Source organism: Paenarthrobacter sp. 10L412 (assembly GCF_056395565.1).
In genome coordinates, this window is record NZ_JBFTJT010000003.1 from 57672 (window position 1) to 113091 (window position 55420).

General features: G+C 61.0%; 62 protein-coding genes (2 of these 62 only partly in view). 18 read left to right on the forward strand and 44 right to left on the reverse strand.

All coding sequences use genetic code 11. From position 1 onward, the window contains the following. The 4 genes from AC1DD7_RS03550 to AC1DD7_RS03565 all read right to left on the reverse strand — a co-directional run. Nucleotides 1–1434, reverse strand: partial view of an ABC transporter ATP-binding protein gene (locus AC1DD7_RS03550; RefSeq protein ID WP_477513826.1) — the 5' portion only. Its footprint begins 300 nt before the window's first position; the window shows 1434 of its 1734 coding nt (coding positions 1–1434); it begins with the start codon at nucleotides 1432–1434; the stop codon falls past the left edge of the window. A gap of 72 nt (nucleotides 1435–1506) precedes the next feature. Continuing rightward, complete coding sequence (locus AC1DD7_RS03555) at nucleotides 1507–2409, reverse strand: helix-turn-helix transcriptional regulator (RefSeq protein WP_477513827.1); 903 nt, start codon at nucleotides 2407–2409, stop codon at nucleotides 1507–1509. 123 nt (nucleotides 2410–2532) lie between these two features. Continuing rightward, the gene (locus AC1DD7_RS03560; protein WP_477513828.1) at nucleotides 2533–3237 is read right to left on the reverse strand and encodes an AAA family ATPase; all 705 of its coding nucleotides are present in this window, start codon (nucleotides 3235–3237) and stop codon (nucleotides 2533–2535) included. 9 nt (nucleotides 3238–3246) lie between these two features. Further along, a complete protein-coding gene (locus AC1DD7_RS03565) occupies nucleotides 3247–3924 on the reverse strand; it encodes an FMN-dependent NADH-azoreductase (RefSeq protein WP_477513829.1) in 678 nt (225 codons plus the stop codon). A 166-nt stretch (nucleotides 3925–4090) separates the two neighbouring features. Here AC1DD7_RS03565 and AC1DD7_RS03570 point away from each other — a divergent pair, with 166 nt between their 5' ends. From AC1DD7_RS03570 to AC1DD7_RS03580, 3 genes are all read left to right on the forward strand, one after another. Beyond that, a complete protein-coding gene (locus AC1DD7_RS03570; protein ID WP_477513830.1) occupies nucleotides 4091–4717 on the forward strand; it encodes an HAD-IB family hydrolase in 627 nt (208 codons plus the stop codon). 83 nt (nucleotides 4718–4800) lie between these two features. Further along, nucleotides 4801–5208 carry a winged helix-turn-helix transcriptional regulator gene (locus AC1DD7_RS03575; protein ID WP_431116661.1) on the forward strand — a complete coding sequence of 136 codons (408 nt, stop codon included), beginning with the start codon at nucleotides 4801–4803 and terminating at the stop codon, nucleotides 5206–5208. Between the two features lie 16 nt (nucleotides 5209–5224). Continuing rightward, entirely contained in the window at nucleotides 5225–5941 is a 717-nt protein-coding gene (locus AC1DD7_RS03580) for a thioesterase II family protein (RefSeq protein ID WP_477513831.1), read from the forward strand. A 110-nt stretch (nucleotides 5942–6051) separates the two neighbouring features. Here AC1DD7_RS03580 and AC1DD7_RS03585 read toward each other — a convergent pair whose 3' ends face one another. The 4 genes from AC1DD7_RS03585 to AC1DD7_RS03600 form a co-directional block, all read right to left on the reverse strand. Further along, on the reverse strand, nucleotides 6052–6663 hold the full coding sequence (locus tag AC1DD7_RS03585) for a flavodoxin family protein (protein ID WP_477513832.1): 612 nt from the start codon (nucleotides 6661–6663) through the stop codon (nucleotides 6052–6054). 65 nt (nucleotides 6664–6728) lie between these two features. Next, on the reverse strand, nucleotides 6729–6974 hold the full coding sequence (locus AC1DD7_RS03590; RefSeq protein WP_431116664.1) for an acyl carrier protein: 246 nt from the start codon (nucleotides 6972–6974) through the stop codon (nucleotides 6729–6731). An 89-nt stretch (nucleotides 6975–7063) separates the two neighbouring features. Beyond that, a complete protein-coding gene (locus tag AC1DD7_RS03595; RefSeq protein ID WP_477513833.1) occupies nucleotides 7064–8038 on the reverse strand; it encodes a beta-ketoacyl-ACP synthase III in 975 nt (324 codons plus the stop codon). Beyond that, nucleotides 8035–9087 (reverse strand): AvrD family protein, encoded by a 1053-nt coding sequence (locus AC1DD7_RS03600; RefSeq protein ID WP_477513834.1) that lies wholly within the window; start codon nucleotides 9085–9087, stop codon nucleotides 8035–8037. Before AC1DD7_RS03600 ends, AC1DD7_RS03595 begins: the two co-directional genes overlap by 4 nt. 181 nt (nucleotides 9088–9268) lie before the next feature. Between AC1DD7_RS03600 and AC1DD7_RS03605 the strand changes: the two genes are divergently transcribed. Beyond that, a complete protein-coding gene (locus AC1DD7_RS03605; RefSeq protein ID WP_477513835.1) occupies nucleotides 9269–10105 on the forward strand; it encodes an alpha/beta fold hydrolase in 837 nt (278 codons plus the stop codon). A 6-nt stretch (nucleotides 10106–10111) separates the two neighbouring features. Here the strand turns inward: AC1DD7_RS03605 and AC1DD7_RS03610 are convergent, their stop codons facing one another. The 9 genes from AC1DD7_RS03610 to AC1DD7_RS03650 all read right to left on the reverse strand — a co-directional run bounded on the left by AC1DD7_RS03610 (nucleotide 10112) and on the right by AC1DD7_RS03650 (nucleotide 17077). Further along, complete coding sequence (locus tag AC1DD7_RS03610; protein ID WP_477513836.1) at nucleotides 10112–11641, reverse strand: CYTH and CHAD domain-containing protein; 1530 nt, start codon at nucleotides 11639–11641, stop codon at nucleotides 10112–10114. Nucleotides 11642–11737: 96 nt separating this feature from the next. Further along, nucleotides 11738–12223: an SRPBCC family protein gene (locus tag AC1DD7_RS03615; RefSeq protein WP_477513837.1), complete on the reverse strand. Its 486-nt coding sequence runs from the start codon at nucleotides 12221–12223 to the stop codon at nucleotides 11738–11740. Nucleotides 12224–12399: 176 nt separating this feature from the next. Then, the gene (locus AC1DD7_RS03620) at nucleotides 12400–12771 is read right to left on the reverse strand and encodes a hypothetical protein (protein ID WP_431116670.1); all 372 of its coding nucleotides are present in this window, start codon (nucleotides 12769–12771) and stop codon (nucleotides 12400–12402) included. 126 nt (nucleotides 12772–12897) lie between these two features. Next, nucleotides 12898–13233 (reverse strand): PRC-barrel domain-containing protein, encoded by a 336-nt coding sequence (locus AC1DD7_RS03625; RefSeq protein ID WP_431116671.1) that lies wholly within the window; start codon nucleotides 13231–13233, stop codon nucleotides 12898–12900. Then, the gene (locus AC1DD7_RS03630) at nucleotides 13220–13648 is read right to left on the reverse strand and encodes a hypothetical protein (protein WP_431116672.1); all 429 of its coding nucleotides are present in this window, start codon (nucleotides 13646–13648) and stop codon (nucleotides 13220–13222) included. Before AC1DD7_RS03630 ends, AC1DD7_RS03625 begins: the two co-directional genes overlap by 14 nt. Next, on the reverse strand, nucleotides 13645–14874 hold the full coding sequence (locus AC1DD7_RS03635) for an Nramp family divalent metal transporter (RefSeq protein ID WP_431116673.1): 1230 nt from the start codon (nucleotides 14872–14874) through the stop codon (nucleotides 13645–13647). The genes AC1DD7_RS03630 and AC1DD7_RS03635 overlap by 4 nt, the downstream gene beginning before the upstream one ends. Further along, nucleotides 14871–15377, reverse strand: a complete 507-nt coding sequence (locus AC1DD7_RS03640) for a hypothetical protein (protein WP_477513838.1) — start codon at nucleotides 15375–15377, stop codon at nucleotides 14871–14873. Before AC1DD7_RS03640 ends, AC1DD7_RS03635 begins: the two co-directional genes overlap by 4 nt. Before the next feature lie 547 nt (nucleotides 15378–15924). Further along, nucleotides 15925–16083 (reverse strand): hypothetical protein, encoded by a 159-nt coding sequence (locus AC1DD7_RS03645; RefSeq protein ID WP_216926527.1) that lies wholly within the window; start codon nucleotides 16081–16083, stop codon nucleotides 15925–15927. A 229-nt stretch (nucleotides 16084–16312) separates the two neighbouring features. Next, complete coding sequence (locus tag AC1DD7_RS03650; RefSeq protein ID WP_477513839.1) at nucleotides 16313–17077, reverse strand: IclR family transcriptional regulator; 765 nt, start codon at nucleotides 17075–17077, stop codon at nucleotides 16313–16315. A 112-nt stretch (nucleotides 17078–17189) separates the two neighbouring features. On the opposite strand from AC1DD7_RS03650, the gene AC1DD7_RS03655 reads away from it, so the two are divergent. The 4 genes from AC1DD7_RS03655 (at nucleotide 17190) to AC1DD7_RS03670 (ending at nucleotide 21405) form a co-directional block, all read left to right on the forward strand. Continuing rightward, nucleotides 17190–18584 (forward strand): SLC13 family permease, encoded by a 1395-nt coding sequence (locus tag AC1DD7_RS03655; RefSeq protein ID WP_431116676.1) that lies wholly within the window; start codon nucleotides 17190–17192, stop codon nucleotides 18582–18584. Nucleotides 18585–18640: 56 nt separating this feature from the next. Beyond that, on the forward strand, nucleotides 18641–19876 hold the full coding sequence (locus AC1DD7_RS03660) for a CaiB/BaiF CoA transferase family protein (RefSeq protein ID WP_477513840.1): 1236 nt from the start codon (nucleotides 18641–18643) through the stop codon (nucleotides 19874–19876). Then, a complete protein-coding gene (locus tag AC1DD7_RS03665; protein WP_477513841.1) occupies nucleotides 19873–20736 on the forward strand; it encodes an enoyl-CoA hydratase/isomerase family protein in 864 nt (287 codons plus the stop codon). Before AC1DD7_RS03660 ends, AC1DD7_RS03665 begins: the two co-directional genes overlap by 4 nt. Nucleotides 20737–20823: 87 nt before the next feature. Continuing rightward, nucleotides 20824–21405: a dTMP kinase gene (locus AC1DD7_RS03670; RefSeq protein WP_477513842.1), complete on the forward strand. Its 582-nt coding sequence runs from the start codon at nucleotides 20824–20826 to the stop codon at nucleotides 21403–21405. A 37-nt stretch (nucleotides 21406–21442) separates the two neighbouring features. Here the strand turns inward: AC1DD7_RS03670 and AC1DD7_RS03675 are convergent, their stop codons facing one another. From AC1DD7_RS03675 to AC1DD7_RS03690, 4 genes are all read right to left on the reverse strand, one after another. Beyond that, nucleotides 21443–21805, reverse strand: coding sequence for a hypothetical protein (locus AC1DD7_RS03675; protein WP_477513843.1), 363 nt, complete (start codon nucleotides 21803–21805; stop codon nucleotides 21443–21445). Nucleotides 21806–21945: 140 nt separating this feature from the next. Beyond that, nucleotides 21946–23262 (reverse strand): MFS transporter, encoded by a 1317-nt coding sequence (locus AC1DD7_RS03680; protein WP_477513844.1) that lies wholly within the window; start codon nucleotides 23260–23262, stop codon nucleotides 21946–21948. A 30-nt stretch (nucleotides 23263–23292) separates the two neighbouring features. Continuing rightward, on the reverse strand, nucleotides 23293–24480 hold the full coding sequence (locus AC1DD7_RS03685) for a M24 family metallopeptidase (protein ID WP_477513845.1): 1188 nt from the start codon (nucleotides 24478–24480) through the stop codon (nucleotides 23293–23295). Beyond that, on the reverse strand, nucleotides 24477–25514 hold the full coding sequence (locus AC1DD7_RS03690; protein WP_477513846.1) for a succinylglutamate desuccinylase/aspartoacylase family protein: 1038 nt from the start codon (nucleotides 25512–25514) through the stop codon (nucleotides 24477–24479). Before AC1DD7_RS03690 ends, AC1DD7_RS03685 begins: the two co-directional genes overlap by 4 nt. 220 nt (nucleotides 25515–25734) lie before the next feature. On the opposite strand from AC1DD7_RS03690, the gene AC1DD7_RS03695 reads away from it, so the two are divergent. The 5 genes from AC1DD7_RS03695 (at nucleotide 25735) to AC1DD7_RS03715 (ending at nucleotide 31441) form a co-directional block, all read left to right on the forward strand. Beyond that, on the forward strand, nucleotides 25735–26529 hold the full coding sequence (locus AC1DD7_RS03695) for a GntR family transcriptional regulator (protein ID WP_477513847.1): 795 nt from the start codon (nucleotides 25735–25737) through the stop codon (nucleotides 26527–26529). An 11-nt stretch (nucleotides 26530–26540) separates the two neighbouring features. Further along, a complete protein-coding gene (locus AC1DD7_RS03700; RefSeq protein WP_477513848.1) occupies nucleotides 26541–27437 on the forward strand; it encodes a LysR family transcriptional regulator in 897 nt (298 codons plus the stop codon). A gap of 133 nt (nucleotides 27438–27570) precedes the next feature. Beyond that, entirely contained in the window at nucleotides 27571–28668 is a 1098-nt protein-coding gene (locus AC1DD7_RS03705) for a tartrate dehydrogenase (RefSeq protein ID WP_477513849.1), read from the forward strand. Between the two features lie 93 nt (nucleotides 28669–28761). After that, the gene (gene dctA / locus AC1DD7_RS03710; protein WP_477513850.1) at nucleotides 28762–30219 is read left to right on the forward strand and encodes a C4-dicarboxylate transporter DctA; all 1458 of its coding nucleotides are present in this window, start codon (nucleotides 28762–28764) and stop codon (nucleotides 30217–30219) included. Between the two features lies 1 nt (nucleotide 30220). Further along, on the forward strand, nucleotides 30221–31441 hold the full coding sequence (locus AC1DD7_RS03715) for a glycerate kinase (RefSeq protein ID WP_477513851.1): 1221 nt from the start codon (nucleotides 30221–30223) through the stop codon (nucleotides 31439–31441). Nucleotides 31442–31455: 14 nt separating this feature from the next. Here the strand turns inward: AC1DD7_RS03715 and AC1DD7_RS03720 are convergent, their stop codons facing one another. From AC1DD7_RS03720 to AC1DD7_RS03735, 4 genes are all read right to left on the reverse strand, one after another. Further along, nucleotides 31456–32364, reverse strand: a complete 909-nt coding sequence (locus tag AC1DD7_RS03720) for a nucleoside hydrolase (protein ID WP_477513852.1) — start codon at nucleotides 32362–32364, stop codon at nucleotides 31456–31458. A gap of 63 nt (nucleotides 32365–32427) precedes the next feature. Further along, nucleotides 32428–33288 (reverse strand): carbohydrate ABC transporter permease, encoded by an 861-nt coding sequence (locus AC1DD7_RS03725; protein ID WP_477513853.1) that lies wholly within the window; start codon nucleotides 33286–33288, stop codon nucleotides 32428–32430. After that, the gene (locus AC1DD7_RS03730; RefSeq protein ID WP_477514077.1) at nucleotides 33285–34130 is read right to left on the reverse strand and encodes a carbohydrate ABC transporter permease; all 846 of its coding nucleotides are present in this window, start codon (nucleotides 34128–34130) and stop codon (nucleotides 33285–33287) included. The genes AC1DD7_RS03725 and AC1DD7_RS03730 overlap by 4 nt, the downstream gene beginning before the upstream one ends. Before the next feature lie 101 nt (nucleotides 34131–34231). After that, nucleotides 34232–35533, reverse strand: a complete 1302-nt coding sequence (locus AC1DD7_RS03735; protein WP_477513854.1) for a sugar ABC transporter substrate-binding protein — start codon at nucleotides 35531–35533, stop codon at nucleotides 34232–34234. A 169-nt stretch (nucleotides 35534–35702) separates the two neighbouring features. Here AC1DD7_RS03735 and AC1DD7_RS03740 point away from each other — a divergent pair, with 169 nt between their 5' ends. Beyond that, the gene (locus AC1DD7_RS03740; protein ID WP_477513855.1) at nucleotides 35703–36695 is read left to right on the forward strand and encodes a LacI family DNA-binding transcriptional regulator; all 993 of its coding nucleotides are present in this window, start codon (nucleotides 35703–35705) and stop codon (nucleotides 36693–36695) included. A gap of 137 nt (nucleotides 36696–36832) precedes the next feature. After that, nucleotides 36833–38674 (forward strand): gamma-glutamyltransferase, encoded by a 1842-nt coding sequence (gene ggt, locus AC1DD7_RS03745; protein WP_477513856.1) that lies wholly within the window; start codon nucleotides 36833–36835, stop codon nucleotides 38672–38674. An 8-nt stretch (nucleotides 38675–38682) separates the two neighbouring features. Here ggt and AC1DD7_RS03750 read toward each other — a convergent pair whose 3' ends face one another. The 15 genes from AC1DD7_RS03750 to AC1DD7_RS03820 form a co-directional block, all read right to left on the reverse strand. Beyond that, a complete protein-coding gene (locus AC1DD7_RS03750) occupies nucleotides 38683–39282 on the reverse strand; it encodes an NUDIX hydrolase (protein WP_477513857.1) in 600 nt (199 codons plus the stop codon). Next, nucleotides 39279–39464 carry a hypothetical protein gene (locus AC1DD7_RS03755; protein WP_477513858.1) on the reverse strand — a complete coding sequence of 62 codons (186 nt, stop codon included), beginning with the start codon at nucleotides 39462–39464 and terminating at the stop codon, nucleotides 39279–39281. Before AC1DD7_RS03755 ends, AC1DD7_RS03750 begins: the two co-directional genes overlap by 4 nt. A gap of 28 nt (nucleotides 39465–39492) precedes the next feature. Continuing rightward, nucleotides 39493–40182, reverse strand: a complete 690-nt coding sequence (locus AC1DD7_RS03760) for a hypothetical protein (RefSeq protein WP_477513859.1) — start codon at nucleotides 40180–40182, stop codon at nucleotides 39493–39495. Next, complete coding sequence (locus AC1DD7_RS03765) at nucleotides 40183–40932, reverse strand: hypothetical protein (protein ID WP_477513860.1); 750 nt, start codon at nucleotides 40930–40932, stop codon at nucleotides 40183–40185. Beyond that, nucleotides 40929–41639 (reverse strand): ABC transporter ATP-binding protein, encoded by a 711-nt coding sequence (locus AC1DD7_RS03770; RefSeq protein ID WP_477513861.1) that lies wholly within the window; start codon nucleotides 41637–41639, stop codon nucleotides 40929–40931. Before AC1DD7_RS03770 ends, AC1DD7_RS03765 begins: the two co-directional genes overlap by 4 nt. Then, the gene (gene mpaP, locus AC1DD7_RS03775) at nucleotides 41636–43303 is read right to left on the reverse strand and encodes a daptide biosynthesis intramembrane metalloprotease (RefSeq protein ID WP_477513862.1); all 1668 of its coding nucleotides are present in this window, start codon (nucleotides 43301–43303) and stop codon (nucleotides 41636–41638) included. The genes AC1DD7_RS03770 and mpaP overlap by 4 nt, the downstream gene beginning before the upstream one ends. An 11-nt stretch (nucleotides 43304–43314) precedes the next feature. Beyond that, on the reverse strand, nucleotides 43315–44547 hold the full coding sequence (locus AC1DD7_RS03780) for a YcaO-like family protein (protein ID WP_477513863.1): 1233 nt from the start codon (nucleotides 44545–44547) through the stop codon (nucleotides 43315–43317). Continuing rightward, entirely contained in the window at nucleotides 44544–45362 is an 819-nt protein-coding gene (gene mpaM, locus AC1DD7_RS03785; protein ID WP_477513864.1) for a daptide-type RiPP biosynthesis methyltransferase, read from the reverse strand. Before mpaM ends, AC1DD7_RS03780 begins: the two co-directional genes overlap by 4 nt. Nucleotides 45363–45444: 82 nt before the next feature. Then, entirely contained in the window at nucleotides 45445–45582 is a 138-nt protein-coding gene (locus AC1DD7_RS03790; RefSeq protein ID WP_431116703.1) for a daptide-type RiPP, read from the reverse strand. A gap of 60 nt (nucleotides 45583–45642) precedes the next feature. After that, nucleotides 45643–45768 (reverse strand): daptide-type RiPP, encoded by a 126-nt coding sequence (locus AC1DD7_RS03795; protein WP_263422335.1) that lies wholly within the window; start codon nucleotides 45766–45768, stop codon nucleotides 45643–45645. Between the two features lie 48 nt (nucleotides 45769–45816). Further along, a complete protein-coding gene (locus AC1DD7_RS03800; RefSeq protein ID WP_477513865.1) occupies nucleotides 45817–45960 on the reverse strand; it encodes a daptide-type RiPP in 144 nt (47 codons plus the stop codon). A 4-nt stretch (nucleotides 45961–45964) separates the two neighbouring features. Then, nucleotides 45965–47179 (reverse strand): daptide-type RiPP biosynthesis dehydogenase, encoded by a 1215-nt coding sequence (mpaC, locus tag AC1DD7_RS03805; RefSeq protein WP_477513866.1) that lies wholly within the window; start codon nucleotides 47177–47179, stop codon nucleotides 45965–45967. Next, nucleotides 47176–48456, reverse strand: a complete 1281-nt coding sequence (gene mpaD / locus AC1DD7_RS03810) for a daptide-type RiPP biosynthesis aminotransferase (protein ID WP_477513867.1) — start codon at nucleotides 48454–48456, stop codon at nucleotides 47176–47178. The genes mpaC and mpaD overlap by 4 nt, the downstream gene beginning before the upstream one ends. Continuing rightward, on the reverse strand, nucleotides 48453–49517 hold the full coding sequence (gene mpaB / locus AC1DD7_RS03815) for a daptide biosynthesis RiPP recognition protein (RefSeq protein ID WP_477513868.1): 1065 nt from the start codon (nucleotides 49515–49517) through the stop codon (nucleotides 48453–48455). Before mpaB ends, mpaD begins: the two co-directional genes overlap by 4 nt. A gap of 97 nt (nucleotides 49518–49614) precedes the next feature. After that, the gene (locus tag AC1DD7_RS03820) at nucleotides 49615–49983 is read right to left on the reverse strand and encodes a hypothetical protein (protein WP_477513869.1); all 369 of its coding nucleotides are present in this window, start codon (nucleotides 49981–49983) and stop codon (nucleotides 49615–49617) included. Between the two features lie 257 nt (nucleotides 49984–50240). On the opposite strand from AC1DD7_RS03820, the gene AC1DD7_RS03825 reads away from it, so the two are divergent. Both AC1DD7_RS03825 and AC1DD7_RS03830 read left to right on the forward strand, forming a co-directional pair. After that, complete coding sequence (locus AC1DD7_RS03825; protein ID WP_477513870.1) at nucleotides 50241–50660, forward strand: hypothetical protein; 420 nt, start codon at nucleotides 50241–50243, stop codon at nucleotides 50658–50660. Between the two features lie 96 nt (nucleotides 50661–50756). After that, nucleotides 50757–51293, forward strand: coding sequence for a type IV toxin-antitoxin system AbiEi family antitoxin domain-containing protein (locus AC1DD7_RS03830; RefSeq protein WP_477513871.1), 537 nt, complete (start codon nucleotides 50757–50759; stop codon nucleotides 51291–51293). 360 nt (nucleotides 51294–51653) lie between these two features. Here AC1DD7_RS03830 and AC1DD7_RS03835 read toward each other — a convergent pair whose 3' ends face one another. Next, entirely contained in the window at nucleotides 51654–52034 is a 381-nt protein-coding gene (locus AC1DD7_RS03835; RefSeq protein ID WP_477513872.1) for a PadR family transcriptional regulator, read from the reverse strand. Between the two features lie 598 nt (nucleotides 52035–52632). Here AC1DD7_RS03835 and AC1DD7_RS03840 point away from each other — a divergent pair. Beyond that, nucleotides 52633–52818, forward strand: coding sequence for a hypothetical protein (locus AC1DD7_RS03840; RefSeq protein ID WP_477513873.1), 186 nt, complete (start codon nucleotides 52633–52635; stop codon nucleotides 52816–52818). A gap of 67 nt (nucleotides 52819–52885) precedes the next feature. Here AC1DD7_RS03840 and AC1DD7_RS03845 read toward each other — a convergent pair whose 3' ends face one another. The 3 genes in view from AC1DD7_RS03845 to AC1DD7_RS03855 are tightly spaced (at most 49 nt apart) and all read right to left on the reverse strand, a layout consistent with a single transcriptional unit that may run on beyond the window. After that, nucleotides 52886–54094: a Gfo/Idh/MocA family protein gene (locus AC1DD7_RS03845; protein ID WP_477513874.1), complete on the reverse strand. Its 1209-nt coding sequence runs from the start codon at nucleotides 54092–54094 to the stop codon at nucleotides 52886–52888. 49 nt (nucleotides 54095–54143) lie between these two features. Next, a complete protein-coding gene (locus tag AC1DD7_RS03850) occupies nucleotides 54144–54893 on the reverse strand; it encodes a ThuA domain-containing protein (protein ID WP_477513875.1) in 750 nt (249 codons plus the stop codon). 1 nt (nucleotide 54894) lies between these two features. Next, nucleotides 54895–55420: the 3' end of a Gfo/Idh/MocA family protein gene (locus AC1DD7_RS03855; RefSeq protein WP_477513876.1), read on the reverse strand. 578 nt of this gene lie beyond the right edge of the window; only the last 526 of its 1104 coding nucleotides appear in the window; its start codon lies off the right edge, out of view; the stop codon is at nucleotides 54895–54897.

Genomic DNA, 55420 nt, shown 5'->3' on the forward strand with positions numbered 1-55420 from the left:
TTGCCGTTGCCCGCCGGAAACGTTGGTGCCGCCCTGTGAGATGGGCGCATCCAGTCCACCTTCCATTTCTTCAACGAAGTCCCGAGCCTGCGCCACTGAAAGGGCCTGCCACAGTTCGTCGTCGTTGGCGTCGGGTTTGCCGTATTGAAGGTTGCTGCGGACGGTGCCTGAGAAGAGATATGGCCGTTGTGGCACCAAGCCGATGTGCCCCCACAGCAGGTCCGGATGCAGATCGCGGATGTCCACGCCGTCCATCCGGACCGCTCCCGCAGTGGCGTCGAACAGCCGCGGCATCAGGTTCACCAACGTGGTCTTCCCTGCGCCCGTGCTGCCAATGATTGCTGTGGTCTGGCCGGCCAATGCTGTGAAGCTGACGCCGCTGAGTACGGGCTGCTCGGCGCCCGGGTAGGCGAAACCGACGTCGCGCATTTCCAGTTCGCCGCGGCGGATACCGCCGGTAACAGGATTCGACGGCGGCTGGACACTTGAGGCGGTCTCCAGCACCTGCCCGATCCTGTCCGCGGAAACGGACGCGCGCGGGATCATCACGGCCATAAACGTGGCCATCATGACGGACATGAGGATCTGCATGAGGTAGCTGAGGAAAGCAATCAGCGTGCCTACCTGCATGGAACCGTCCTCAATCCGGAACGAGCCGAACCAGATGACCGCCACGCTGGAAATGTTCATCACCAACATGACCACAGGGAACATGAGCGCCATCAAACGGCCGGCCCGGAGCGCGACGTCCGTGACGTCGTCGTTCGCCTTGCCAAACCGGGAGGTCTCCATGTCCTCACGCACGAACGCCCGGACTACGCGGATGCCAGTGAGTTGCTCGCGCAGGACACGGTTGACGGCGTCGATCCGGACCTGCATTTTGCGGAACAGCGGCACCATCCGGGTCACGATCAACCCGACCGCCACAAGCAGTACCGGAACACATACCGCGATCAGCCAGGACAGCTGGGCGTCCTGCCGCACGGCCATGATCACGCCGCCAATACTGAGCATGGGCGCCGCAACCATGAGCGTGCAGGACATGAGGACGAGTTGCTGCACCTGCTGGACGTCGTTGGTGGACCGTGTGATCAAGGATGGAGCCCCGAACTTGGTGACCTCCTGCTCGGAGAACTCCCCCACCCTTGCAAAGACGGCGTCCCGTAGGTCACGGCCCATTCCCATGGCTGCCTTCGCGCCGAAGTACACGGCCACTACGGCACACGCGATCTGCAACAGCGTGATCAGCAGCATGAGGCCACCCATGCGCAGGATGTAATCAGTATCGCCGGTAGCGACGCCGTTATCGATGATGTCGGCGTTGAGCGTAGGCAGGTAAAGGGACGCGATGGATTGCGCCAATTGAAAAACGACGACGGCAATCAGCAACCGCTGGTGCGGTTTCAGGAACCGAACGAGAACCTTCCAAAGCATGGGGACTCCGAACCAACGTAGTGAACCGAAGGCTAGTTTACGTCTGGTTGCTGTGGGCAACTAGAGGGAATCTCAGCCCACTGCTTTCCTGTTCAAACCCTGCAGGGCAGCCTGCGTTCCGGTACCGCTTTTGGGTAGGTAAGTGAAAAGACGGAGGGCAGGAAACTGCGGGACACCCAGCACCATGGGAGCGAAGCTGAGGCGGCCCACCGCTGGGTGGTCGTACACAACATCCACGTGGTACGAATCGCCAACCACTTGCCGCTGCCATAATTCCCGGAAGGCTTCCGAGACCTGGCATAGGCCGCGTGCCATGGCATCGAAACGGTGATCGTCCGGGAAGTTGGCTGATTGCGCACGGAACTGCGCCACCATGGAGCGGGCCATCATCTCCTTGTGCACGTGGGGCCGGGCGAGCTCCGGATCCGTGAAAAAGCGTTGAAGGCAGCTTTCACCCACACGGGTATCGAAGGTTTCTGCAGCCGCGGAATTCATGGCCACCACCGTCCAGAAAGGGTCAGCAATGTAACTGGGATTCGCCATGGCATCCACCAACTGCTGCAGCAGAGCGAGCTGGGCGTCGTCTACGTCGAAATTGTGACCGGTGGCCTGTCCCAAAGCCGGACCGCCGGCCGCGCTGTCCTTGTTGCCGGATAGGCCCGAGCGGCGCCCGGACGCAAGCCGCCGGACATAGGTTCGGTCCTCAGGGCTAAGCCGCAGTGCGTTCGAAATGGCATCGAGGATTTCCTCCGAGGCGCCAATGGCCCGCCCCTGCTCCAGCCACGTGTACCAGGAGACACCAACATTCGCCAGGACGGCCACCTCTTCGCGCCTGAGTCCGGGAGTCCGGCGTCGTGGGCTGACTGGTAACCCGACATCCTGCGGACGGGTCTGCTCGCGGCGCGTGCGGAAGAACTCGCCAAGGCGGGCGTGGTTTGAGCGGGCTTGGTGGGAAATAGGCTGGTCGGTTGGCAATGGGGTCTCCAGTAAAAGACGAGCGTCCGGCCACCCGCTGGGCAGCTACGGCACAGCGGATGGCCGGACGAACCGGTGAGCAGGATCCAAACGGATGTTTCCTTGTTACTGCAGGACCCGCTGTTACTGCAGGACCCTCTCCCGTTCGGAGCGCACATCCAACTGTGCGTATTCCTCGGCTGCAAGGCGGGTGGCGTCCTGGGGACTCATGCGCGCCTCAAGGTTGAACAGGGAAGCAATCCGGACAAGACGCTCCTCCACAGAACCGGACACAACATGGAAGGGGATGCCCAACTCGTCCATGGTGTGCTGCAGGATCTCATCGGACATGTTCCGGAACTGATCGTTGACCGGGCGGTGTCCATCAGCAGAGAGCGGAAGCTCGTTCTTCAGGTGCACGAACACATCGAAGGAGTTCTTGACGTGCCTCTTGAAGCTGTTGCCCAGGCTGGTCATCACCTCTTCGAAGAATGCGAGTTCCGGAGTCTTCTTCACGCTCTCCCCCGCCGCGAGGTGTGCTGAGGCACTGGGGTTCAGCCCGAGGGAAACCCGCACGGACCCGTAGATCCATTCCTGCAGCGATGAACCGTCGGAGATGAAACCGGCCGAGAGCTTGTCCTCGTACACGGCACGCTCCACATGACGGGTCACGATCATCTGGATGAGCTCCGCTGCAGTGCATTCCTCGAGGGTCTTGCCAGGGGCGGCCTCGGGCAGGATTTCCCGCATGGTCCTGGCCTTGGTGCGGGGCAACCCCGTGTAGTGGGACAAGGCCATGGACGTAAACGTCTTGCCCGAGGAATAGGTACCCGAAATGCCGATGCGCACAGGGAGCTCCTAGTCGTTGACGAGCTGGAGGGTACCCGCGGCGCTGAGCTTGCCGGCGAACTCGATTGCGGCGTCGCTCAGGTCCGCTTCTGCAACCTTGCGGGTGCCATCGACGTCGCCGTTCAGGACGGTGGGAGCGAAACGGACGTGGGTTGCGTCCTCGATGCCCACAAAGTTCAGCCAGTCAGCGAAGAAGGTGCTGCTGAAGTCGGAGCCGAAAGCGGCCGGAACACCCGGGGCGTAGACACCGCTGGTGTGGATCGCAAGGGCCTGCTTGCCTTCCATGAGGCCGCGGTAGCCCTGCTCCGGGTCGAAGCCGAAGCTCCAGCCGGGCTGGGTGATGATGTCGATCCACTGCTTCAGCACGTAGGGGACTCCCGAGTTCCACATGGGGATGTTGAAGACATACGCGTCGGCTGCAGCGAACTGATCGAACACAGCGCGGGCGGATTCCCAAGCGGCAACCTGCTCCGGTGTCTGGTCCTGTCCGGTGAAGACAGCCATCTTGGCGGCAGCCGCGATCCGACCGAAAACAGGCAACGCACCGTCGTCGAACAAGTTCAGGGTCTCCAGCTCAAAGCTCTCCGGACCGGCAGCCTGGACGGAGTCGATGAAGTGCCGGGCCAACCGCAGGGAGTCGCTGTTGGCGTAGCGCGGAGAGGCGTTGATGTGGAGGATGGTAGGCATTGGCTTCCTTTCGAGGCTTTGCTGCGGGGACGTTTTGTGCCCCGAATTCGATCCTCACGGACATCGCATCAGCGCGTAAGAACGCACTTTTTTGTGCCTAGGGCACCTCAAAGTGCCCTCCCCTGGAAGGCTTCCATGTGCCGGAGCGGTCCCTAGGATTCTTCCTGTGGAAGAATCCGGAATCCCCTTGCAGGCCGCCTACACCGACATCGACGGCACCGTCACCGCCTACAACACCATCTTTGAGTTCCTCCGCTTCGACGCCGGCAAGTCCCGCAAAGCCGAGGCGGAGGACTTCCTTGAGGGCCTGCGGGCGGCAGCCAGGAACGGCGTGCCAAGATCCGTGACGAACGCCCGGTACTTCAGCTGGTGGCGGGGCCGCAGCGTGAGCGAAGTCCAGGAACTCGGCGAGCGCTGGGCAGATTTCCAAGCCGCGTCACCGGACGGCTGGTCCTTCCTGGAACCCGTGGCCTCCCTCCTGGACAAACACACCGCGGAGGGACGGCGCATTGTGGCCGTCACGGCGTCGTTCGAGCCCGCTTTGGTACGTGTTCGACGGCGGTGGCCCCACCTTGAACTGCTGTGCACGTTCCCTGCTGCTGCGAATGGCATCTATACCGGCGACATCGAGGAAGCTCTGGTGGCCGACGCCAAGGCCCGGGCCGTGGCAGCGCACGCCGCCGAGTTCTCGGTGGACCTGTCAGGCAGCTTCGCCTACGGGGACCACAGCTCGGATCTTCCTTTCATGGCATTGGCCGGAGAATCGCTGCTGGTCACCCCGGCGGCAGTTTAGGGTTGAGTCGCCGTTCCCCACCTGTAACAACCCCCAAGTAAACTGTGGCGAGCAGTCCATTTGATGAGGAAAGTATTGGGGAAATGACTCTCACGGCTGAACAGAAACGCATGAACGCCCAGAAGCACTACAACGCTTCCCTGGATCTTTGCCCGGCACGCCAACTGCTCGAGGCCATCAGCAGCAAGTGGGTCACCTTGGTGATGCTGGCACTGGAGGACGGGCAGCAGCGGCACAGCGACCTCCGCAAACGGATACCCGGCGCAAGCCAGAAAATGTTGACGTCCACGCTCCGCTCGCTTGAACGGGACGGGCTGGTCCTAAGGCATGTGACCGTCTCCGTCCCCGTGCGAACTGACTACGAGCTCACTCCGCGCGGACACTCGCTCCTGCGGATCATCTTCGAGATGAAGGAGTGGGCCGAGGAACACATGGATGACGTCGCCGCGTCCCGCATGGAACACGACCGTCACCGACTCGCTTTCAACTAGCCCCAGGGACGCCGGCATGCACCTGTTTTGCCTGCACCACGCCGGCGGAACCACAGCCAGTTTTGCGGGCTGGCGTTTCGACGGCGTGCACGTCACCAAGCTCGCATACCGCGGCAGGAATTTCCGTTCCGTTGGCGGTGCCGCAGCCGCTATGGCCGAACGAATCGCAAGCTCGCAGTCCGGGCAGGTGGCGCTCTATGGCCACAGCCTGGGCGCCGTGCTCGCCTTCGAGGCCGCCCTTCGGCTTCAGGAAACCGGGCGGGTGGTGCACGTGTTCCTCGCAGCCGCGCGGCCGCCGTCGGGGATGTACGACGCCGGTGCTGCCGCGGCAGCCGCTTCCAGCGCCCGGTCCGGGACGGCACAGTCCGTGGCAGCCCTGTCCGGGACTTCGCTGTCCGTGGCCGCCTTGTCCGAGCACGTGCTCAGCACGACCGCCCTGTCCGAGCGGGCCCGGGAAGTACTGCTTGAGGATCTGGCATTGTTGGAGAGCTACCCCGGCAGGCTGCCCGCCCGCCAGTTGGAGGTGCCGGCCACAGTCCTCTACAGCTCTGATGATCCTGTGGTTACGGCTTCAGAGTCACTGCGCTGGGCGGACTGGTGCGCGCAGAAGCCACGATTGATCGATGTCGCGGGCGGGGGCCATCTGTTCCATGTCGGCAACCCGAAGGTCCAGGCGATCGTAGCAGCCACCCTGTCCGCCGAGGCGACTCACGACGCGCATGCCCCGTTGTGACACGCAAACTGGTTGTGACACGCAAACTGTTCGGCGCCACGGAAAAAGCCTGGCGACGCGCGGATATGGGCGTCGCCAGGCTTTTTCCGTGGCCCTGAAACGAGAAGGACCTAAGCTCCCGCGCTCACGAGTTCGCGGTCAAGAGCGGTCTTGCCGGCGGCGAAGATTGCGGCCATTTCCGCAACGCGCCGCCCCAAGTGCCCCGCAGTAGCGATGTCTGCGGGGTGTACGCCTTCCACACCGACGTCCGAGAATGTCTGGGCGGCGGCACCGTTGAAGTAGCCAAAGCGGTTGAGATCGTTTTCGCTGCCTTTGGTGCTCTTCCATCCCGGGAGCAGGCCCAGGTTGATCCAGTTCATGCCGTGCTGGGCTGCGAAAGTGGAGAAGTAGTCCAGGGTGGAATTCTTGTCACCGGCCTTGCAGGCGGCATTGGTAAAGCCGGCACCCAGCTTGTTGTGCCATTTCTGCACGGCCCAGCGGCCTGCGGTCTTCTCGGCGAACGCATGGAAGGCCGCAGGCGCAGTGCCCATGTAGGTGGGGGCGCCGAAAATGATGGCATCCGCTTGGTCGATGAAATCCCAGGATTCCTGGGTGAGCTCATCCACGCGCAGGAGAGCCGTTGTGGCTCCGGTGGCGGCGGCAGCGGAAACCACTGCGTCTGCCAGGACCTTGGTGTGGCCCGAACCTGAATAATAAACAACTGCAATCGCCGGAGTGGCCATGGGTGTCCTTACTGTTTGTACTGTCTGGTCCTGTTGTACTGCGTGGTCTTCTTGTGATGGTGTGACTAGATGGCGGGCTGCAGGGCCAGCTTTTCCGTGACCATCGTGGCTGCGGCGCGGGCGCTGCCTGCCTCGGTAAGCTCGAATTCATCCACGCGAACACCGAATTTGTTGCTAAGGATCACGGCGGCTTCAACAAGTGACAGTGAATCGATGTCAAGGTCAGCGAACGAGTCGTCCGGTCCCATGTGGCCGAGCTCGTCCATGGTGGACCCGATCGCCCCTACGACGTCCATAGCTGTAATTTCCATTTGCTTCCCCCTTTTACAGGTGGCCCGGGTTAGCCGGCGCCACAGTGGTCCTGCACGGCACCCCGGCCTGCAGGAATCGGTGTCCGGCCCTAGTGCGGGTCGACAACCGAGATCGATGGCCAGGTCATGGCAACGGCTCCCCAGGTGGTTCCTCCGCCAAAGGCAGTCAGGACCACCTTGTCCCCGGGGCTCCTGTGGCCTTTGGTTCCGGCGTCGGTCATGGCCAACGGGATGGATGCGGCTGAGGTATTGCCCACCCTGTCCAGGTGGACCTCGGCCCTGGATCCTGGGATGCCGGTCACGGAAGCAACGGTGTTCAGGATCCGGAGGTTCGCCTGGTGTGCAATCAAGGAATCCACGTCGTCGGCAGCCCAGCCAGCGCTGGCGAGCACTGTTTCCACGGAACCGGACATCGCCGCGACTGCCTGCGTGAACACCTCCTTGCCCTGCATCTCAAAAAATGAACCAGGACCTTCCGGCACGTGGATGAGCGTTTCGCCCTCGCCATCGGAGTGCAGCGTTGACGCCTTGATGGCCCCTGGTTCGTCTGCTGTTCCGGCCGACAGGTAAGCCGCGCCCGCTCCGTCCCCGAAAATCACCGAAGTGGTCCGGTCCGCCGGATCGAGCAGACGGGTAAAGGTGTCCGCGCCGATTACCAGTGCCGAGTCCACGGATCCCGAGCGGATGGCCCACGTGGCGGTAGTCAGTGCATAGACAAATCCGGAGCAAACCGCGGACACATCGAATGCAGGAATGCCCTTCAGCCCCAGGTTCGCTGCCACCTTGGGTGCCGTGGCCGGGCAGACCTTGTCCGGCGTCGAGGTCGCCACAATCAAGAGCCCAGCAGAATCGACGCCGGCACTGGCCAAGGCGCGCCGCCCGGCCGTGGTTGCCAGGACGCTGGTGCTTTCCGTTTCGTCAGAGTGGCGGCGTTCGGCGATGCCTGTCCTGCGCCTGATCCATTCGTCCGAGGTGTCCATGACAGCAGACAGGTGCTCGTTGGTGACCACCTTTCTGGGCAAGGCGCCGCCCAATCCCCGGACAACGGCGGATGCGGCACTCATTTCTTATCCCCCACGGAAGCGCTTGCGGCCACAACATGGGACGGCAGCTGGTGGGCAACGCTGCAAACTACTTCGCCGCCGTCGAACGTTCCCACGACGTCAGCGCAGCGCCACCAACCACCGTCCTTTTGGATCAACCGGCTCTTCTGCAGCGACACTGCAAGGCCGGTCCCCTGCCCGCCCCCATTCTTCGGGCAGGAGCCGTTGAGTGTGACGCGGGTTTTGCGCATCCATAATGTGTTGCTGTCCGCGCGGTTCATGGAATCGAGCCGGTACAGGAGAACCTGTCCCAGCTGCAGCGAGGCAACAAAGTACTCGACGGCGGATAGCGCCTGTGGGTAGGCGGCCTCCAGCCCGCGGCGGTCATCCAAGCGTCGGGACAGTGAGGGCTGCTGGCGGAATGAGAGCTGCGCGCGGGCCATTCCCTCGCCGGCGTCTCCTTCACTCGGATCCAGGACGACGTCCAGCAGCGAAACCTGCCGTTCTGCCCACAGCCCACCGTAGAGTCGCGTGCTGGCGTCACCCACCAAAGCTTCCTCAGACGGGGATTGGACTGATGCGAGCCCGCGTTCGGCGTGCTCATGGGCTACTTCCAGTACAGCGGTCATGGACGCAACAGAGCAGCGAAGGACCGAAGCGTGTCCCAGGTCCTGCAGCGTCGCCCGGCATTCGAGATCGCCCAGCGTACCTTCCACAGGTTCACTGCCACCCGAGATGGTCACCGACGCCAGATAGGCAGCAGGCAACAGTTCGGGAGAATACCGGCTGGCCAGCAAAGCCTCTGCCATCCTGGCAGCCAAAACGAGGACGTCCGTGGTGCCAAGGTGCGGTGTTTGCTCGGAGTTCCCCTTGATGGACCAGATACCTTCAACGCCAAGGGCGGCGCGGGCCGTGAGCGTGGATTCGGAGACGGTATGGTTCACGCGGAGTTCCCGCAGCCTGGGGTTGGTGGTCTTGTAGCCGTGGCTGAAGAACCGACGGCGACCGTCGCCCAGGAGTTCGTCGATGGAGGCGTAACTCCGGGTGCTGGAGCGTAGGGCAGGTGGCATGGGTATTCCTAGGATCGTCATCGGCGGTGATCCTAGAATCCATCGCGCAGGCGCCAGCAACCAGTGTCCGTGGATGGTGGTGGTGGGAACACCACCCTCTGCGCTGACGGCCGCGTCTCTGGGCGACTGGACAGTAGGCTGGAGCTGTTCCACCCAGAACCGCTACGAAGGGACTTGAGTTTTGGCTTACATCACTGTCGGAAACGAAAACAGCACCGAGATTGAGCTCTATTACGAGGACCACGGGACGGGCCAGCCAGTAGTCCTTATCCATGGGTATCCGCTGGACGGTTCATCGTGGGAGAAGCAAACTGCTGCCCTCCTGGATGCCGGCTACCGCGTCATTACCTACGACCGCCGTGGCTTCGGCAAATCCAGCAAGCCTACAGTGGGCTTTGACTACGACACCTTCGCCGCAGATCTCAAGACGCTTCTGGAAACCCTGGACCTCAACGATGCCGTGCTGGTGGGCTTCTCCATGGGCACCGGCGAGGTTGCACGCTACATCAGCACTTACGGTTCCGCCCGCGTGGCGAAGGCCGTCTTCCTTGGTTCCTTGGAGCCTTTCATGCTGAAGACCGACGACAACCCGGACGGCGTCCCGCAGGATGTCTTCGATGGGCTGTATGAGGCTGCCACGGCAGACCGCTACGCCTTCTTTACCGATTTCTTCAAGAACTTCTACAACAGCGACACCTTCCTGGGGACAGAACGCCTCAGCCAGGAATCCGTGGACGCCAGCTGGAACCTTGCAAGCCAAGCGGGCGCCTTCGCGTCCGTGGCCGCACAGCCCACATGGCTGACGGACTTCCGCGCGGACATCCCCAAGATCGATGTTCCCGCTTTGATCGTTCACGGCACCGCGGACAACATCCTCCCCATCGACGTCACGGGGCGGCGCTTCAAGAATGCACTGCCCAGCGCCGAGTACCAGGAGATCGAGGGCGCACCCCACGGTCTGTTGTGGACGCACGCGGCCGAGATCAATGAAGCGTTGCTGACGTTCCTCAAGAAGTAGTACCTCCTACTTTTTGAGCCGGAGCTTCCGGGCTTTCTTGCCGCTGCGCAGATACTCCTGTTGCGCGGCGTCGGCCTTTGCGCGTTCGGCGGCATGAAGCAGGCCGTACGTGAAGGCACTGTTACCGGCACCGGACGCAGACCCCAGCTTCAAAAGCTCGGCGCGGGCCATGGCGCTGTCCTGATGTTCACCCAAAATGGTCTGGACATCATGGACAGCGTCAGCGAGCTTTGCGGCGCGCTTCCCGTGGACACTTTCAGCGGTGGCCGCGGCGAAGCGCAGCTTCTTGGCAGTCTTGCGGACATTGTGAAACGCCGTGTCACGTGAAGGCCCGACGGCGGCACCCACCGCGGCGTCGTGGCGTTTGGTGAGGCGTTTGGAAGCTTTGTTGACGAGTTTCGCTGTGGTCTTGCGTGCGGGCCCGGTTCCTTGCGGCGCAATTCCAGGAGAGTCCAGGAAGGCTTCGAGCCCATCCAGAAGCCGGAAATAGCGGGGGCTGTTGAGCCGGGTCCTGATTGCTGCCATCGCCGTGTCCGCCCGAACCTTCATCCGCTCATCCAGCTCAGCGTGAAGCGGACCCAAAACCAGCTTCATTGGCAGTTCGTCCACATCCTTTCGGAGCCGCTCATGAAGGACCTCTACATCCCGGTAGCGTCCAAGAGTCGTGGCCAACGATTTCAGTTCGAGCTCAAGTTCCTGGACCGGGGAACCCTTGAAAAGCTTGCGGTAACTGTGGAGCACCGAGCGGATCCGCCGGGTCAGTGACCGCATCTTATGGACGGAATCGTCGCGGTTCATTCGCACATGCGCGTCCTGCAGGAGCAACTTGGCCACCTGGGCGTCGAGGTAGTTCAGTACGGGTACCACTGCCGGACCCTTGCGGCTGGGGACCTCGCGGCCGGTCCCCTTTGCACGCGGCCAGGAACCTCCCAGAGCTGTTGCCAATTTGGAGGTGCGCTCGCTGGGGCTCGCCCCTGCCTGTGTGAGCTGGGCTGCGACGGCGTCCAGGATGTCATCGCCCTTGTCCGCGTGCCCGCTACCGTTGAGTTCCACTTCCCATTCGCGCCACTGCTGTTCACTGGAATCCGCCACCGAAACAAGGGCCCGCACGTGGTCATCCACGAACTCCGCCACACGCCCGCCGTCGTCCTGGTAGAGCGGGTAGCTGGTGCGTTCGGTGTTGAGTGTGGCGACTGCAATGACCGCGTGTCCGCGCGTGTAGGCAAGGATCCGATCCATCAGTTCCACCGGCACGGTATCGGCCTGGCCCAGGGGCGCGTGGATTTCGGTGCGACGTCCTGGGCTGTGGGGAAGCTTGAGGTGCCATCCGGCGTCGGGACCACCTGTCCGCCGTCGCAGAGTTATTCCGCGGGCGGCAAGCGCGAGATCGCTGGTGTCAAAATAGACCGCTTCGAGGCTATGGGTGACTGGCTCGCCCACGCGGGCAACGCCGTCGATCTTTTCAAGCGTGGGAAGCGGCGTGGAAGGATCGACGTCGAACTTCCGTTCTGCCTCTACGTTGCTGGACGTTGCCATCACTTCTCCTTACTGGAGCTTATTCTTCGTGGCACCCGGGGAGGCCGGCCCGTTCGCTGGCCGACCTCCGGGGGTAAGAGGCTTACACGAAAACCTTTAAACCAATGCTCCTCCGCCTTCGTCAACATCGCCACCGGATACGGTGCCACGCCAGGCGCCGGTCTCATGTCCCTGGGCCTCGATGAACTTCTTGAACTTGTCCAGGTCTGCGCCCACGCGCAAACTGTCGGCTCCGACTGCCGAGCCGGCCTTTTCGGCGAGGGTGTCCGGCTCCCAGTCGATCTCTACATTGACGCGGGTGTGCACGGCGTCCAACGGTTCAAAGGTCACTGTTCCTGCATTGCGCGGGCCGTCCACGCTCGCCCAGCTGACCAGGGAATCAGGCACCTGCTCGATGATCTGGGCGTTGTATTCGCGCTTCACGCCGCCCACGTTCGTCGCGAAGTGGAGGGCCGTATCATCGATCTGCTGCACGGACTCCACCCCGTTCATAAACTCGGGAAAAGTCTCGAACTGCGTCCACTGGTTGTAGGCAACGGACACGGGGACATCTACTTCAATTGATTTATTGACGGTAGCCAAAGGTATCGCTCCTTCAATGTTCTCGTCTTGTAGTGCGTTTATATGTACTGCGATTTATATGTCCTGCGCTTTAATGTGCCGGACTCTTTTGAGTCCGGTAATGCCGGCGGCGCGCCAGCCGGCTGGCTGCATAACCGTCTGGCGCGCCTGTCTTATGGGCGCGCCCGGGTTACGGCCTAACCTGCGTCGAAATCCTCTTCGTCGTCGTCCTTGGGTGACTCGTCCCGGGGCAGATCAGTGCCGCTGCCATCGGCCAGGGAGTCAGCAGGCTGGTTCAGATTCTGCTCGGCCTGGGACTGTTCGTCGATACCGCCAAAGCGGCCTGCCCCGGGTTCGCCTGCGCTGTCCGAGTCCTCGGGATCCAGGTGGCTGAGATTGGGTGCGCCGGTTGCATATGTTTCGCCATCAGGGCTGTCCTCGCTCAGACCGGCTTCGCTGAGGTCCTCTTCCACGCGGGGCTGCGCCTGCGATCCGCCCGCTTCCTGCTCTGCGGTGGGGGTGCCGTAGCCCCCCGCTTCCTCTTCAGGCGTGGCGTTCTGCTTGTCCATGTGACCTGTCCTTTCCATGCGGTGGAACGTGTTAATGGAACACTTCGAACCTATAAGGACGGTTGGCGACGTGTCCATGCTTTGAAGAAATTAGTCAGCAAACTTAGCAATTTCATGCTTGAGGCACTATCGTGGCAGCCCCGATTCATAGGCCACGTAGTCCGGACGAAGCACCACCTCCTGTGAACCCATCATCGCGATGTCCTCCCACAGCACCAGGAACGATCCCCGATGCCACCAACGCAACAACTGCGCCACCGGCCATGGCTGCGTCATCCCTTGCCTCTCATACCCCAGGAAAGACGACGCCGTCCGCGGACTCACAATGATGCCCACCAAGCGGGCTTGGCTCAGGAGCTGGGTTGGTGCCGAGTCCAGGGCGAAGCGGGCATCCGAAACCTCCCCCAGCCGTTCACCCTTGCTATCCACAACGTCACTACCGAGCAGGTCAGTCAGGATCATGGCTACCTCCCGGGATCCGGCCGATGACGTGGTTCCGAAGCCACCGCTCCACCCACGATGCTTCGAGCGAGTCCGAGCGCACACCTACAGTGATAACGGTGTCCACGCCCGATACGACGTCCCAAGGAATACGGATCAACCTGTTCGACGGCGGCCTGCCGCCGAAGATCCGCGTGCCCAGTACCGGACCTGTCAGCAAGGCCGTTATGCTCGGCGGTGCAGCACCTTCCGGGATGGGCTCATCAGGCGCGGGACCACTCAACTCGAGGTCGTCGACGGTGGTGACGGGCACGCCGTCGACGTCCAACACCTGCCGATCCAACAAGTGGAGCTGGGCGTCCAGGACCAAGCCTGCCGGGCGTGGCGCAGGCCTGATCTCACTTGGCTCGATCTTCCTGCGCTTTTCAGCACTCATGCGCCTGCTCCGGTAACAATCATGAGTGGAATGGCAGCCAAGGATGCGGCCAGGATGATCACCAAATACACCAGCCCGGCAATATTCACGGCCCTGTTATTGACGTGCTCGCCCATATATTGGGGATCGTTCGCGACAATCAGGATTGGCAGATAGGTGAGGGGCAGAGCGATCGCGGAGAACACCACCGAATACTCGGTCACAAGGATGGGATCCACACCAGTGGCGAGGACAGCGGCACCCGCCAGAAGGACCACGATCATGGACATGTGGAACCTGGCCGCCTGGGCCGGCCGCCGGAACTTTCCCCACGACCATCCAAAGAACTGCGCCAACGTGTAGCCGCTTGAAAGCGTCGTCTCCAGAGCTGCCCCGAATGTAGCGGCCACAACGCCCAGAATCAGCACGGCCAAGGCCAGCTGTCCTCCCGCCTGGGCAACGGGCAACGCCACTTGCGACAGCGTGGTGACGCTGATCCCCGCAGGCAGGAGGACGACGGCGGCGCAGGCGGCGATCGCCACGGAAAGGAACCCACCCAGTGGGAAACCGAGCAGAACGTTCATTCGGGCCTGCATCAGATCCTTGACCTTCCACCTTTCCTCCACAGCGCCCGAGGAGAAGAAGAACACCTCGTAGGGGGTCATGGCAGCTCCGAACAGTGCGATGGCAAAGTACCAATACACGCCGGGGCCTTCCTCCTGCGACACGGACGGCGCGAATGCCTGGCTGGCCAGGACACCCCAATCGGGCTTGAGCAGGAAAAGCGCCACGGCAAAAACGATCAAGGAAAGTCCCAGGAGCCCGGTGACGTTTTCCATGATCTTGAACTTCACCCGCCAAATCACAAGCCACACGGCCAGCAGCGCAACGGGGACCCAGAGCAAGTAAGCCACGCCGCTGGCCAACTGCAGGGCCAGGGCGATGCCGCCGATCTCGGCGGTGACCGTCATCAGGTTGATCAGGAAGGAAGCAGCGAGATTGGCTAGCCCGGCACGCGGCCCCATGCGCTCACGAATCACCTCGAAGGTTGCCCGGCCTGAGACGGCCGCCACCCGTCCTGACATATTGGCAAAGAGGCAGATTCCGACGACGCCGACCACCACTACCCACGCCAGAGAAAGCCCAAAGCGTGAACCTACTACGGCGTTGGTCACCAAATCCCCGATGTCAACAAAGCCCCCGATCGCCGTCAGGATGCCCAGTGCAACACCGAGGAGCCGCTTCACTGGATGCCGGCCTTGGTCATGAGGGCTTTGAGCTGATCGGTGGCATTGCGCAACTCACCCAGGACTTCGGGCAGGCCGTGTGCGCCTGATCCCGGTTGCCCCTGTTCAGGGCCGCCGCTCGGGGCAGTCAACGCATCACGGGCATGGAGCATCGCGCGCGAGATGGTGGCGAAGGAGGTCAGCATGTCATCCCGCAGCGACTTTTCCTCCTCGGTGGGAGCGGTGAAACCTTCAACTTCATCGGTAGCGGACTCGACCTCCCCCAACATGTCATCTGCCGCAGTGGACCCGGCAGCCGCCGTCGTGCTGTTTTTGATCCTGAGGTCTACAGCCAAGGTGGCAGCTTGGACGGCGGAGAAGACGTCTTTCGCCGGTCCCTTAAGCGCCTCGGGGGAAGGACGCTGTGAGCATGCGGTCAATGCTCCGGCGAGTACCGCCAGAGCCAGAAGAATCGTCGCCAGGCGCCTGCCGTACTGGCTCACGATGGCTGCGGAATCTGGCAACCGGCTTGTGGATCCATCCCTGTGTAATTAAGGGGCCCGGCCAGAATATTCAGGGCGATGGTCGCAAACTGCGAACACTGCGCGGGTGGGGCGTTGTAATAGCCGCGTTGGCCAGCCGCTATTGCTCCAATGACGAGCCACACAACTACGAACAGCCCAATAATTGAACCGATTCGCATTTCTTCCCCAATCAATAAAACGGAAACCCAGCTATTACTACTTACTGGGCGGCCAAGGGCGCGGTCGGGGCAGGGATTCCTGTCCTGCCCTCGACCGCAAAACCCATGTCAATCCGAAGGATTGGTTTCGGTAGTCAAACCGCGATCATCTGCGGTCCGCTCATCCTTTTCTTCTGCCGGCCCGGGTGGATTCGCTGATTCATTCCCCCCGGCATCGGCGGCATCTTCCGAACCTTCCCCGGATGCGTCGCCAACAGGTACCTGATCATTGGAGGCGTGTGCCCCAAGATCACGTGGGATCGGATGACCTGGTGTCGTGATCCCATCGTGCACCTGGCTGAAGCCGGCAACTTCGGTTGGATCAGTTGTCATACGCGTGACCGGCCCCGGCCGAGAACCCAGCCGATGAGCGCCAGGACCAGCAGGATAATTCCTACCCACAGCAGGAAACTCAGGGCTTGGTTAAAACCGCCAACAAGCAGCAGCACGATCGCAATGACGCCGGCAATCACCAATAGTGTGTTCATCTAAGCTACGCATCCCTTCAAACAAATTTGTCCAGTTAGGAAGGCGTCCGCTGGGACTCCAATTGGAGCTCCACCCCAAAGCAACGGGCACCGAACGGAGAAATGATCTCCTTATTCCGTACTTACCCCAAATGACAACAGTTCAAACAGAACCGCTGCCCTCCGAAGCACGTGCACAGCATCATGATAGGCGCGCATTCTGTTCCGGCGAAGTATTTCGACAGGAAACTTAGTACCTCTTCGCCGAAAAGGCTCCGAGTGCCTGGCTGATCTCCCGCGCAGTACCCGCAGCGGCCTCTCCGTATTCCTCATACTTGGCAGGCACGATCCTGCTCGACGGCCCGGAGATGGAGATTGATCCTGCCGCCACACCCCCCGGCCCCAACAAAGGAACCCCGATTGAGGTAATTCCCGTACTGAGGCCCTGTTCATTGATGGAGTATCCGCGGGCGCGGGTTTCCCCGATCATGGCCCGTAGTTGCGCCGGGTCAACGACGGTTTGCGGCGTGAGGGCTTCAAGGGGTGTGGCCAGATAGTCATCCACGATGGCGTCGTCAGCAGCGGACAAATAGGCAATCCCGGTGGAAGACGCGTGCATCGGCAGTCGGGACCCCAGGGGTAGGAAAGCCCTGAGGACATGGGGCGTGTCGAGGCGTTCGATGATGAGCATGTACCCGCGGTCCGGGACCGCGAGGTGGACAGTCTCCGTGGTGTCCAGCTGCAATGCGTTCAGGGGGCCCATGGCGGCGTCGCGGATGACCGAGCCGCTGCTTCCCCGGCTGGCCACGGCAAAAGCATGGTTGGTCAGGACCCACTTTCCCGCCTGCGCTTCAGACTGCGCCACCCATCCCAATTCCGCCAGGGTCCTTAGCATGCGAAGGACCGTAGCCTTGGGGACGTCCACCTCACGGCTCAGCTCCGATAGGCCCGCCGGCTGGTTGTCCGACACGGCTTCAAGAACCCGGATGGCCGTGACCACACTCTGCGTACTCATTCACACTCCCCCTTGACCGCTCGCTTTCTTATGACCTACGGTACAGGCGATTTCCCAGAATGAACCATTGGTTCATCCAGTGAACCGACGATGTTTGATTGGAGAACGGGTCTTGGAACAACAAATAGCTGCCCTCGCCATCTTTGTGGGCGTCTTTGTCCTGGCAACCCTGCGCAAGGTGCACATTGGCGTGCTCATGTTCGCAGCGGCTGCCGGCGTTGGCGTTTGGATGGCAGGGATGACCATCGACAAAGTGGTGGCGGGCTTCCCCATCGGGATCCTCGTCCTGCTTGTAGGTGTCACGTACTTCTTCTCGATCGCCCAAGCCAACGGAACGATCGACCGCATCATCGAGATGGCCATCACCAAGGTAGGTGACCGCGCCTTCTTTCTGCCCATCGCATTTTTCGCGCTTACCATCGGCATCTCAGCCATGGGCTCCCCCTTGGCAGGCTTGGTCATGGCCCCCATCGGCATGCCACTTGCCAAACGCTATGGCATCGACCGCATGCTGATGGGCATCGCCATTGGGTCCGGCCTGAGCGCGGGTGGCTTCGCGCCAACCAGCCTGTTCGGCATTGTCACGTACGGCACAGCCCGAGCGGCAGGGATTGACCTTGATCCCCTGGTCCTCTTCAGCGTCGCCCTGGGAACCAATCTCCTGCTGCTGGCCGCCGCCTATGTCATGTTTGGTGGATTCAAGCTACTCAACACGCGTACCGCTGACGGTTTCGGCACCCAGTTGCCATCCTTCAGCGCTAACCGCCCGACGCCGTCGCACCCCTTTGAACGCGAAGGCAACATTGCGCGCGGCAAGCAAGCAGCCGTCCAGGTCCTTGACCCGGCATCGGCGCCGGACGTACCGGCGTCGGAGGTACCGGCGTCGGCCTCAAAGCTCAACCGCAACCAAATCATCACGGTGCTGTGCATGGCCGGGCTGGTTCTTACCGTCATCCTCATGTCTGTCCTGGGCTCAAATCCGGACATCGGCGTTCTCTGCTTCGCCTTCGCCTCAGTCCTCACCCTCTGCGATCCGCAATCCGGAAAATCGGCTGTCGCGAAGATCGACTGGTCCACCGTGTTGCTGGTGGGCGGGATCATCACGTTCGTCGGAGTGCTTCAGACCATGGGAGCCGTCGCGTTGCTCGGCGAAGCGGCGGGCGCCGTCGGGACTCCCCTGCTGGCCGCGCTGGTGATCTGCGGGATCGGCGGACTCATCTCCGCGTTCGCCTCCACCACCGGAATGCTCGCGGCGCTGGTGCCGCTGGCACTGCCACTCGTGGCCTCCGGGGACATCGCCGGGTGGGCTGTCATCGCAGCGTTGGGCGTGTGTTCGTCGATCGTTGACGTCTCACCGTTCTCGACCGTCGGCGCCACCTTCGTAGCCACGGTCGATGCAGACGAGCGGCCCCGCATCACCAGGCTCCTCACCCGTTGGGGCTTGTCCATGGTGGTGGTCGGACCCCTTCTGCTGGTCGGTGCACTGGTGGTTCCGTCCAGCCTCTAGCTTCCTTTTCACACTCTTATACGCACTCAAGTCTCCTATGCACGAAAGGTGCCACCATGCTCAAACCACTCCGCGGAATCACCGTGGTCGATCTCAGCCGAGCCCTCGCGGGACCCTACTGCACTGCACTCCTGGCCGATATGGGTGCCCGGATCATCAAGGTAGAAAGCATCAACGGGGGCGATACCGCCCGCCAATGGCCGCCGTTCCAGGATGGCCACAGCCTCTACTTCGATTCTGTGAACCGGAACAAATCCTCTGTATGTGTCGATTTCTACTCGGCCGAGGGGCGCGACATCCTCTCCACGCTGATCGCCGAAGCCGACGTCTTGGTGGAGAACTTCAAACCCGGCACACTTGAGAAAATGGGGTTCGCCTCGTCACGTTTGGAAGAACTCAATCCCGAACTCGTCGTCGGATCCGTCACCGGGTTCGGCAACACTGGACCCCTTAAGGACGACGCCGGACTGGATCAGGTCATCCAAGGAATGTCCGGGTTGATGTCGGTCACGGGATCAGGCCCCGGTGAAACGTACCGCGTGGGGATACCGATCGTGGATATCACCTCGGGAATGGTGTGCGCGTTTGGGATCCTCGCAGCGCTGCTCGGAGCCCGCAACGGTGAGAACGCCAGCAGGGTGTCCACTTCGCTTTTGGAAACCGCGCTGAACCTGTCCGCTTTTCAGGGGCAGAAGGCCCTCAGCCTCGGCGAAGCACCCACACCGCAGGGAAACAACCATCCCGTCATCGCCCCCTACGGCACGTTCGCCACTGCCACCGAACCCATCAATATCGCCGTGGGCAGCGACAAACAATGGAAGGCATTCTGTGGCCTGTTAGGCATTCCCTTGGCAATAGAGGATCCCCGCTTCGTCACTGGGGCGGACCGCTCGGCCAACAGGCAACTGCTTACCGAACTCATCGAAGCTGCTTTGGCGGCCAAACCGGCGGCCGAATGGGTGCCGTTGATCAGCCAGGCTGGGATCCCCTGCGGCCCCATCTACAACTACACACAGGCCCTGGCCTCCGAGCAGGTTGCCGCTCTGGGTCTTGTCCAGCGCACGCAGCGCCGGGATGGCTCTGAACTTCCACTCCTTCGCGGGCCACTGAGCTTGGACGGGGAGGCCAGCGAAATCCTGTCGGCCCCGCCTGTGCTCGGCGAACACACCACCGAAGTTCTCATGGAACTGGGAATGACTCACGACGACGTCACCCGGCTTGAGCGCGAGGGTCGCGTTCTGTGCGGGCAGGCTTCGGTTTCGGTTTCGGCACAGATTGGCGTCCTGCGATGAGCACAGTTTCCCAGGCTTCGCGTGTTTCCCACATTTCGCATATTTCGCATGAAGGCCTTGTGGGCCGTATAGCCGTTTCGGTGGCTGATGGCATTGCAACCGTGGAAATCTGCAACCCCGCGCAGCGCAATGCCCTGACCAAGGCCATGTGCCTGGAAATCCAGGAGCTGATGCCCAGGCTCGACGCCGATCCCGATATTGCCGTGGTGGCTCTACGCGGTGCGGGCGACACTTTCTGCGCAGGGGCTTCCATCAGCGAGCTTTCGTCCGTGCTGTTGGATCCCCAGCCGGACGGTTCAGTTCTTGACCAGCTCAGCTTGGCCGATCACGCCATTGCATCTCTTTCCAAACCCACAGTGGCCCTGGTGGACGGCGCGTGCATGGGCGGAGGGTGGCAAATCGCCTCGGCCTGCGACTTCATCATCGCCAACGAGCGCGCCGTCTTCGGGCTGACCCCGGCCAAAATCGGCATCATCTACCCACGCCCGGGCATTGAACGGCTGGTCCGGCTGGTGGGGCACGCCAACGCCAAATACATCCTCCTTACCGGGCAAACATTTAGCGCAACCCAAGCCCAAGCGCTGGGTTTGGTGGCCGACGTCGTTCCTTCCGCTTCCTTTGAGCAACAGTGCGAGGCGCTACTTGGTTCCCTGCGGAGCCGCTCGCGTTTCTCGGTGCATTCCATGAAGCGGTTGGTGGACCTGGAAGCTGCGGATGCTTCGGACGCCGGGCAGCCTGACATCGATCAGGAGTGGGCCGCCGCCTGGTCCGCGATGCCCGAGAGTCCTGACATGGAGATCGGCATCAGCGCGTTCCTGAACCGCGAACAACCCCGGTTTACGTGGCGGCCTCTTGGGTGAACAGGGCCCGCCCGAGACGTGATCTATGCCTCAATCAGGGACAAGGCCAGCCTTTCCTCCGTTGAACCAGAGACGACGGGAGGCCCCATGCTCATTGTTCTGACAGGAATAGACGGTTCAGGAAAGACGACGGCGGCCCGCGCCTTGGTGGATTCGACCCGCGCTGAGGGGCGTAATGCGCTGCTCCTCAGCAACCACGCTGCACGCCGACGGATGTCGCTCATTTCGGAGCGATTCGGATGGAAGTTGCCGCCACGCGGTGCCGATTTTGTAGAGACGTTCATCCGCGTGGGCAACGTCCTTGTTTCACATGCGCGAGCCCGGAATTTCAGCGGCCTGGTGGTCATGGACAGGCATCTGTACTGCCAACTTGCGCTGCGCCGCACTGCCGGATTGAGCCGGGGCCGGTTGCTCCCCTGGCTGCTGGAAAAGCTCCCCGATCCGGACCTCACCGTGCACTTGGACGTTGACCCGCGGCGTGCTCATGAACGGGTCATGGCGCGGGGCACGGACCAGGAAGAGCTGGCTGAGCTGGAAGCTTTCCGGGCCGCCTACCGCTCCCTCCCCGAGTTCGCCGACTTCCTCGGGGTTGACGCCAACGGAACCCCCGACGACGTGTTCGCCGAGTTGAACCAGGTCATCGCCGCGAAGGAGTGCGTCCGGGTTTGAACCCAACTGGCTCGCAGATGACGTCGTTTTCAGCGCTTTATTCGCCTGAGCTTGGCGTTGGCCACTTCCAACGGCCATCTTCTGTGATCTCGTAGGACACTTGGCCGAACAGAAGGTCACTGGTGCCCGCAGGGTTGCCGCCGTGAGCCCGGTATTTCGCCTTGCTCTCCACGCCACGTCGCTTGAGGAATCGCAAGAGCCACCACACTGACGCGGCCGCGCAGAGCAACGGAATAATGACCAGCGCCCATTGCCGCACACCAGCCCAGTGCAGGATGAACAAAGGGACCGCATAACCAAGGGCGCCCAAGACCACCACCTGAAACCCGACCCAAAACCGAAGCTCACCGTTCGACGGCCGGTTGTCAACGTCGAAGAGGTAGTCATCCAGTGATTTCACACTGTCTTTCCTATCAGATCGCATCGGCTCAATTGCGGGATCAAGCGCGGATTTGAATTATCCCTTCCCTTCAGATGCAACTTGAGGGGAGGGACACTTCCGTTCCCTCCCCTCAAGCGCCACGCTATTTTGCCTTGCGGCTATTTCGATGCTGCAGCCGCGTCCCTGCCTTTCAGGGCAAATACGGCGACCAGTCCGACAATCAGCGCGGCAAAGATGACATAGTACGCCGGTGAGATTGGGCTGCCGGTGGATCCGATGAGCCAGGTTGAGATGAATGGTGCGGTTCCTCCGAAGCCGGCCACAGCGATGTTGTAGCTGACGCCAAGTCCTGTGTATCGGACGTCTATGGGGAAAAGCCGGGTGGTGGTGGTGACCGCGGTTCCTCCAATGAGCGAGACAATAGCGGCAAACAGGACCTGTCCAAGTATCACGGAGCCCACCGTCCCGACCGCGATGAGCTGGAACAGGGGCACGACGCAGACGATCATGAGTGCTGCGAAGGCGATGAGCAACTTCCTGCTGCCCACCTTGTCGGCAAGAATCGCGGCGAATGGAATCAAGATCATCAGGACCAATAGCTGCAAGGAGTTCCCGAGCAGGGCGTCCGTCAGGCGTACCTGCGTTGTGGTCTTGATATAGTTCGGCAGGTAAGTAGAGAACATATAGATGCTTACCGAGTAGCCGATAGTAATTCCGATGGCGATGAGCCCTTCGGAGCGGTAGTTCCTGAACACCGAACCAAGTGGGGTCTTGTGCGGTTTCGGTTCTGATTGGGCTTTCCTGAATTCCGGAGTGTCTTCCAGTTTTGCCCGAAGAATAAGCCCCAGCACACCGATGATGCCGCCGAGGATGAAAGGAATCCTCCAAACCCAGTCACGGAGGGCCGCGTCCGAAGACAACAGGCCGCAGAGTGCTGCAGTCAGCGAGCCCACCAGCGTTCCCGCGGACGCGCTGACTTGAACCCAGCTGCCGTAAAGGAAACGACGGTTGCGCGGCGCATATTCGACTGTGTAGACGGAGGAGCCGCTCCACTCCCCGCCGGCCGAGAAGGCCTGGACAAAACGAAACAGGACGAGCAAAGCGGGTGCTGCAATGCCAATTGACGCATAGCTGGGTGTCAGGCCGATGGCGACGGTGGCTGCGCCCATGAGTGCAACGGTGGCCAGGAGTACGTTCTTTCGCCCGTGCTTGTCTCCAAAATGACCGAAGAAAACGGCGCCGAGGGGGCGGATAAAGAACGAGGCCGCGAAGACGGCAAAGGTCGACAGGAGGCCCGCCGTTGGGTCCTGATTTGGGAAGAAGTTCGCTGCGATGATTACGGCGAACAGTCCGTAGACAGCGAAGTCATACCATTCCACCATGTTGCCGATGGCGCCGGCGAGCACTGCCCGTCGCCTGATGGAGTTGGTGACGGTTTCGCTCACCACGGGAGTTGCTTTCGTTGTTTCATTCATTTTATTTTCCTACCTTTCTGGGCAGCCGGGTCAGGACAAGAGGTCTTCGTCGTAGGGGAAGTTTGTAAGCATTTCGTAGCCGTTTTCCGTGACAAGTACGGTGTCTTCAATCTCGACGCCGCCTACTTCCGGCTGGTCAGGTGTGCAGGCGGCAGGCTCGATGTTGATGACCATTCCGGGCATCAACACGTCGTGCACTCCAGGTGCGATGACCGGAGCACCATGAAGGCCATAGCCGAGCTGGTGGCCGGAGGCCCAGGGCATGGTGTAGTCGCCGTATCCTTCCTGGATGAGGACATCGCGTGCGATCTTGTCGATGGAGGCACAGGTGACTCCGGGCCGGATAGCGTGGATGGCTTCCTGCTGGGCGAGCCAGGCGGCCCGGTAAAGCCGCTTTTGAGCTCGGGACGCTTTTCCGCGAACAGTCCCCCGTGCGAAATCTCCTGTGTAACCGCGGTAGACGCACCCAAGGTCCACGATGACCATATCCCCGTCGTTGATCCGTCGTTCGGTTGCAAGCCGTTCGAAGATGGCTGCGTTTGGTCCGGACGCCACGTTGGTAATGAATGGCGTCATTTCCGATCCCGCGAGGCGCATTTCGTACTCCGCCGCGGCAGCAACATCAATTTCACGTGGCGCATCCGGCCGACGAATTGTGTCCAAGGCGACCCTCATTCCGTCCTGGGTGATGGCCAGCGCCTGCCTTAGGAGGGCGATTTCTTCGGGCTCCTTGATTTTGGTTGCGTCGGTCCACAGCGCCGATGCGTCCACGAACTCGGCCTTGGGGAGCCGGTTTTGGAGGTCTCGGTCCAGGTCATGGGTTAGGAAGTCAAAGCCAATCCTGCCCTTTGTCAGGCCGTGCAGGGTGAGAATGTCTTCGACGGTTCCGGCCCATGTGCTCCGGCTGCCAAGTTGCACAACCTCGTCAGCCCTTGAGCGTGACATTGCCCGGGCGCGTTCGCCGCTGAGTGCGGTTCCGAGAATTACCGGGCCATTGTTGATGAGTAGAGCCAGGTACTCGATCTCGATAAAGGGGCGGTACCCCTTTGCATAGAACCCGGTTATCCACCGCACGGCGTCGTGCTTAATGAACAGGATTGCATCAAGCCCCCTCTCGTCCATAAGGGTTCGCATGCGCCGGACTTTGGTTTCCTGTAGGCCGTCACCGCCGTAAAAGAGGGGTGACTCCATGGATGTCTCAACTGTTTTCATGTTCATGGCAAGGTCCTAAGGGTCTGCAGATCGGATCCGGTGGGCACTCTTCCTGCAACCGGCAGCACGGCGTGCGTCCAGTCACCGATCCTTGTGGCGGGAACTGTTCGCATTTCACCGATAAGACCGCCATGCGGGGCGCGAATTTCGTGAAGTTGCTCGCCGAAGGGATCCACAATCTCGCCCAGGATCTCTCCCGCCTCTACGGTCTGTCCCAGTGCCACGCGGTGCAGAAGGAACCCGCCGGTTGGTGCCTGCAGGAACTCCCCTGTCTTCGCTGCGCGGACGATGGTGTGATTCTCTGTGTAAGGGATCGTCCATTTTTCCGATTCCGGAACCATGCCGAGTCGCTGGGCAACACCGGCAAGTGTCATTCTGGCCTGTTCCGCCAGGTCCTCCCGCATGCGCCCTTCCGACCCGATTTCGACCAGAATGGACGGCACTCCGCTCTCGGCAGCGACCAACCGCAGAACGTTCTTGAACGGCACGGCCGCATACAAAGTTTCAATACCGGTTGATTGAGCCAGCTTGAAGGACTTCTCACCGATTTCCCCTGGGCTGTCATCGAAACCGACAAAGGGCATGAGGCCAAGAGTCATTCCGCCGCTGTGCATGTCAAGCAGGTAGTCCGCTCCGGCCATGATGTGTGTGACCAGCGCATCTGCAACGCGTTCAGTCAGGAAGCCATCAGGGTTACCGGGAAAACACCGGTTTAGATCCAGGTGGTCTACCGGGCTGTGCCGGGAGAAGCTTTCAAATGCCGCGGGGTTGGCCTGTGTGGTGGCGACTATAGCCCCGGAAAGCGTGGATGGATCAACATCGGACAGAAACCGTCGAAGACCTTCGCAGCAGTCGTACTCGTCTCCGTGCACCCCAGCGATCAGGGCCAGTCTCGGGCCTGGCTTGGCACCGTTAATCACTACCAGTGGGATGCCCAAGGGCGTCCCGTCCGGCCTGGTACCCAGCTTGAGCCAGCCCTTCTTTTTCTCTCCTGGCTCCACTTCGAGCCCACCGACAGTCAAGTTCGGGTTTTCAGTCATCTGACAATGCCTCCTCGCGCAGTCCTGACAAACCGCTTATTTGTACGTTCATTTACGGTACATGTATTCTCGCCATCTTGTCTAGAGATCTAAAAGGTTCTCTTGTAGCGGGCGGGGATCGGGAGGACTGTCCACTGGATCGACTGCAGAGCGCACTGGCTGAAGCTGGCAGTATTAGCTATGGTTGTATTTGTACGTACAATCGAGCGAAGGCTGCAGCGTGACATCATCGATCGAAACCCTCGACGCCGAAACACTCCTCACCGACATCCGCGATGCCGGGCCGTTGCCAGGGGAAAAGCGACACGAATGGCTTGGCAGGGCATTGCGTGAAGCCATCAAGATGAACGTTTTGCCTGAGACCGCCATGCTGCCCACAGAAGCCCAGCTAGTGAAACAGTTCGGGCTAAGCCGCCAAACCGTCCGTAAGGCCTTGGAAGAACTCGCCAGGGAACGACTAATCGTACGAATCGCGGGCAAAGGTACGTTCCTGGCACCGCCAGGGGAGACTGGACGGCAATTCAGCTCGGCGAGGGACTTACTCTCATCGGTTCATGATTCGCGCTACGAACTCGTCAGTCCCCTTCATAAGCGCATCGAACTGGCCGCGGCAGGCAGGCTCCGTCTGCCAACCGACGACGTTGCCTGCGCATCCTTCCGGCGCCTTAACGACCAAGGTGCCTTTTGCTACACCTCGGTGTTCATGCCCCCTCACATCGGCGAACTGCTCCAGGATGTAAGCGAACTAAAGGAGCCCGGGACCGCATCGTATAGGACTGTGGCCGAAATCCTGGATGAGCGCATCCCTGGAGGCATCGCAAGCGCAGAGCAGAGCATCACCGCATCGGGCTTGTCACCAGAGGCAGCCATGAACCTTCAACGCGAAGAGGGAGAAATTTCGCTGCGCATCGACCTTGCCTATTACGACGATCAGCACGCCATGGTCGAACTTCAGTCCAGCTATTTCCTTCCGGAGTCCTACTCGTACAGGTCCCATTGGCAGCGGCTTTCATAGGACCCCACACCGTGGACACGCGAAAGCTCAAGTACTTCCTCGCCGTCGTGGATCACGACGGGTTCAACCGCGCGGCCGAGCATCTTCTGATCGCCCAACCATCACTGTCCCAAACCATTGCGAGCCTTGAGAAAGAGCTCGGCGTTCCGCTCTTCCATCGGATCGGCAGGCGCGCAGTCCTGAGCGAAGCCGGCAAGGAACTCGTGGGCCCGGCTCGCCTGGTGATGCGGGATCTCGACGCCGCCCAATCTGCCGTCCAGTCCTTGAGGGGAATGCGCAGCGGCCGACTGGACATCATTACTATGCCCTCTCCCGGCATCGAACCGTTGACCTCCATGATCGCCGCTTTTACCAAGCTCCATCCGTGGGTCCGACTCAACGTGGGCGCTGCCTTCACTCCCGAAGAAGTGATCGAATCCGTCCGCAGCGGCAGCAGCGAGATCGGTTTGGCGGGCTCGCCTACGCCCATCAGGGTGCCAGGGGTGGAAGTTCTGGAACTCGAACGCCAGCCGCTGATTCTCATAGTCAACCCACAAGCGGACACGTTTGCGCCCAAGGACACAGCTATCCAACGCGAGGACCTCGGCAGCCATCGTCTCATCGTCAGCCAGCGCGGGTCACTCATGCGTTGGATGGTGGACGACGCTTTGGCGCACGGCGTGGAGGTGGAGATCGTGGTGGAAGTCGCCCACAGGACGTCCATCCTTCCGCTGGTTCTGGCAGGCGTTGGTCACGCGGTGATGCCATCGTCGTGGGCACCCACCGCACACAAAGCGGGGCTGAGGACGCTGTTGATCGAGCCAGTCAATTATCTGGATGTCGCAGTGCTGAGCCGGAAGGAAAATCTCACGCCTGCTGCCAGGGCGTTCTTGGACGTTGCCCGCAGCCACGGCGACGAAAGCAACTGATAGGCGCTACCTATCAGCCGTATCGAAACTAAGTCTTGGACGCCAACAGACGCTGAACCGTCTACTTGAAGAGGAAGAACAGTGTGACCCCGATAACAGGCTCACTGCTAACAAACTCAACGAGGAGGTAGGCATGAGCGCCACCCAGAAATTCAGCATCGCATCCATTCCCGCAGACGGCGTGGGCAAGGAAGTTGTCTCCGCTGGCCGCCGCGTGCTGGACGCACTCGCAGAGAACTCCAACGGCAAGTTCGCCTTCGAATGGACCGAGTTCCCGTGGGGTTGCGGCTACTACGAGAAGACGGGCCAGATGATGGACCCCAAAGGCCTGGAAGCCCTCAAGGACTTCGACGCCATCTACTTCGGGGCCGTCGGCTGGGAGAACGTCCCGGACCACATCAGCCTCTGGGGCCTGCGTCTGAACATCACCCAGAACTTCGACCAATGGGCCAACATCCGCCCGGTCAAGTTCCTCCCCGGCATCCAGTCCCCGCTCCGCAAGGCTGACGACACTGAGCTGGACTGGATCGTTGTCCGCGAAAACAGTGAAGGCGAATACGCCGGCCTCGGCGGACGCAACCTGAGCGGCCGCGGTCCCGGCAACGAAGTCGCTTTGCAGACCGCGCTCTTCACGGAAAAGGGCTGCGAGCGCATCATGCGCTTCGCGTTCGAACTCGCCCGGACCCGCACGGTCAAGAAGGTTTCCTCCGTCACCAAGTCCAACGCACAGCAATACGGCATGGTCCTCTGGGACGAAACCTTCCAGCGCGTGGCACTCGACTACCCGGATGTGCAGACCGAAAGCGTGTTGGTTGACGCCATGAGCGCCAAGTTCATCCTCAAGCCCGAGGACCTGTCCGTGGTGGTTGCATCCAACCTGAACGCCGACATCCTCTCGGACCTCGGCTCAGCCCTGGCCGGCAGCTTGGGGCTTGCCGCGAGCGCAAACCTGAACCCGGAGCGCCGGTTCCCGTCCATGTTCGAGCCGGTTCACGGTTCTGCACCGGATATCGCCGGCCAGGGGATCAGCAACCCGATTGGTGCGATCGCCAGCGCGGCACTCATGTTGGACCACTTCGGCCTCCACGAGGAAGCCCGCCGCGTCGAAGCAGCGATCGAGCAGGCCACCGGTTCCGGCCACCTGACCCGGGACGTTGGCGGCGATGCCACCACGGACGACGTCACCGAGGCCATCATCTCTGCCCTCACCCACACTCTCGCGGCTGTCTAACCCGACAGAGTAAACGTTCGACGGCGGTCAGCCGGCCGCCGTCGAACCTCCCCTTCAGCTTCTCCAGAGACATTCCACAATGAGGTAGGAATCATGGAACACATCACCACCGCCGGCGCAGCGGCCACAAGCAGGAAAGCGCCAAACAAGACCCGCTGGTACCGGCAGTTGTACTTCTGGGTGCTCACCGCGATTGTGGTCGGCATCCTCCTGGGCTGGCTCGCTCCGACTGCGGGCATCGCCATGGAACCCATTGGCACCACGTTCGTGAACGCGATGAAGATGCTCATCGGCCCTATCGTGTTCCTAACCATCGTGGGTGGTATCGCCAGCGTGGCCGATCTCAAGAAGGTGGGAATGACTGGCCTGAAGGCCCTCACCTACTTCCAGATCGGCACCATCTGCGCCATGGTGTTCGGCTTGGTTGCCATCAATGTCTTCAGGCTAGGAGACGGCGTCAATGCGGATGCCAGCAGCATCAAGACCTCCGAGTCCGCCGCGAAACTGATCGACGCCGGGCAGCACCAGGAATGGTGGCAGTTCCTGACGCACATCATTCCCAACAGCATTGTGGGACCGTTTGTTGAGGGCGACATCCTTCAGATCATCTTCATCGCCGTTGTCTTTGGTATCGCCCTGAACGCCATGGGCAAGGTTGGCGCACCTGTACTGGACGGCGTCCAACGGCTCACCGGCGTGATGTTCAAGATCCTGGGCTTCATCATGAAGGCCGCCCCGCTGGGTGCGTTCGGCGCCATGGCCTTCGCCGTTGGCAAGTACGGTGTCTCGTCGCTGACCAGTATGGGCGGATTGATTGCCCTGTTCTATGCGACATCGATCCTGTTCGTGGTGGTCGTACTCGGCTCCATCATGGCGATGCTGCGGCTGAACATCTTCACCATGATCCGGCATCTCAAAGAGGAGTACATGCTCATCCTGGGCACCTCCACTGCTGAGCCTGCCCTGCCCGGCCTGATGCGCAAGCTCGAGCATGCCGGCGTGAAGAAGGAAACGGTTGGGCTGGTTGTTCCCACCGGTTACAGCTTTAACCTGGACGGCGCCGCGATCTACCTTTCGCTCGCTGCCCTATACATCGCACAGGCAACCAACACGGATCTGACCATTGGCCAGCAGCTCGGCCTGCTCGCGGTGATGCTCCTGACGTCAAAGGGTGCAGCAGGCGTTGCCGGTGGCGGATTCATCGCACTCACCGCCACGCTGACCACCCTCGGCACCATCCCTGCGGCTGGCATCATGCTGATCTTCGGCATCGACAAGTTCATGTCGGAGTGCCGCGCCCTGGTGAACTTCACCGGCAACGCCGTGGCCACCTTGGTGGTCGCCCGCTGGGACCGCACGCTGGACACCGACCGTGCCCGGCGCGTCTTCGCCGGCGAGATCCTTGAGCCGATGCCCGTGGATGACGCCGTCGTGGTCCCTGTGGAGGAGGAGACAGAGCCGGCCGAGGCACCCAAGCACTCAGCCGCCGTCGTACCTTCTGGGCCCGCTGCCTCCGCTGACCCCCGTCCCGCCTACTCGGAATCCCTCTGACATGAACAACTCCATCGCCCCGAAGACCGTGCTCATCGCCCCCGACAAGTTCAAAGGCAGCCTCACCGCCGGCGAGGTTGCGGAAGCCCTGGCCGCGGGACTCGGTGCCGCTACTCCGTTCGGGATCATTGGCTGCGAGCTCCTTCCACTCGCGGACGGAGGTGACGGCAGCGTCGATGCCGCCGTCGCCTCCGGCTTCGGCCGCTACAACTGCACCGTCGCCGGTCCCACGGGCCAGCCCGTCCAGGCAGACATAGCGTTCGACGGCGTCACGGCAGTTGTGGAGGTCGCGAACACGTGCGGTTTGGCCGTCCTTCCTCAAGGTGACTTGGCGCCGATGGAGTCCTCCAGCCGCGGTTTCGGCGAAGCTGTGCTGTTTGCTTTGGGCCTCCGGCCGGTGCGTTTGGTGCTGGCGCTCGGCGGCAGTTCCAGTACCGATGGCGGCATGGGAATGCTCGCCGCGCTGGGCCTTCAGTTCCTGGATGCGTCCGGTCTCTCGCTGCCAGGCAGCGGGCGCTCGCTCTCGCTGGTGCATTCGGTGTCCGGCTCGTTGGTGCCGGAACTGGCGGATGTGGAACTTATCCTCGCCACCGACGTCCACAACCCACTCTGCGGACCAAACGGTGCGCCCGCGGTTTTCGGGCCGCAGAAGGGCTGCTCCCCCGCCGATGTTTCAACGCTGGACGCCGGTCTGACGCACTTCGTCTCGGTGCTCGCCGGCCCTGGGGCTGCGGCAGTCGGTTCCTTGATTGGCCGCAAGTCGCAGGCTGAGACGGCATCCTTGGCAGAGCAGCCGGGAGCTGGCAGTGCAGGTGGGATCGGGTTCGCTTGCCTCCTGCTGGGTGCCCGCCAGGTTTCAGGCGCCGACTATTTCCTGGACCTCTTGGACTTCGATGCCCGCAAGGAGAACTGCGATCTTGTGATCACCGGCGAGGGCAGCATCGACGAGCAGACCCTCGCCGGGAAGCTGCCCGCCGCCGTCGCCCGCCGTTCCGGCACCCGGCCCATCATCGCCGTCGCCGGCCGCTCGCTGCTGCCGCGAGAGAGGTGGGCCGAGATGTCCTTGTCCCGCGTATATGCGCTGGCTGACTACACATCGATGGACTCCTCGAAAGACCCTTTGCTTTCAGCGGAGTTGCTTCAACAGATCGGGCGGGAGATCGGGAAGAGCCTGCTGGATGCTGTCACTGCTGAACGAAGCACGCGCTTCGCCCAGCAATGACGGCATGGTCAGGCTCAGGGAGTTTCGACGTTATGCAGCAGCCTGCCTGCTTTGACGATCCTCGTGCTGATTTCGTTCGCGACTGCTTGGGCGTTGATGGTGGTGACGCGGCGGACCCGGCCCTCGGAATCCGGGGTGAACTTGCTCAAGCCAGCCGAGTCGCCGTCGCACGTGATCGAGACCGTACCGGGTCCGGACACTTCGAAAAGCTCGGGGCGAAGCAGCGTCAGGACAGTGATGGGGTCGTGGGGAACATTCCATTCCTCGTTCCAGAACGCCCACCATTGCCGGATATCGGCGTCGAGCGCTTCCCCTAGCGGGCCGGCCGCAGCGATCAGTTCGAGCTGGTCCCGGCGCATCTCCACTTGGCGCGTTACTTCAAGGCCGGTGACGGTGATTTTGAGGGCGGAAGCGAAAACGGTCCGCGCTGCTTGGTCATCACTGCGGAAGTTGTGCTCGGTTTCGCCTGTGCCGAACGCTCCGCCCATGATCCAAAGGTGCCGCACATTGCGCTCGAACGTTGGATCAGTTTCAAGGGCCGCTGCGATGTTCGTCAGGGGTCCAATCGCTATGAGGTCGATCTGTCCGGGATTGTTGGCGACTTCCCGCACCAAATACGCCACGGCGTCCTCGGACTCGATGGTTTCCTGCGGGAGTCCGTCATGCAAGGAACCTTCGTGGCCGGGCCACCACACTTCACGGCCTGACTTCGGGCTGGCAATTCCCTGATGCACGGTGATGTCTCGTCCCGACAGTTTGCCGAACCGCTTTGCGAGCCGCGCCCGCAGCAGAGTGTCGCCGTACACCGTGGTGACGCCAAGGAGTTCAGCCTCGGGTGAGCCAAAGATCAGGGCCAAAGCCAGTGCGTCGTCGACGTCGGATCCAATGTCAGTGTCAAGAATGATGCGGTGCTGAGCACCCATGGTTGTTCCTTCTGTAGTTTGCTTCGGGCAGGGCTGCGCCATGCCGAGGTGGTTGATGGGGAGTTACTTGAGCCCGGTGGTGGTCACGGACTGGATGAAGTAGTGCTGGAAGCCAATGATGATGGCGAGCGGAATCACCGTAAGGACTATCGATCCAGCGAACATCACGCCGTAGTCCACGTTGAATTGGCCTTGGAGATTGGATAGGGCGATGGGGCCGAGAATGTGCTGCTCGTCCGTGCCATTGAGCAACGGCCAAACGTAGGACTGCCATTGGAACAGGAAGAGCGTCAGTCCAGCGCCAATGAGGGACGGAACGGACAGCGGCAGATAGATCCGCCGGAAGATGCCCCACCAGCCCAAACCGTCCAGGCGGCCTGCCTCCACGAGGTCCTTGGGGATGGCCAGGAAGAACGTGCGTAACAGGAATATCGCCATGCCGTTTCCCAAACCCGGAAGGATCAGCCCGGCATACGTATTTTGCAGGTTCCAGTCACGGAAGAGGTCCGCCAAGGGGATGGCGATCGCGTCGAACGGGATCAGGAAGCTCACCACAACCACCACGAAGACGGCGCCGCTTCCGCGAAACGGGATGGCGGCCAGGGCGAAAGCTGCCATGGAACAAATCACGAGGCCGATCACCACGGTGGCCGCGCTGACGAATATCGAGTTCAGCATGGCCAGCCCCAAATTGCTGCGCAGCAGCTCGGCATAGTTGTCCAGGCTTGGAGTCATGGTGAAGAACGTTTCCCATTGCAACGGGTTCAGGTACCTGAAGGTATCGCCACCGGGCCTAAGCGAATTAACGAACGTCCACCAGAGCGGGAGCAGGAACAACAGTCCAACACAGGCGCCCAGGACACTTAGTGCCATGTAGCCAAGGCTCCGGCGCCCTGATGCTTTGGCCGCGGCGACCGCACTCATGCCGCATCAGAGCTCCGAAGCAGCCGGAATTGCAAGGCGACGACGGCGAGGGTCAGTAACACGAGAATGATCACTTCCGCTTGGGCTTTACTTAGGTCCCCGAGGGTGTAAGCCCGGGTGTAGATGTCATACATGAGCAGGTTGCTGGAACCTGACGGACCGCCTTTGGTGAGTATCTGGACGGGCGCGAAGATCAGGAAGTTGGAAACGGTGTCGGCAACCAGGACGAAGGCAAGAGGTCGACGGACCAAGGGGAACGTGACCGACCAGAGCTTCCGCCAGGCCGAGGCTCCATCGATGGATGCGGCCTCGTAGAGCTCGTTGGGAACATCGTTGATACCGGCGATCAGGAACAGCATCCAATAGCCGACGCCGATCCAGCTCAGGAGCACCATGATGGAAGCGAGCGACTGCTGCGGCGAGGTCAGGAACGGCTGCGCCGGAAGTCCCAGAAGGTCAAGGAATGAATTACCCAGGCCGTCGGGCCGGTAGATGACGCTCCACACGACCGCCGAAACTGCAGGCGGGACTGCTATGGGAAGGACAACCAGGGAGCGCCAAACCTTCGCGCCGGCAGCCTTGCGGGTATAGAGAACAGCAAGCAGGAACGACACAGCAATCTGGAGAGGGTTCACGATTGCTGAAAAGACCAGCGTCACCAGCAGGGCGTTGTTGAAGTCTGCATTGCTAAAGAGGTCGGCATAGTTCTCAAAGCCCACAAACACTGTTCCACCACGCAGGAAGCTTTCACGGAACAGGCTCTCCCACAGGGCCACAGCCGCGGGTGCCAGACGAAGCACTATCAGGCTGATCAAAGCGGGAGCCAGGAACGCGGCCGCCACTGCCGCCAACGATGCACGCCTTCTGCGACGGACCGGAGGCACCGCCACAGCTCGATGCTCCGTTGCAGGTGGACGATTGGTTGTTTGCGAGGGGGACATGGCTAGAGCTGCTTCCAAGCATCGTTGATCTGTTGGGATGCCTGCTTCAGTCGCTCGTTGACCGGAGTTCCGTTGCGGATATCAGCGAAGGCCTTGCCCATGATTTCTTCGAACTGGATATAGCCAACGCTGACCGGGCGGGGTTTTGCCGTCTGAGTATTTTCGTGGGAGATCAACTCGGCCAGCCCCTTGCTGTGGTCACCGCCCAGCGCTTCGAGCTTGGGCAGATACTGGGCCGTTGCCGCGCTGTTGGCAGGGATGATGGTGGTCGCCTCAGTGGTGGCGAGGTTTCCCGCTGTGTCCAAGGACGCAAACTCCAAGAACTTCTTTGCGGCTGCCTTGTTCTTGGATGCGGGATTGATGCCCCACGACCACGAGCCTGTTGGCGTTACCTGGCTTCCGCCGTCGAAGTACGGCATGGGTGCCACGCCCCAATCGATGTTCGTCTTGGCGAAGCCGCCAACATCCCAGGGGCCCCCAACGAAGTACGCGACATTGCCGGACGTGAAGACCGGGCTGGTCTGGAAACCGCCAACGCCGCGGGGAGAGAGCCCCGACGTGAACGTATCCGCATACCACTGCATGGCCTTTTCCCAGCCTGCGTTGTTGATGTCGGTGGTCAACATCTTGTCGCCCGTGATGCCGGATCCACCACCTGCAGACTCAGCCAGTGGCTGTAGTTGGTAGTAAGCCTCGACTTGTTCCAGGAGCAGGCCGTACTGCGTTCCCGCCGCCTGGACCTTCTTGGCATCCGTGGCGATCTGTTCCCACGTCATGCGCTGGGAGGGGTCAACCGATGGATGCTTCACGCCGGCCGCATCCAGGGCTGTCTTGTTGAAGAACAGCATTTGGGTGGAGTTCCAGATGGGCAGCGCCCAAAGCTTGTCATCGTAAAGGTTCACACTGAACTGCGCGTCCGGAACAGCGGCTTTGGCCGGCTCCTTCAGACTGCTCAGGTCCTCAAGGAATCCTTGGGCAGCCAGCTGGGACAGCCGGGGCTGATCCACGGTGTAGACATCGATCGTGTCGTCCTTGGCCCCAAGGCGCTGCTGAAGCGTTGGGTTGAGTTGGTCAAAGGGCACTTGTGAATACTTCACAGTGATGTCCGGGTTTTTGGCCTTGAAAGCGGCAATGACTGGGGCGAAAGTGGCGGGATCTTCAGGACCAAGAAGATTTACTGTGCCAGTTCCGGAGCCATCACTTCCTAGTTCAGATGGGGAGTTCTGGGAGCTCGTAGAGCAGCCGGCCAGGAAGATTGCTCCGGCCGCAAGCAGCGAGGTGGCTGCAAGGAGATTGTGCTTCACGGGAAGCCTTTCTGGAGATTGAGTCGGATGCGAAACGAGCATCTAACCGGTTAGACTACGCGGAGGAAATAGCTTTGACAAGAGATTTCTGAACAGTTGAATCACCGGGCCCAACAGATATGATCAACAGATCTACCCGGTTAGACCGCTAGCACATCAGGAGAAGCCCATGCCGACAGCCAGAGACGTGGCAAAACTGGCCGGAACGTCCAACGCTGTTGTCAGTTACGTGTTCAACAACGGCCCCCGCGCAGTTTCCGCAGCTGCCCGCGAACGCGTGCTCAAGGCCGCCAAGGAACTGGACTACAAGCCAAACGCATTGGCGCGCGCACTGAGCGCAGGTAAGACGAGGTCCATCGGCCTGATAGTTCCGGACATCGCCAACCCATTCTTCGCCGAACTTGCCAGGGCCGTCGAGATTGCGGCCGCCGAACGTGGCCATCTGCTGTTGATCGGCGACTCCGCAACGGTGGAGGAGCAGGAACGGCGCCTGATGGAGTCGTTCATCGAAAGGAAGGTGGACTCCATCATCCTCGTCTCACTCCTGGACGAGCCCGATCTCAAACCGATCAATGTGGCCGGCCTTCCGGTCGTGGCCCTCCACCCGCTCTCGGCCGGGCAGCACGCGTCATCCCTGACCATCGATTACGAGGAGGCCGCGTACGTGGCCACCCGTCATTTGTTGGAAGAGGGCTACCAGAGCATCGGTCTGCTGAACGGGCCGGTCGACTCCGTGGGCACCAGGCAGCATGCCACCGGTTTCGAGCGAGCCGTTTCCGGAACATCCGTGACAATCTCCAGACGGGCATCGCCGATATCCAGGGCCGGAGCGGCCCAAGTTGCCTTGGAATGGCTCCGCGCTGGCGACGCACCCAGGTCCATTTATGCAACAACGGACGAACAGGCGCACGGCGTCCTGTTCGCCGCCTACACACTTGGCCTCAGTGTTCCGGACGAACTTGCGGTGATCGGCGTCGATGGCACTGCCGCCTCGGAATTCTCCGTGCCTCCTCTGTCCTCCATTCGGCAGCCAACGCAGTCCATTGCGAACCGCGCCGTTGAGATCCTGGTCGACGGGAACGTCGACGCCGACGGGGACAAGACAATCGTCAACGAACTCTTTGACTTCGAGCTGATCGTTCGCAAATCGTCCCGCGCCTGACAAACCGGACCGTTCAGAGGCTGAGCCCCATGGCAGCTTTTGGCGGCGAATACAACCGTTGAAACTCCCCAAAGCCCCGGAGTAGGGTGGCCGGACCGTCCAACCACATCATCGTCTGGGAAAAATCTGGGAGAACCATGACACATGTGAGACGCCAATTGGCTGCGGTCACTGCAGCCCTGGCCCTAAGCGTGACAAGCGGAGCGGTGGCTAGTCCTGCCTTCGCCGATCCTCGCGAAACCGATAAAAACCCTACTGCCACGGGGTACGGCGGCGCCGTGAGCACCGTGGATCCGGAAGCTTCAGCAGCCGCTATCGAAGTCCTTCGCAAAGGTGGCAACGCAGCCGACGCCGCCGTCGCTGCGGCCGCCACTCTTGGCGTAACAGAACCGTACAGCGCCGGCATTGGAGGCGGCGGCTACTTCGTGTTCTACGACGCCAAGACCAAGAAAGTCAGCACCATTGATGGCCGCGAAACGGCGCCGGCAGCCATGCCAAACGATGCGTTCATCGATCCCGCCACGGGCAACCCCTATCTCTTTACGACCAAGAGGCCCGAGCTGCCAACCAGCGGCGTCTCCGTCGGCGTCCCCGGCACGCCGGCCACCTGGGAGCGTGCCCTTGAACGATGGGGCTCAGTAAGCCTGGGCGAGGTCCTCAAGCCCGCCATCAAGGTAGCCAACCGCGGCTTCGTGGTGGACGAGACATTCCGAAACCAGACCCTGGACAACAAGTTCCGTTTCAACACGTTCACCTCCACGCAGGACCTGTTCCTTCCCGGTGGTGACGCTCCCGCCGTCGGGAGTATCTTCAAGAACCCCGAGCTTGCCGAGACGTACCGGCTGCTGGCGAAGCAAGGCACCAGCGCCTTCTACAAGGGTCCGCTCGCAGAAGAGATTGTCTCCGCAGTAAAAGCACCGCCGAAATCGGGCGAAACTGATCTGCCCGTTCCAACCGGGTTCATGACCACTGACGATTTAGCTGCGTACGAAGCCATCAACCAGGATCCGACACACGTGAACTACCGCGGCTATGACGTCTATGGAATGGCGCCATCCAGCAGCGGCGGCACCACGGTTGGCGAGTCGCTGAACATTCTTGAAAACTTCGATCTGAAGGACGTGCAGCCGGTGGACGCGCTGCACCACTACTTCGAGGCCAGCTCGCTGGCGTTCGCCGACCGCGGCGCCTATGTGGGAGATCCGAAATTCGTTGACGTTCCCACCGATGTCCTCACCGACGAGGTTTTCGGAAAGGAACGCGCTTGCGAGATCAATCCGACGGCGGCAGCTGAGAAGCCGGTCGACCCGGGTGACATCACAACGTACGACGGCGCGTGCCCGGCAGGGGCCGCACCGCTCGCCGATGAGACGGACACCGAGAACATTTCCACCACCAACCTGACGGTCGCCGACAAATGGGGCAACGTGGTGGAGTACACCCTGACGATTGAGCAAACAGGTGGATCTGGAATTGTCGTCCCAGGCCGCGGATTCCTGTTGAACAATGAGTTGACTGACTTCAGCGCCGAATACAAGGCGACTGATCCAAACAGGATCCAGCCAGGCAAGCGTCCCCGTTCTTCGATGTCCCCGACCATCATCTTGGAAGACGGTAATCCGTTCCTGGCCCTCGGCTCCCCGGGCGGATCCACCATCATCACCACCGTGTTGCAGACCATCCTGAACCGCGTTGATCTGGGAATGGATATCTCCCAAGCCATCGCCGCTCCACGTGCTGCTCCTCGAAACGGGCCCACCGTAAGTTCCGAGCAGGCGTTCATCGATGCCTACGGTCCCGCGTTGAAGTCCTTGGGGCACAATCTAGTCCCGGCCGGTGATGCCTTCACCTCATTAGCCGAAATAGGTGCGGCTACGGCGATTGAGTTCGGCGAAGGCGGAAAGCTCACGGCAGCGGCTGAGCCGAAACGTCGTGGAGGTGGATCGGCGATGGTTTTGAAACCAAGCAGCGGGCCGTGATTGATGTATTAGCCCGGAAACAGGCTTCGGACTGTTGCCTGCAGTTTTTCCAACGCCGGGCTCTCTTGGGTGCTGGCAGCGAACTTCATGAGTCCGCGGCAGGCGAGTCCCGCGTCCGTCAGCTCACCGCTCAGCAGGAAGTCCATCAGTTCATCGCTTGGCAATAGCCGTACGAAGCCCGTCTCGGAAGGGTCCCACGATGGGTCGCTTCCGAGGCGGGCTTCTGCTGCAATGATCAAGTGCTTCCGCCGGGACGAGTTGGCGGACCACCATTCGGATCCTGCGTAGTACACGGCCGACGATTCATAACCTGTTTCCTCGGCCAACTCGCGCTGGCCGCCATCTACGGGAGCTTCGTTCTCATTCAGGTATCCCCCGGGCAGTTCCAGCAAAGTCTTTCCTGGGCCAACGCGGAACTGCTCAAACAGCACCACATCTGTTCCGCCCTCCGTGAAGGCGAGAACCGCTGCGGAGTCGGGGCCGGCGATGACGTCCCAGGTTGAAACTGAGCCGTCAGCCTCCAAGTAGGTGTCCTGATTGATGGTGACAAAGCCTTTGTACGCACGCGTAGTCCAGAGTTTTCGCCACAATTCGTCCGAATTGTTCACTCTTGGCGGTTGGTCTTGAGTTCCCGACAGAATCTCCACAACATCACCAACGAAGCTGCCGCGATGATGATTCCGGAAATGAGGGACCACACAGATTCGCTGCCGCTTGAGAGGAAAATGTAGGTGGCGTAACAGGCCATGACGAGGGCGAGAAGCAGCCAAACCATCGGTTTACGATTCACAATGAGTTCCTTGATTGAGTGGTAGTTGTCAGGCCAAGTCACGCTTGGAGAACACGGCGCAGGCTGCCCCCAAGATGATTAACAGCCAAGCAGCGGCCCCGAAGAAAGACTCCGACGCCGGTATGTGGACTGCCGCTTGATTCGCCCAGTTGGCAGCTTGGAATGGGAAGAGGTACGTCTCGGCATTGCCCAGGGACAGGATCTGCGGCACAACCAAACTGAGGGGAACCGCGAAGAGGCTCACAAGGTGGTTGCGAACGAGGGAACCGATCGCGAATCCCCAGGCCGATCCCATCGCTGCCATTCCAGCGAAGGCCAGCACTAGGTGTGGGCTGAGCTGCCATCCTTCAGCGACTATTCCCCCGGCAAGACCTAAGCACATGCCAACCATCGCGCCGCCCAGGCTTGCTGCGAGAGCGGTTGTCAGTGCTCGGGCAATAAATACGGGGCTCCTTTGGAACAGCAGTACCCTGCGCGTGAGGCACCCAGCCCGGAAATCGGCGGTGAAGGAACAAGAGCCCATCACGCCCGCACCTGTGAGCATGAGCGATAAGCCTGCCCCTTGAAGAACTTCGTCAAAGCCCGGAGGGGCCATGGTGGATTCGACGCTGGCGGTCACCAGGAGCGTAGCCAGTAGTCCGATCACCAGCAGGGAGGCAACCGCTGAACCCTTCCACAGCCACGGGCGGCGAAGATCTGCAAGAAGTGCGGACACCATTTAGAACTCCTTTCTCTTGAGCACGGCAACCGCGCCGGCACTCGCTGCGAGAAGCCACGCCAGCGAGACCAAGAACGCGGGACCTGGTCGAAGAAGGCCCTCAAAAGGAAGGGAGGCAATCCCTGCCAGGGCGCCGGAGGGCAGCCAACGCCCTATTTCCGGATCGTTTGCCAAGATGGGCAGCTCGACGGCGAGCGGAATAAGCATGGTGGCGATCGTCGTCGCGTAGTAGTGCCGAATGATCCAGCCGAGCGAGCAACCCCACAGGGAACCAACAGCGGACGCAACCACGACGCCGGGCAGGGCTCGCCAAGATTCGGGGGTGAGGATGTCGGCGCGCATTTCCAATGGCAGGGTGAAGGCTGCGCTGGCTCCCCATGTAACGATCCCCGCCGCCAGAGTGATCAGGCCGGCCACGAGCGCCGCCGCGTACTTGACTGTCACAAGGTGCGTTAGCCCGGTCATGACTACGCTGCGTCGGAGCGTCCCGTAATAGGACTCCCGTGTGACCAGGTAGCTCCCGGCAAAGGTGCTCACGATCGCAATAGTGGTGGCCAAAGCCCAAAATGCTTGAATGTTGTCCGCCGCGGAAAACTGATCCGCACTATCCGGCCAGCCCACGAAGTTGGCCACGAACCAGGGCACCAAGGCGCTGAAAGCGATGATGCCCAGAATGGAATATCCGCTGAAGTACCTCAGTAGTTCTGCCCGTAGTCCACCGGCCCAATGGGAGTTCGAATGGGCCCTCACCGGGCACCCCCCAGGATCTTGAAATAGGCCGATTCGAGGCTGCCGCCGCCGAGAGCCTTCGCCTCCTTGAGGGTCCCTTGGAACAATGTCCGCTGTTTGAGAATGACGACGTCATGGGCAATTTGTTCGAGTTCCATCAGCTGGTGGCTTGAGACCAAGGCACTCCCGCCAGACTCGGCGAACCCGCATAGAAAGCCGCGCAGCCACTGGATGCCTTCCGGATCCAGGCCGTTCGCGGGCTCGTCCAGGACAAGCAGCCGAGGGTTTCCGATAATGGCGGACGCAATCCCCAGCCGTTGTTTCATCCCCAGCGAGTAGTCCCGGACTTTTCTGTCCGCATGAGCCGCAAGATCGACGATTTCCAAGACTCGCTCAACATTTCCCCGGCTCACGCCAGCTGCCAACTGACAGATCTGAAGGTGACGCCGCCCTGTCAATCCGGGCTCCACCTCCATCCCGTCCAAGTTCACTCCAACATGAGCGGCAGGCCTCCTTAGCGAGCGGTAGGTGGTACCGAACACGGTTGCCCGGCCTGACGTCGCCTCCACCAAACCTGTCAGCCCTCCGAGTGCCGTACTCTTTCCGGCACCGTTGGGTCCAATGAGCCCCACAACCCGCCCGGCAGGCACATCGAACGTCAGATCCTCGACGGTCAATCGTTTGCCCCTTCTCTTGGTGAATCCCTCGAAGCTGGCGTGGATTGTCATGAGTGCCCTCTCGTCGAGTCGTCGCGTTCGGGTTGTCCGGGCCATAACGGGGAATGTGAGACGGCTTGCCAGAGCCACTCCCCCAAAGTTGTTTGGCCTCGGCTGGTTACTTCCGCCCGCCCCGAAGCAGCGAGGGATGTGCTTTCCTCCACCTGACCTACGTAGGCCAACACGGGCAGGGTGGTGCCTACGAGCGCTAAGGGAACGATGGTGTCCACAGGTGCAGTGGATGACGACGGCGGGTGGTCACCGATAGTGGCCCGCCCCAGGTGTTGGTGGAGGACCATTCCCTGCGACTGCAACGTGACGCTGTCGCCCGGTTCCAGCGCGTGATCGTCAGCTCCGTTGGGCGTCACGATGAGCAGCTGCCCATTCGTGTAGGTGTAGCCCGCTACGGTCACCCGATTCAGAGGGATCACGGCCAGAAGAACTCCGATGGCAAGAGAGCCCGCGAGCATGACCAGGGCACGCCTCCACAGCGGGCTTCCGTTCTCCGCAGCCCCGCGGAAGAACTGAACCACACTCCTGAAAGCCATCACCACGAGCAAGCAGAGGATGGCAAACACCACGATGTGCCCTATGTATCCGAGCTGCAGGAAGATCGGCACGATGCGTTGAAAGCCAATAATCATGAACCCGACGCCCGCAATGAAGCTCGTCAATCCAAACCATGGAAGCAAACCATTGCCGCGAAAGGTGGCCCGCGCTCCTAGAATCCGGGAGCCAACAGCGTCGGCCAGCGCGTTGAGGGACTTCTGGCGAAGGTGGGGAATGTCCACAGCCGACATCAACGCAACGTAGCCATCCAACTTGATGAATGGGAAGAGATTCAAAATGGCGACGCCCCAACAAATAACGCCATAGAGCAGAGCCGCATCCTTCACCGAGGATGCCGGAAGGAAAGTCTGCACCGCCAACGCGCTGGCCCCTAGGCCAAGGTGCACCAGCGGTCCAGCGAGCGCGATCACCACTCGCTGCTTACGTGAGCTCAACCGCCAGCCATCGGTTATGTCGCAGAAGAAGGCCGGAGATAGGTAGAACAGCATGATGCCAATCCGCCGCGGCGTGCCGCCAAAGTAGCTGAGGGCCATTCCGTGGCCGAGTTCATGCAGCAACGTGGAGGCAAACATCGCGCCAGCGATGTAGAGATACACCCCAAGTGGCAGCGGCGTCGCCAAGACCCGCCAAATGTTCGGGCCAGCCGTCAAGGCGCCCAGCATGCCGCCAATGAGAAGCAAGGCAAGTGGCAGCGCAGCGATTGGCCGCGCAAAGGCAGCGACCACAGGGCGAAATCGCAGCAGGAGCGGCGCCGGATTGAATAAGGTGAACTGCACCGTCAGGGGTGCCCGGAACTGAACGCGCCGGTCCCTCGGCGGGGGTGCGCCGCCGTCGAAGATGCCTGTGTGCGCCAGCTGCCGAACGATCCCCATCACGTCGGCAGCCGTCCACGGCAACCCCAAAAGCTGGGCTACCTGGGCGGGGTTTCGCTCACCATCAACCGCTCTGAGGACGGCGGCCACATCTGCTGAAACCCGGGCTTTTGGAACACTGTTTGTGGCAACAATCCAGGGGCCGCCGTCCACTAACGGTTGATCAATGGAGGCCGATGGCGCCAACTGAACCGGCCACTGAACGGGTGTCCGGGTCTTGGGCGATCCGAGCATGGCGAGCTTTCTCATATCAGCGGGTGCGGTGTTAAGGACATACCGGAGGGGTCACAGACCGAACCGGACGGCATCCGGACCAGTCCTTTGGTTTCATCCATCGTCAGCGGAACAGCACCGGGACAAATCGCCTTGCCCGTTACCCATCCGAGCTCCTGAATTGCCGCTGGGAGGCGGTGGGTGAGGCTGACCCAGTGTGATCGAATGTCTCGGCCCGCCAAAAACTTCACCAGGACGTCGACGTTCGGAATGGGTTTGACAAGCGGAAAGTGGGCAGGCCTGAAGGTTCGAACCCACAAAAGTAATTCAGCCAGAGCTTGCCCGGTGGTCCAGAACTCGGCGCGGGATTCGTCGTCGATCACTTCCGCTGACGGAGCTGCTGATGGCGTCCGTGACAAGAAGAGTTCGCGAATCTGCAAGCCTTCCTGCAGGGCTCCCTTCAGAGCGGCGACGGGGTCAGCTGCCGCCTTGAGCCCAACGGCGCCGAAGTGCCCGTGGTCAGTGGGACCAGTGATGATGCAGACCGCAACATGCAAGGGACTTCCACCCTGAGGGATGAAGGCCAGTGTTGGGGCGATGTCAGCTTTGCGTGCAGCTTCCAGAAGCAGAAGTAAACCCCTGGTGCCTGGGGCGTGGAGCACATCTGCCGGCATCGACCCAGCCACGAACTCGCGGAGTGGAACCCTATGGCGCCAGGCAGAAAGGAAGGCATCCCGTTCTATGACTTCACCGATGCCAGATGCTCGCGCGAAGTGTTCTGACGGACCGGACGCTGCGCCATTCGGCGATGGATCAAAGAACCCGTTCCATGGATCCGGATGCGTGGATCCACCAGCGGCGTAGTCCACCACAGGAGCCGGTACGTGTGATTCCTGGCCTGTCAGCAAGTCCGTTGCCCGGTACCACGGGAAGTCGAAGGCGAGGGCGGAGGCGCGTCCCAAGCCCGCGCTAACAAAATCGATGCGCTTGTCGATTGCGTCCCTCGCAGCAAGAAGGTGTTCAGCGTCCGCTGCCATGGGCGCCAAGGCGAAACGCTCTACGGCCTCACCTGCGCCCCGCGTCATGGAGGATCGCTTCTTCACGTCAAAAGCTCCAACAGCGGTCGCGAACCCTTCCCCGTCAGGCCTCCCATTAGCGAGGGAGGCCACCGTTCGCCAGAGCCCTACATCGTTGGGCAGATAGACCGTCGCCGAGGACACCAGACCCAGCGAAGGATCAAGGGTAAGTACTGGATCGATGCTCATCTGCCACACACCCAGAGCTCGACATCATCCAAGCCGGGCACCTGCGTGGCGATGCGGACGGGCCGACGCTCGAGGATGGTGAGGCCTTCTGCCAGCACTTCTTCCTCGATGAGGCTGTTACTGACGAACGCGATATCGCTTGAATACGCGGACGATCGGTACGTGCCGCCTTCATCGAAGCCAACGTGGATCATGGTTACGTGCCGGGCCCCGTTGACCGGATCACGGCTTTCCACGGTGATAAGGAATGCGTCCTCCCCCAGCGCCGAAACTGTCGTTCCGCCGTCGTGTCCTTCCGATCCCTGGTGGCTGTCGGCGTTCAGTACCGTCAACAGGAAGCGTCCGTCGGGCATCAAGCAATCACGGACGCGGCGGAACAACTCCCTCCTGTCTTGGGGGTCCAGGAGCGTGATGGAACTGGCGCCGAGAACGACGCAACCGAAGCCGCCGTCGATCTCAAATCGGGACATGTCCGCCTCGAGCAATTCCACCGGCACTTCGCGGGGATTAAAGGCTTTGGTGCGGATCCTTTCCGCGAGCATCGCGAGCATTTCCGGCGAGGAGTCGACGGCGGTTAGAGGACGTCCCAAGGCAAGGAGCGGCCGGGTGATCCGGCCTGATCCCGCAGCCAATTCCAGAATGGGCCCGGTGGTTTTACGTGTCGCAGCCAGGATCTCGGGAAGTTCGGTCAGATCGTCCGCAGTGATCTGATCGTAAAGACGGGAGCCGGCGACGCTGTACAGATCCTCGGGAGGATCCAGGTGGCCAAGGACGCGCAGGATGGCATCAGCAGATTTGTCGGGCGGGATATTCATCAGCTCGTGTTCTCCGGGAGTTGGTAGGAGTCGGGGATCCACGCGGGCGGCGGCGAAGCGTCGCGCCACCCGCGTGCACCAGCTAGGTGGCGGCGATTCCGATGACGATGCCGGCGATGATGATGACGTCACCAACGCGCATGTACCACGGGGTATCGTCCGGGGTGTCGAGGTTCTCCAGTTCTTCGATGGTCAGCTGAAGGTTCGAGTTTGCGATCATTGCGTACTCCTTTCTCTTGTAGTTCGTGCTGTTGTTCGGCCTGTCCGTTTCCCGGACGGGTTAGGTGATGCTGACGGCGATAATGCCGATGGCAACTCCCTGGGACACTCCGATGAACCAGTTGTTGAAGTCCGGGGTGTCCAGCGATTCGATCTCCTGGATGGAGATGTTGAGCTGTTTCTGCATTTGCGTTCACCTCCCTTCGTTGCAAGTTGGAAGGCCTGCGCGAGCCCGTCAGGTGATGCTGACGGCGATCCCGATCAATGCGAGGCCAACGGTGATGCCGTGGATGCGTTCGCTCCAGTCGTCAGGGACGTCGATGCTCTCCAGTTCCTGGATGTTGAGGTCCAAAGTCCTGGGTGCAAGAGTGCTGCTCATGTACTCACCCCCTTTCCCTTACCGTTCGTAGCTCGCCCACTGGGCCTGGCAAGATTTGTTGTTCCAGCGCTGCCTTGGAGAGGACGTACTGGACCTGCACGCCGTCAAGGCCCCGCAGCATCGGCAGCCCGCCGCCCCAGTTCCGGAGAGCGGCGGCCGTTGTCTTCATCAACGCCTGCTCGCTAATGGCCTCCAGTCGCGCTATACCCCACCGCCACATCAATTGGTTGATGCCCTTGGCGGGGTTGGGGTCCAATGAAGGATCCGTGTCTGTAACCACTGACCAGAGCTTCAGAAGGCGGTTACGGTCACCCCAGGCTGCGGTTCCGTTGGCGATCTCCTCCCAGATGGGACTGATCACCGAGGCTGTGGCGGTCATCTTTCGGACTCCAGTGACATAGGCAAGTTCGTTGGCGACATACCAGTGCTTCGCTCCGTAGGGGTCCCGAGCTACCAGGGCCCAACCCGTGTGCGTCTCCATGCTGAGATGGGCCGCCTTCAGTCTCAGCTCGGGCCCGTCCTCACGTGTCACTCGATTCCCGAGCCTGACGATCCGCGTCAAAAGTGAGTAACCGTCGTCGTCGAAAATGTTGGAGCTGCTTCCGAGCATGGTTCCGGCCACCCGGAGGAACGCCTCAAGCAGCCCTTCGAAAAGCAGTTGCGTAGGCAGGGTGGCGAGATTCCCGGCGTCGAGCAATGCCACGTCACCTGACAGGTGACGTGAGGCGATCAAACGGCGCCCGACGGCGGTGTCCAGGCAGGCTACAGCGCTGACTTCGGCACCGGTCCCCACGGTTGACGGCATGAGGACGGTTCGGGGACGCTCATTTGGATAAGCGACCGGAGGCAGAACGATGAGACCTGAGCGCTTGGCGTGGCGTTCGACGAAGACCGTGAGGCTCGGGTCGGCGGTGAACAATGCCGCCAGTTTTACGACGTCCATCATTGAACCGCCGCCAAGTCCCACAACGCTCTGAAGTCCGTGCTTGCGAATGAAGCCGCCTACAAGCCTCAGGGTCTCCACTGTGACTGGGCCAGCTTTTAGGTCTAACGTTGGCGCTCCCTTTAAGTCGCCGGCCAAGAGGGCATCCCTCTGTCCTGCGAGTGCATTGTCCACCACGAGTCCGGTCCGGCCGCGGGTAAGTCCGCCAATGTATTTGGGTGCCATCCCTGGATCGAGGACGACGCAACGCGTGTTCCACGTGCGGTCCGCGATCATGCGAAAACTCCATCGCGTTCTGCCTTTGCCAGCCCGTGGACGATGGCCGCGTGCAGTTCCTCGAAGTTCTCCTGTGTATAGGTAAGTGCTGGCAAGAGTTGGATCCGGCCTGGCCCAGGCTGCACGATGGCTCCGGCTTGATGGATCCGCCTAACGACGGTCAGGACACCGTTCGGAGACAGGGGTAATCCGCTCTTGGCTCGCAGCAGGATGCCCCTCATACAGCCGCGTCCGGAGGACTCGCCAACCCTTGGAACGCCCTGGAGCTTGGCAATGAGCGAGTCGAGGCCTACTGATACCCGCTGAGTCAGAGCGTTGTGATCCAGCCGTTTCATCTCGGAGATCGTGCTGAGAATGGAGGCGCAGGTTGCTGGAGTTCCGGCTTGGGTTTCGCCGTGGACAAAGACGGCTTCATTCTTATCGAAGAGCTGGGTTACGCCCTTGCCGATCAGAAGGGCGGCGCATGCGCTGGTGCCGTTGGTCAGTCCCTTGGAACTAACAATGACGTCCGGGGCTTCCCGCCACTCATCTGAAGCGAACCACCCTTTAATACGGCCGAATCCTGTGGCGACTTCATCAGCCACAACAAGGAACCCATGCTCCTCCCGGTGCTTGAGGAGCGCGGTCACGAAACCGTCCGGTACGGCGACCGCACCCGAACCAAGGACGGGCTCGATGATGAACGCCGCAATGCGATGCCCCTCCCTTTGCATGAGATGGGCCAGCTCAGCGCCGCCGTCGTCGAACCGGACATGCCGGATGTTGCGCCTGTCGACGCCATAGACGGCTTGGCCGAGCTCGTCGCCGCTGAGTGCCTGGCTTCCGTACGTGAGCCCGTGGTAGCTCCCGCTTAACCCGACGACGAGCTTGCGTTCGGGTTGTTTGTCGAGAACAAAGTAGTGACGGGCGAGCTTCATAACGGCGTCGTTGGCGGCGCCTCCGGAGGTGGAGAAGAGGACTCGCTCGAATTGATGACGGGGCAATTCAAGGAGGGCTTTGGAGGCCCCGATTGCCCTGCTGTGCGCAGTCCGGAAGAGCGGGAGGTAGGACGCTGTTTCGAGTTCTTTGGCTATTGACTCCGCAATCCGTGCGTTGCCGTAGCCGAGGTTCGCGTTCCATAGGCCGCTCTTCGCGCAGAGCCGTCGTCGCCCGTCTTCGAACGTGACATGGACACCTTGTGCAGTGACCGCTGTGTAGCTTGCTGCTTCGAAATCGTGTTGGCTTACCAGAGGGACCCAGAGGGGGAGCTGCGTCCGGGGTTTTAGGGGTGCGGTCATCGGTTTGTGCCGATAAGGTCAATGCCGAGCTGTTCGAATTGATTCAGGACTGCCGTCACGGATCCTGTGGCTACGGCCTCTGAGACGTTGAGGGCTGGTGCTATGACTGCCGCAGCAGCGCTGACGTCCCGGAAGTTGGAGATGGCTTCGATGATGGTGGCGGCGTCAACCCCAATCTTGAAGACTCGGCCCGACGTGGTGTCCAGCAGCGTGTACTCCCCTGCCCTTTGGACGATGAAAGGAGCGGAAGCCAAAGGGATCCCCGATGCTACTGTGAAGAGGCTGGCTCCGAAGCCCACAAACCTGGTGGTCTCGCGGGCTTCACGTGGGATGAACTTCCATGCATCCAAGGCGGCAAGGTAGCGCGGAATCCATGGGTTGGCTTTGAGGGCCTCGACGTCCACCTGGCAGTTAGCCATGGCTGTTCCGGGGCCCACTGACTTTGCGTGCAGGTCACCAATCGCATAGCCGACCCGGCCAATCTCTGCTCCATAGGGGCCGCTGAGTATTCTTCCATCCGACGTGATGTGAAGCCTTGCCGAGGAGACGCTCTGTTCTGTCGCCGCGAGCAAGGCACGCTCGGACAGAACAGCATTCACTTCAGTTAGCTGCCGGACGAAATGTCCCGAACGCCGGGCTTCTTCAGCATCGTCAAAGAAGGCATGCCAGTCCTCGCTGGTGGTCATCCTGACCACTGTTACGCCCACCAGATTGACGAAAGGAATGGCCACGTAGTCCTGGATTTCCAAGCTGAGTGTGCCGTCTACCAGGAGTTCTTCCCCGGCGGCGTCGAACGAGCCGGACACTGTTGTGATGGCTTCGTCGTCCTTGTCCCCGTTGAGAGCAAGGATGACCGAGCCCTCAGTGACCAGCGTCTTCGCGTAGTCGATGTGCTCGGGATTCTCGACGAAAATGACGTGACCTGCGATGCGCCCTGGCATGCCGGTAATCCACTGATCCACTGCTGCGGCAACGGTCTGCTGCTGACTTAGCGTCAATTCCCCAACCCCCAATAGTTCCTTCGTTCTTGAGACGAAGCTATGGGCCGGAGTGGGTGCCATGGTGGAGGAAATTGAAACTAGGTGGTGGAATGCCCCAAAGATAGGTGGTGCGTGGCGCTATCTAGGTGGTGGGGAGAGGTGTACTAAGTGGTGGGAATCAATGCCCGATCATTTCGAGGCAACCGCCGTCCATGATGCTTCCACCTGGGGCGATGTCCACCGCGCCGTCGAGCGAAACGTATCCATAGACGCAACCACCGCTTGGCGCTGCGGCTCCGAATCTGACGCCGCTGCCCGTGTCGTCTGTTTGAATCTCGTTCTTGTTCAGGCCTACGGATTCCAGGGCTTGACTTACCTTTGGTGGATTCGCTTTCATCCCCAGTGACGTAAGGGCCGCGCGCGCCGGCTCGATGTATCCCTCCAGCAGCATCTTCACCTCCGGGGATAAGGATTTTCGCTGGCGATAGGTCTCGTTCGCGGCCATCGCTGCGTCACCGTCGTAGAACGCGCAGTTCCCGTCCGGCATGGGCTCAGTGCCGGCGCTGGGGCAGGCTGCTGTGGGAGGGGGAGAGGTCGACTCACTTCGGACTGTTGCTGGCGCCCCGCAGCCCGCCACGGTGAGAGCTGAAACCACAGTTAGAGTGAGCCCGACGGACCATCTTGTTTTCCCCATTCAAGGACCCTACTGGATGGGGTACGGCAGGCATAGGCAATTTGGCTATCGATTTGATATTCTTGCGTTTGCCCTTCACGCGTATCGAAGAATCTTTGGGGGAACCTACGATGAACGCGAACTCAGCCAAGCGGATCCGGAGCTACTGGCTAGGGTTAGCCATCTCTTATGGACTCGCCCTCACAGTTGCGACTGTGGCGGATTGGCCATGGCCCTTGGTAGTTCTGGGCGTATTTATCCTGTTCATCATCCTGCAGGGACTCCACTATGGTCAGATCGGCCGCACAGTCCATCGGGAGCCGGCCTCAGATGCGCCAGCGATTAGTCTTCTCGCCTCTGCATTCACGGCTGCGGCGATCCTCATTCACGGAACGTCCATAGCGGTCTGGGCAGGACCCCTCCTGGGCTTGGTCACGGCCGTCGTCATGTATTTGGTCCTGACCAAGTATGGCCGGTTCTACAGTCCGTCTTCTGTGGGCACGGATCGACCTTCGGAGCAGGCAATTCGTGACGCGCACCAACCCCAGTGATGCAACGTCAAAATAATACCGCTTTCGGTATAGTTCTGACCTTTGGAACCAAGCAATGGTATGGCAAAACAATACCGCCTGCGGTAGATTCTTGACATGAGAACAACCTATCGAGACGTACTGCGTGGGATCGCTTACGACAACCATGGCTATGTCACCACCGCAGATGCAGTGAGCGTCGGCGTGCCCGCCGTGGAATTGCCAAAGCTCACAGCCCGCGGCGGCCTCGATCACGTCGGATACGGCCTCTACCGTATGACCGACATTCCTCCGACGGACGATGATCAGTTCGCCGAAGCGACCTTGCGCGCAGGAGACGATGCCTACCTCCGCGGAGAATCCGTCCTCGCCCTCCTCGGCCTGGGGGACGTGAATCCTACGAAGATCACCGTGGGCACCGGTCGTCGTGTCCGCCGTGCAATGCCCGCCTATGTGAAGGTCACCCAGGCGCGGGTCGGAACGAAGGTAACACGCTACCGCGGGATCCGCGCCCAGCAGCTCAGCGAGGCTCTCCTCGAATGTCTGGGCCGGGTCCCCAGCACGCGACTGCGAGAGGCGGCAGTCAAGGCCCGCGCTGAGGGACTGCTGACTACGGCTGAGTGGAACCGTATGCGCAAGGAGCTCGCCGCATGAGCTATGCGCCGCAAGCCTCGTAGTTCATTACTGTGCGTGGCGTAGCGTTCAGCCAGTTGAGCTTTACTGATACCCGCCCGCAACCCCACCAGAGTGATCCAAGAGGGTTCTAGCGTCATGACAGTTCAACGATCCTAAGTTCGACGTCGTCTTGCGGTCCGATTGGACGATGAGAGATGTAAAGATCCGACAACTCAGCGAGTGGCAGGAATATCCCGCGTGTCCACTGAGTGACGCTGCCATCAATCAAGCATCCGTTGCCTATTGCACTGAAGGGCTCCACCCGTGGCCGGGCCGCGACGCCGTCCTGTTCAAAGGGCTAAATCGGCAGTTACCTTTACCAAAGGTGAATCGCTAGCCTTATTTTCGATGTTGAACCTTGGAAGGTGAATTCGTAATTGATTCCACTTCCAAAAGGTCAAGGAGGGCAGCACGCAATTCTTTCCAGGTTGCATGCCGTTGTTCTAAGGCCTCGCGCCCTGCCCTAGTCAATTCATATCGTTTTCTGGGCGGACCTGTTGGGGACAATTCCCACCGGTGCTGCACCAACCCTTGCCTGCTCAGTCTGCCCATCAGCGTATACAAATCACTTTCGCACGCCAGTAGCTCATGCGCGTCTCGCAACTGTCGTGTCATCTCGTATGCGTGAGCGGGTCCTTTCCGGAGGACCGCTAACACTGCGAACACAACGAGTGCACGACGAATGCTGCTTCGATCTCCGGCCTGCCCCCAGCTAACCATCCACGAACGGTACCTCCTACAGCGTTGTAGAGCAAAGTGAGATCTCACTTAGGTTCAACGCACAGAGCAATTCGGCTTTGAAACCAATGACAAGGCTGGGCCATCAGGCCCTCCTTCGCAGAGGGGGAACCATGCAGAGCAAAACTCTTTCCACCCAACCACGTACAGGTACAAGCAACGCCAAGAACAAGCGGTTTAGGAGTACGCTACTGGCTGCGAGCATCGCAGTCGGAGCCGTACTGACTCCACTCGCCGTGGCGCCGGCCCAAGCTTCTACGGGCGGTGTTGATTACTTCTGCGCAAGCAGTTGGGGTACGACTGTTTGGAATGGGCATGACCCGTATGCGTGCAGCGGCACGCTGACAGGATATCGGGACGGCTACAACGTAGGCTCCGTTAATATAGTGCAGCTGATCGCAGATCAACCTCCGCGAACCGAGATCGACTTGAACCAGTGGTGCACCAGCAACTCATTTTCCTGCATGATGGTGGGCGGAGCATTTTGGGCCTTCGTCAGCGGCGTCTGGGGCGCTGCAACTAGCTGAGATTCAACCGATATGACGCTACCACAGCACTTTTGCCGTGGTAGCGTCATTCCATGAAAGTGACTCCTCGAATGCGTCGCACTCTAATCGTTTTCCTAGCGGGATTCGTCCCGTTCGCCGTATTTTGGCCGATTTATGGCGCCCTTGCTGCATTTGGTATCGGCGTCGTCGTAGCGGGGGCAGCCATGGCCCTGGACGCCGTGCTAATTTCGCGTCGAAAAACCCGCCGAGAAGCCTAGAACTGGCGCCCTGGGCGCTGGACGGGCGGGCCTTTATTTTGGCAGGCCGTGCCGCGGGGCGGAATAGTTAGGCCAATACTCGATCCTCGGGAGTCTGGCCACGTCCATCGAACGTAGAAACGGCCGTCACCGTGCTCCTGTTTCGGGCGGACTCTTCGACGGCGGTCAGCACCCGTTGGATTTGGAGCCCGTCAGCGAACGACGGCGAAGGCGCCTCGCCCGCGCTGATGGCCACCAGGAAGTCCCGAATCTGGTGCGTGAACGTGTGCTCCCAGCCGATGATGTGGCCCTGTGGCCACCACGCTTCAAGGTACGGGTGTTCGGGCTCGTTGACCAGAATGCGGCGGAAGCCCTGCTCCCGCACAGGGACAGTAGCATCAAGGAAGTTCAGCTCATTGAGATCTTCCAGGTTGAACGTCAGTGCACCTGCTGTGCCGTAGACCTCGATCTGGAGGCTGTTCTTCTGGCCAGTGGCCACTCGGGACGCTTCGACGGAGGCTCCCATGTCCCCGGTAAGCCAGAATGTGGCCCACGCGGCATCATCCACCGTGACGTCCTCCAACCCTTTCGGACCTGGACGCTGTGTCACGAAGGTTCGCAACACACCCGAGGCTTCAAGCACCGTCTGCCCGGTCAGGAACTGGATTTGGTCGATGGCGTGGGTGGCAATATCACCCACAGCCCCGGAGCCTGCGGTCTCCTTGCGGAGCCGCCAGGACATCGGAGCCTCAGCATCCGAGAGCCAGTCCTGTAAATAAGCAGCCCTAATGTGGCGGATGGTGCCCAGGCGGCCTTCCGCGATCAATTCGCGTGCCAGTGCAAGAGCCGGAACCCGACGGTAGTTGAAACCGATCATCGACTGCACACCGCGGGCCTTCGCGGAAGCAGCCGCTTCCGCCATTAACTCGGCCTCCGCCAACGTGTTGGCTAACGGCTTCTCCACGAGCACGTGCTTGCCAGCCTCAAGCGCGGCGATGGCGATTTCGGCGTGCATCCAGCCCGGCGCGCAAATATCGACGATGTGGATGTCATCCCGTTCGATCACGGCACGCCAATCCGTGGCGGACTCGGCCCAGCCGTACTTGGCGGCGGCCTCGGCTACCAGGGAGGCGTCCCGACCAACGAGGACTTTCTGCTCGAAGGCCGGGACGCCGAAGAAGCTGGCCACGTTCCGCCACGCATTCGAATGGGCCTTCCCCATAAAGGCGTAGCCGATGGCGGCCACGCCCAGCGGACCGGATGAAGGGGTGCCGGACGGGTGTGCGGGGGTGGTCATGGTGCTCCTGGAAGTTGCGGCGTATTGGATGGGGGTGGCGCGATAGGGCCTAGTCTTTTTCGAACCAGCCCCGGGCAGGGTTCGAAACCTCCGGCACTTCCCGGAACTGATCCGGCTGAGCCACCCAGCCGACACCGTTGGCGATGACCTTCTGGATCTGCGGCTGGTGGTACACCGGGTATTCCTGGTCGCCAGGGCTGAAGTAGAAGATCCGGCCCTTGCCACGCGAGAACGTCACGCCGGAGCGGAACACCTCGCCGCCCTCAAAGGAGCTGATAAAGATCAGGTCATCGGGTTCCGGGATGTCGAACAGCTCGCCGTACATTTCCTGTTGGGGAATAACGATAGGGCTTTCAACGCCAGCAGCAATCGGGTGCGAAGGCTTGACCGTCCACACGAGCTCGCGTTCGCCCTCGTTGCGCCATTTCAGGGAGCAGGTGGTCCCCAACAATCGAGTGAAGATCTTGGCGAAGTGCCCGGAGTGAAGGACCACCAAGCCCATGCCGCCGAGTACGTGCCGCTGCACGCGTTCCACTACTTCGTCGCTGACTTCCTGGTGTGCGATATGCCCCCACCACAGCAGCACGTCGGTCTGTTCCAGGACTTCTTCGGAGAGTCCATGCTCGGGATCGGCCAGGGTGGCTGTCGAGATTTCGGAGTCCGGGTAGTAGGCCCGGAGTCCCGCGGCTATGGCGCCGTGGATACCTTCCGGGTACATCTCCCCGATGGTTGCAGGCTCGTTTCGTGCCTCGTGAACCGCTTCGTTCCAGACAACGATCTTGAGTTTGGAATCAGACATTTCAGAGCACCACTTCACGTTGTTCGAGGGCGGATTTGTAGCAAGCATCGAGCACCAGGGCTCGGCTGAGGGCAAGCGAGCCGTCATGGCTTCCCCACACCGTCTCGCCACCGCGCACGGCGGCAATAAAATCGTCGACGACGGCCTGGTGGGCTCGCCCGGGTTCAGCCACCACTTCGAAGTCGGCGTTTTCGCCGTCCTTCTCTGTGAAGACGTGGACGTCCGCTACCGGGTTCTCGGAGGCGCCGACCGAGCGCAAGTCCGCTCCGCCGTCGGTCCCGTAAACGGTGAAGTCCATCAGGTCCTTCTCGTCGCGGTAGGTTGCCCATCCAGCTTCCAGGATCAAAGTACCGCCGCTTTCCAGCCTGATGAACGCGGATGCGAAGTCTTCCACTTCAAATTTATGACTGGAGTTCGACGCCGTATAGCGCGCGTTGCCGCCGAGGCCTCGCGGCCCGAGTTCGGAGTGGGTCGATGCCGAGACCGCCAGGACCTTCGGCTCCCCCAGCAGATGAAGGGAGTAATCC

Bases quoted from the DNA above. Each gene is read 5' to 3' on its own strand.
- mpaD (WP_477513867.1), bottom strand. From the start codon at position 48,456: ATGACCGCACCCCTAAAACCCCGGACGCAGCTCCCCCTCTGGGTCCCT.
- dctA (WP_477513850.1), top strand. From the start codon at position 28,762: ATGGAACACATCACCACCGCCGGCGCAGCGGCCACAAGCAGGAAAGCG.
- AC1DD7_RS03790 (WP_431116703.1), bottom strand. From the start codon at position 45,582: ATGATCGCAAACTCGAACCTTCAGCTGACCATCGAAGAACTGGAGAAC.
- AC1DD7_RS03620 (WP_431116670.1), bottom strand. From the start codon at position 12,771: ATGGACAAGCAGAACGCCACGCCTGAAGAGGAAGCGGGGGGCTACGGC.
- AC1DD7_RS03715 (WP_477513851.1), top strand. From the start codon at position 30,221: ATGAACAACTCCATCGCCCCGAAGACCGTGCTCATCGCCCCCGACAAG.
- AC1DD7_RS03575 (WP_431116661.1), top strand. From the start codon at position 4,801: ATGACTCTCACGGCTGAACAGAAACGCATGAACGCCCAGAAGCACTAC.
- AC1DD7_RS03565 (WP_477513829.1), bottom strand. From the start codon at position 3,924: ATGCCTACCATCCTCCACATCAACGCCTCTCCGCGCTACGCCAACAGC.
- AC1DD7_RS03820 (WP_477513869.1), bottom strand. From the start codon at position 49,983: ATGCCGGACGGGAACTGCGCGTTCTACGACGGTGACGCAGCGATGGCC.
- AC1DD7_RS03660 (WP_477513840.1), top strand. From the start codon at position 18,641: ATGCTCAAACCACTCCGCGGAATCACCGTGGTCGATCTCAGCCGAGCC.
- AC1DD7_RS03850 (WP_477513875.1), bottom strand. From the start codon at position 54,893: ATGTCTGATTCCAAACTCAAGATCGTTGTCTGGAACGAAGCGGTTCAC.
- AC1DD7_RS03625 (WP_431116671.1), bottom strand. From the start codon at position 13,233: ATGATCCTGACTGACCTGCTCGGTAGTGACGTTGTGGATAGCAAGGGT.
- AC1DD7_RS03780 (WP_477513863.1), bottom strand. From the start codon at position 44,547: ATGAGCATCGATCCAGTACTTACCCTTGATCCTTCGCTGGGTCTGGTG.
- AC1DD7_RS03740 (WP_477513855.1), top strand. From the start codon at position 35,703: ATGCCGACAGCCAGAGACGTGGCAAAACTGGCCGGAACGTCCAACGCT.
- mpaP (WP_477513862.1), bottom strand. From the start codon at position 43,303: ATGCTCGGATCGCCCAAGACCCGGACACCCGTTCAGTGGCCGGTTCAG.
- AC1DD7_RS03770 (WP_477513861.1), bottom strand. From the start codon at position 41,639: ATGACAATCCACGCCAGCTTCGAGGGATTCACCAAGAGAAGGGGCAAA.
- AC1DD7_RS03630 (WP_431116672.1), bottom strand. From the start codon at position 13,648: ATGAGTGCTGAAAAGCGCAGGAAGATCGAGCCAAGTGAGATCAGGCCT.
- ggt (WP_477513856.1), top strand. From the start codon at position 36,833: ATGACACATGTGAGACGCCAATTGGCTGCGGTCACTGCAGCCCTGGCC.
- mpaM (WP_477513864.1), bottom strand. From the start codon at position 45,362: ATGAATATCCCGCCCGACAAATCTGCTGATGCCATCCTGCGCGTCCTT.
- AC1DD7_RS03690 (WP_477513846.1), bottom strand. From the start codon at position 25,514: ATGACTGAAAACCCGAACTTGACTGTCGGTGGGCTCGAAGTGGAGCCA.
- AC1DD7_RS03835 (WP_477513872.1), bottom strand. From the start codon at position 52,034: ATGGTTAGCTGGGGGCAGGCCGGAGATCGAAGCAGCATTCGTCGTGCA.
- AC1DD7_RS03840 (WP_477513873.1), top strand. From the start codon at position 52,633: ATGAAAGTGACTCCTCGAATGCGTCGCACTCTAATCGTTTTCCTAGCG.
- AC1DD7_RS03725 (WP_477513853.1), bottom strand. From the start codon at position 33,288: ATGAGTGCGGTCGCCGCGGCCAAAGCATCAGGGCGCCGGAGCCTTGGC.
- AC1DD7_RS03665 (WP_477513841.1), top strand. From the start codon at position 19,873: ATGAGCACAGTTTCCCAGGCTTCGCGTGTTTCCCACATTTCGCATATT.
- AC1DD7_RS03580 (WP_477513831.1), top strand. From the start codon at position 5,225: ATGCACCTGTTTTGCCTGCACCACGCCGGCGGAACCACAGCCAGTTTT.
- AC1DD7_RS03845 (WP_477513874.1), bottom strand. From the start codon at position 54,094: ATGACCACCCCCGCACACCCGTCCGGCACCCCTTCATCCGGTCCGCTG.
- AC1DD7_RS03795 (WP_263422335.1), bottom strand. From the start codon at position 45,768: ATGCAGAAACAGCTCAACATCTCCATCCAGGAGATCGAATCGCTGGAC.
- AC1DD7_RS03595 (WP_477513833.1), bottom strand. From the start codon at position 8,038: ATGAGTGCCGCATCCGCCGTTGTCCGGGGATTGGGCGGCGCCTTGCCC.
- AC1DD7_RS03590 (WP_431116664.1), bottom strand. From the start codon at position 6,974: ATGGAAATTACAGCTATGGACGTCGTAGGGGCGATCGGGTCCACCATG.
- AC1DD7_RS03800 (WP_477513865.1), bottom strand. From the start codon at position 45,960: ATGAGCAGCACTCTTGCACCCAGGACTTTGGACCTCAACATCCAGGAA.
- mpaC (WP_477513866.1), bottom strand. From the start codon at position 47,179: ATGATCGCGGACCGCACGTGGAACACGCGTTGCGTCGTCCTCGATCCA.
- AC1DD7_RS03830 (WP_477513871.1), top strand. From the start codon at position 50,757: ATGAGAACAACCTATCGAGACGTACTGCGTGGGATCGCTTACGACAAC.
- AC1DD7_RS03610 (WP_477513836.1), bottom strand. From the start codon at position 11,641: ATGGCAACGTCCAGCAACGTAGAGGCAGAACGGAAGTTCGACGTCGAT.
- AC1DD7_RS03650 (WP_477513839.1), bottom strand. From the start codon at position 17,077: ATGAGTACGCAGAGTGTGGTCACGGCCATCCGGGTTCTTGAAGCCGTG.
- AC1DD7_RS03670 (WP_477513842.1), top strand. From the start codon at position 20,824: ATGCTCATTGTTCTGACAGGAATAGACGGTTCAGGAAAGACGACGGCG.
- AC1DD7_RS03585 (WP_477513832.1), bottom strand. From the start codon at position 6,663: ATGGCCACTCCGGCGATTGCAGTTGTTTATTATTCAGGTTCGGGCCAC.
- AC1DD7_RS03760 (WP_477513859.1), bottom strand. From the start codon at position 40,182: ATGGTGTCCGCACTTCTTGCAGATCTTCGCCGCCCGTGGCTGTGGAAG.
- AC1DD7_RS03600 (WP_477513834.1), bottom strand. From the start codon at position 9,087: ATGCCACCTGCCCTACGCTCCAGCACCCGGAGTTACGCCTCCATCGAC.
- AC1DD7_RS03645 (WP_216926527.1), bottom strand. From the start codon at position 16,083: ATGAACACACTATTGGTGATTGCCGGCGTCATTGCGATCGTGCTGCTG.
- AC1DD7_RS03685 (WP_477513845.1), bottom strand. From the start codon at position 24,480: ATGAACATGAAAACAGTTGAGACATCCATGGAGTCACCCCTCTTTTAC.
- AC1DD7_RS03705 (WP_477513849.1), top strand. From the start codon at position 27,571: ATGAGCGCCACCCAGAAATTCAGCATCGCATCCATTCCCGCAGACGGC.
- AC1DD7_RS03825 (WP_477513870.1), top strand. From the start codon at position 50,241: ATGAACGCGAACTCAGCCAAGCGGATCCGGAGCTACTGGCTAGGGTTA.
- mpaB (WP_477513868.1), bottom strand. From the start codon at position 49,517: ATGGCACCCACTCCGGCCCATAGCTTCGTCTCAAGAACGAAGGAACTA.
- AC1DD7_RS03680 (WP_477513844.1), bottom strand. From the start codon at position 23,262: ATGAATGAAACAACGAAAGCAACTCCCGTGGTGAGCGAAACCGTCACC.
- AC1DD7_RS03720 (WP_477513852.1), bottom strand. From the start codon at position 32,364: ATGGGTGCTCAGCACCGCATCATTCTTGACACTGACATTGGATCCGAC.